This window comes from Vibrio sp. A1-1 (genome assembly GCF_021728175.1).
Classification (GTDB): Bacteria; Pseudomonadota; Gammaproteobacteria; order Enterobacterales; family Vibrionaceae; genus Vibrio; species Vibrio diabolicus.
On record NZ_JAKKCL010000011.1, the window covers coordinates 1 to 57,671 of the forward strand.

The 57,671-nt window shown below is 44.2% G+C and carries 48 protein-coding genes and 2 pseudogenes (1 of these 50 running past the window's edge); 31 read left to right on the plus strand and 19 right to left on the minus strand.

Annotation, left to right across the window (positions count from 1 at the left end; translation table 11 throughout):
- Positions 1 to 124 precede the first annotated feature (124 nt).
- Together L3V30_RS15580 and L3V30_RS15585 are read right to left on the minus strand one after the other, a co-directional pair.
- Positions 125 to 1,906, minus strand: a pseudogene (locus L3V30_RS15580) (fatty acid cis/trans isomerase); the annotation flags it as partial.
- 89 nt (positions 1,907 to 1,995) lie between these two features.
- Complete coding sequence (locus tag L3V30_RS15585; RefSeq protein WP_227483998.1) at positions 1,996 to 2,367, minus strand: winged helix-turn-helix domain-containing protein; 372 nt, start codon at positions 2,365 to 2,367, stop codon at positions 1,996 to 1,998.
- A gap of 330 nt (positions 2,368 to 2,697) precedes the next feature.
- On the opposite strand from L3V30_RS15585, the gene L3V30_RS15590 reads away from it, so the two are divergent.
- Complete coding sequence (locus tag L3V30_RS15590) at positions 2,698 to 4,245, plus strand: arylsulfatase (RefSeq protein ID WP_046875994.1); 1,548 nt, start codon at positions 2,698 to 2,700, stop codon at positions 4,243 to 4,245.
- A 124-nt stretch (positions 4,246 to 4,369) separates the two neighbouring features.
- On the opposite strand, the gene L3V30_RS15595 is transcribed toward L3V30_RS15590, so the two are convergent.
- Positions 4,370 to 5,239: a LysR family transcriptional regulator gene (locus L3V30_RS15595; protein WP_053807811.1), complete on the minus strand. Its 870-nt coding sequence runs from the start codon at positions 5,237 to 5,239 to the stop codon at positions 4,370 to 4,372.
- Positions 5,240 to 5,367: 128 nt separating this feature from the next.
- Here L3V30_RS15595 and L3V30_RS15600 point away from each other — a divergent pair, with 128 nt between their 5' ends.
- The 11 genes from L3V30_RS15600 to yegS all read left to right on the plus strand — a co-directional run bounded on the left by L3V30_RS15600 (position 5,368) and on the right by yegS (position 17,489).
- Positions 5,368 to 6,894 (plus strand): arylsulfatase, encoded by a 1,527-nt coding sequence (locus tag L3V30_RS15600; protein WP_237309252.1) that lies wholly within the window; start codon positions 5,368 to 5,370, stop codon positions 6,892 to 6,894.
- 106 nt (positions 6,895 to 7,000) lie between these two features.
- Positions 7,001 to 8,302 (plus strand): anaerobic sulfatase maturase, encoded by a 1,302-nt coding sequence (locus tag L3V30_RS15605; protein ID WP_237309253.1) that lies wholly within the window; start codon positions 7,001 to 7,003, stop codon positions 8,300 to 8,302.
- An 85-nt stretch (positions 8,303 to 8,387) separates the two neighbouring features.
- Complete coding sequence (locus tag L3V30_RS15610; RefSeq protein ID WP_006742792.1) at positions 8,388 to 9,371, plus strand: MoxR family ATPase; 984 nt, start codon at positions 8,388 to 8,390, stop codon at positions 9,369 to 9,371.
- 12 nt (positions 9,372 to 9,383) lie between these two features.
- Positions 9,384 to 10,346, plus strand: a complete 963-nt coding sequence (locus L3V30_RS15615) for a DUF58 domain-containing protein (protein WP_237309254.1) — start codon at positions 9,384 to 9,386, stop codon at positions 10,344 to 10,346.
- Positions 10,347 to 10,925, plus strand: a complete 579-nt coding sequence (locus tag L3V30_RS15620) for a DUF4381 domain-containing protein (protein ID WP_237309255.1) — start codon at positions 10,347 to 10,349, stop codon at positions 10,923 to 10,925.
- On the plus strand, positions 10,918 to 11,988 hold the full coding sequence (locus L3V30_RS15625; protein ID WP_005398156.1) for a VWA domain-containing protein: 1,071 nt from the start codon (positions 10,918 to 10,920) through the stop codon (positions 11,986 to 11,988). Before L3V30_RS15620 ends, L3V30_RS15625 begins: the two co-directional genes overlap by 8 nt.
- Positions 11,981 to 13,711, plus strand: coding sequence for a VWA domain-containing protein (locus tag L3V30_RS15630; protein ID WP_237309256.1), 1,731 nt, complete (start codon positions 11,981 to 11,983; stop codon positions 13,709 to 13,711). The genes L3V30_RS15625 and L3V30_RS15630 overlap by 8 nt, the downstream gene beginning before the upstream one ends.
- Positions 13,708 to 15,024: a BatD family protein gene (locus tag L3V30_RS15635; RefSeq protein ID WP_237309257.1), complete on the plus strand. Its 1,317-nt coding sequence runs from the start codon at positions 13,708 to 13,710 to the stop codon at positions 15,022 to 15,024. Before L3V30_RS15630 ends, L3V30_RS15635 begins: the two co-directional genes overlap by 4 nt.
- A gap of 49 nt (positions 15,025 to 15,073) precedes the next feature.
- A complete protein-coding gene (locus tag L3V30_RS15640; RefSeq protein ID WP_005398150.1) occupies positions 15,074 to 15,499 on the plus strand; it encodes a bifunctional diaminohydroxyphosphoribosylaminopyrimidine deaminase/5-amino-6-(5-phosphoribosylamino)uracil reductase RibD in 426 nt (141 codons plus the stop codon).
- A gap of 173 nt (positions 15,500 to 15,672) precedes the next feature.
- Positions 15,673 to 16,578, plus strand: a complete 906-nt coding sequence (locus tag L3V30_RS15645) for a LysR family transcriptional regulator (RefSeq protein ID WP_237309258.1) — start codon at positions 15,673 to 15,675, stop codon at positions 16,576 to 16,578.
- Between the two features lie 8 nt (positions 16,579 to 16,586).
- Positions 16,587 to 17,489 (plus strand): lipid kinase YegS, encoded by a 903-nt coding sequence (gene yegS, locus L3V30_RS15650; RefSeq protein ID WP_237309259.1) that lies wholly within the window; start codon positions 16,587 to 16,589, stop codon positions 17,487 to 17,489.
- Between the two features lie 77 nt (positions 17,490 to 17,566).
- Here yegS and L3V30_RS15655 read toward each other — a convergent pair whose 3' ends face one another.
- The 4 genes from L3V30_RS15655 to L3V30_RS15670 form a co-directional block, all read right to left on the minus strand.
- Entirely contained in the window at positions 17,567 to 17,902 is a 336-nt protein-coding gene (locus tag L3V30_RS15655; protein ID WP_053807720.1) for a NirD/YgiW/YdeI family stress tolerance protein, read from the minus strand.
- A gap of 15 nt (positions 17,903 to 17,917) precedes the next feature.
- On the minus strand, positions 17,918 to 18,565 hold the full coding sequence (locus L3V30_RS15660; protein WP_237309260.1) for an AcfA family outer membrane beta-barrel protein: 648 nt from the start codon (positions 18,563 to 18,565) through the stop codon (positions 17,918 to 17,920).
- Between the two features lie 165 nt (positions 18,566 to 18,730).
- Positions 18,731 to 20,344, minus strand: a complete 1,614-nt coding sequence (locus L3V30_RS15665; RefSeq protein WP_237309261.1) for a VRR-NUC domain-containing protein — start codon at positions 20,342 to 20,344, stop codon at positions 18,731 to 18,733.
- Positions 20,345 to 20,411: 67 nt separating this feature from the next.
- Positions 20,412 to 21,644 carry an OFA family MFS transporter gene (locus L3V30_RS15670; RefSeq protein WP_104970823.1) on the minus strand — a complete coding sequence of 411 codons (1,233 nt, stop codon included), beginning with the start codon at positions 21,642 to 21,644 and terminating at the stop codon, positions 20,412 to 20,414.
- Positions 21,645 to 22,221: 577 nt separating this feature from the next.
- Here L3V30_RS15670 and L3V30_RS15675 point away from each other — a divergent pair.
- Positions 22,222 to 22,578, plus strand: coding sequence for a hypothetical protein (locus L3V30_RS15675; protein WP_005398137.1), 357 nt, complete (start codon positions 22,222 to 22,224; stop codon positions 22,576 to 22,578).
- A gap of 68 nt (positions 22,579 to 22,646) precedes the next feature.
- Here the strand turns inward: L3V30_RS15675 and L3V30_RS15680 are convergent, their stop codons facing one another.
- From L3V30_RS15680 to L3V30_RS15695, 4 genes are all read right to left on the minus strand, one after another.
- Entirely contained in the window at positions 22,647 to 24,536 is a 1,890-nt protein-coding gene (locus L3V30_RS15680; RefSeq protein WP_237309262.1) for a M48 family metallopeptidase, read from the minus strand.
- Positions 24,536 to 25,126: a LemA family protein gene (locus tag L3V30_RS15685; RefSeq protein ID WP_167713204.1), complete on the minus strand. Its 591-nt coding sequence runs from the start codon at positions 25,124 to 25,126 to the stop codon at positions 24,536 to 24,538. The genes L3V30_RS15680 and L3V30_RS15685 overlap by 1 nt, the downstream gene beginning before the upstream one ends.
- 226 nt (positions 25,127 to 25,352) lie before the next feature.
- Positions 25,353 to 26,720 carry an anaerobic C4-dicarboxylate transporter DcuC gene (gene dcuC / locus L3V30_RS15690; protein WP_237309263.1) on the minus strand — a complete coding sequence of 456 codons (1,368 nt, stop codon included), beginning with the start codon at positions 26,718 to 26,720 and terminating at the stop codon, positions 25,353 to 25,355.
- A gap of 355 nt (positions 26,721 to 27,075) precedes the next feature.
- On the minus strand, positions 27,076 to 28,200 hold the full coding sequence (locus L3V30_RS15695; RefSeq protein ID WP_237309264.1) for a fatty acid desaturase: 1,125 nt from the start codon (positions 28,198 to 28,200) through the stop codon (positions 27,076 to 27,078).
- A 272-nt stretch (positions 28,201 to 28,472) separates the two neighbouring features.
- Here L3V30_RS15695 and L3V30_RS15700 point away from each other — a divergent pair, with 272 nt between their 5' ends.
- Positions 28,473 to 29,021, plus strand: coding sequence for a GNAT family N-acetyltransferase (locus tag L3V30_RS15700; RefSeq protein ID WP_005398196.1), 549 nt, complete (start codon positions 28,473 to 28,475; stop codon positions 29,019 to 29,021).
- An 86-nt stretch (positions 29,022 to 29,107) separates the two neighbouring features.
- Here the strand turns inward: L3V30_RS15700 and L3V30_RS15705 are convergent, their stop codons facing one another.
- Complete coding sequence (locus tag L3V30_RS15705) at positions 29,108 to 29,725, minus strand: HAD family phosphatase (protein WP_237309265.1); 618 nt, start codon at positions 29,723 to 29,725, stop codon at positions 29,108 to 29,110.
- Positions 29,726 to 30,092: 367 nt separating this feature from the next.
- Here L3V30_RS15705 and L3V30_RS15710 point away from each other — a divergent pair, with 367 nt between their 5' ends.
- Positions 30,093 to 32,138, plus strand: coding sequence for a response regulator (locus L3V30_RS15710; RefSeq protein ID WP_006742321.1), 2,046 nt, complete (start codon positions 30,093 to 30,095; stop codon positions 32,136 to 32,138).
- Between the two features lie 102 nt (positions 32,139 to 32,240).
- On the opposite strand, the gene cqsA is transcribed toward L3V30_RS15710, so the two are convergent.
- Positions 32,241 to 33,422, minus strand: coding sequence for an alpha-hydroxyketone-type quorum-sensing autoinducer synthase (cqsA, locus tag L3V30_RS15715; protein WP_134645614.1), 1,182 nt, complete (start codon positions 33,420 to 33,422; stop codon positions 32,241 to 32,243).
- 339 nt (positions 33,423 to 33,761) lie between these two features.
- Positions 33,762 to 34,706, minus strand: a complete 945-nt coding sequence (ylqF, locus tag L3V30_RS15720) for a ribosome biogenesis GTPase YlqF (protein WP_005376521.1) — start codon at positions 34,704 to 34,706, stop codon at positions 33,762 to 33,764.
- Between the two features lie 678 nt (positions 34,707 to 35,384).
- On the opposite strand from ylqF, the gene L3V30_RS15725 reads away from it, so the two are divergent.
- The 4 genes and pseudogenes from L3V30_RS15725 (at position 35,385) to L3V30_RS15740 (ending at position 39,085) form a co-directional block, all read left to right on the plus strand.
- Positions 35,385 to 36,539 (plus strand): EAL domain-containing response regulator, encoded by a 1,155-nt coding sequence (locus L3V30_RS15725; protein WP_237309266.1) that lies wholly within the window; start codon positions 35,385 to 35,387, stop codon positions 36,537 to 36,539.
- Between the two features lie 52 nt (positions 36,540 to 36,591).
- A pseudogene (locus L3V30_RS15730) lies at positions 36,592 to 36,693 on the plus strand (LuxR C-terminal-related transcriptional regulator); the annotation flags it as partial.
- Between the two features lie 6 nt (positions 36,694 to 36,699).
- The gene (locus tag L3V30_RS15735) at positions 36,700 to 38,061 is read left to right on the plus strand and encodes a GGDEF domain-containing protein (protein WP_237309267.1); all 1,362 of its coding nucleotides are present in this window, start codon (positions 36,700 to 36,702) and stop codon (positions 38,059 to 38,061) included.
- 136 nt (positions 38,062 to 38,197) lie between these two features.
- Positions 38,198 to 39,085, plus strand: coding sequence for a LysR family transcriptional regulator (locus L3V30_RS15740; protein WP_046876026.1), 888 nt, complete (start codon positions 38,198 to 38,200; stop codon positions 39,083 to 39,085).
- On the opposite strand, the gene L3V30_RS15745 is transcribed toward L3V30_RS15740, so the two are convergent.
- Positions 39,082 to 39,690 (minus strand): response regulator transcription factor, encoded by a 609-nt coding sequence (locus L3V30_RS15745; RefSeq protein WP_046876027.1) that lies wholly within the window; start codon positions 39,688 to 39,690, stop codon positions 39,082 to 39,084. The genes L3V30_RS15740 and L3V30_RS15745 overlap by 4 nt on opposite strands.
- Positions 39,691 to 40,168: 478 nt before the next feature.
- On the opposite strand from L3V30_RS15745, the gene L3V30_RS15750 reads away from it, so the two are divergent.
- Positions 40,169 to 41,149 (plus strand): chemotaxis protein, encoded by a 981-nt coding sequence (locus L3V30_RS15750; RefSeq protein WP_025998672.1) that lies wholly within the window; start codon positions 40,169 to 40,171, stop codon positions 41,147 to 41,149.
- Positions 41,150 to 41,200: 51 nt separating this feature from the next.
- Here the strand turns inward: L3V30_RS15750 and L3V30_RS15755 are convergent, their stop codons facing one another.
- Positions 41,201 to 41,725: a prepilin-type N-terminal cleavage/methylation domain-containing protein gene (locus tag L3V30_RS15755; RefSeq protein WP_237309268.1), complete on the minus strand. Its 525-nt coding sequence runs from the start codon at positions 41,723 to 41,725 to the stop codon at positions 41,201 to 41,203.
- Positions 41,726 to 42,171: 446 nt separating this feature from the next.
- Between L3V30_RS15755 and L3V30_RS15760 the strand changes: the two genes are divergently transcribed.
- From L3V30_RS15760 to L3V30_RS15775, 4 genes are all read left to right on the plus strand, one after another.
- The gene (locus tag L3V30_RS15760; protein ID WP_005395248.1) at positions 42,172 to 42,894 is read left to right on the plus strand and encodes a sulfite exporter TauE/SafE family protein; all 723 of its coding nucleotides are present in this window, start codon (positions 42,172 to 42,174) and stop codon (positions 42,892 to 42,894) included.
- Positions 42,895 to 42,995: 101 nt separating this feature from the next.
- On the plus strand, positions 42,996 to 43,901 hold the full coding sequence (gene rarD / locus L3V30_RS15765) for an EamA family transporter RarD (protein WP_005395245.1): 906 nt from the start codon (positions 42,996 to 42,998) through the stop codon (positions 43,899 to 43,901).
- Between the two features lie 207 nt (positions 43,902 to 44,108).
- Positions 44,109 to 44,495, plus strand: coding sequence for an MAPEG family protein (locus L3V30_RS15770; RefSeq protein ID WP_012842326.1), 387 nt, complete (start codon positions 44,109 to 44,111; stop codon positions 44,493 to 44,495).
- Entirely contained in the window at positions 44,489 to 45,022 is a 534-nt protein-coding gene (locus tag L3V30_RS15775; RefSeq protein WP_237309269.1) for a DNA mismatch repair protein, read from the plus strand. The genes L3V30_RS15770 and L3V30_RS15775 overlap by 7 nt, the downstream gene beginning before the upstream one ends.
- A gap of 292 nt (positions 45,023 to 45,314) precedes the next feature.
- On the opposite strand, the gene L3V30_RS15780 is transcribed toward L3V30_RS15775, so the two are convergent.
- Entirely contained in the window at positions 45,315 to 46,679 is a 1,365-nt protein-coding gene (locus L3V30_RS15780) for an endonuclease/exonuclease/phosphatase family protein (RefSeq protein WP_085343727.1), read from the minus strand.
- 351 nt (positions 46,680 to 47,030) lie between these two features.
- Here L3V30_RS15780 and L3V30_RS15785 point away from each other — a divergent pair, with 351 nt between their 5' ends.
- Positions 47,031 to 49,136, plus strand: coding sequence for a M4 family metallopeptidase (locus L3V30_RS15785; RefSeq protein WP_237309270.1), 2,106 nt, complete (start codon positions 47,031 to 47,033; stop codon positions 49,134 to 49,136).
- 150 nt (positions 49,137 to 49,286) lie between these two features.
- Entirely contained in the window at positions 49,287 to 49,601 is a 315-nt protein-coding gene (locus L3V30_RS15790; protein ID WP_005395239.1) for a multidrug efflux SMR transporter, read from the plus strand.
- An 83-nt stretch (positions 49,602 to 49,684) separates the two neighbouring features.
- Here L3V30_RS15790 and L3V30_RS15795 read toward each other — a convergent pair whose 3' ends face one another.
- Positions 49,685 to 50,590: a DMT family transporter gene (locus tag L3V30_RS15795; protein WP_047008294.1), complete on the minus strand. Its 906-nt coding sequence runs from the start codon at positions 50,588 to 50,590 to the stop codon at positions 49,685 to 49,687.
- 184 nt (positions 50,591 to 50,774) lie between these two features.
- Here L3V30_RS15795 and L3V30_RS15800 point away from each other — a divergent pair, with 184 nt between their 5' ends.
- The 3 genes from L3V30_RS15800 (at position 50,775) to L3V30_RS15810 (ending at position 53,458) form a co-directional block, all read left to right on the plus strand.
- Positions 50,775 to 51,233, plus strand: coding sequence for an NUDIX domain-containing protein (locus L3V30_RS15800; RefSeq protein WP_237309271.1), 459 nt, complete (start codon positions 50,775 to 50,777; stop codon positions 51,231 to 51,233).
- Positions 51,234 to 51,347: 114 nt separating this feature from the next.
- Positions 51,348 to 51,920 carry a GNAT family protein gene (locus L3V30_RS15805; RefSeq protein ID WP_167427444.1) on the plus strand — a complete coding sequence of 191 codons (573 nt, stop codon included), beginning with the start codon at positions 51,348 to 51,350 and terminating at the stop codon, positions 51,918 to 51,920.
- A gap of 125 nt (positions 51,921 to 52,045) precedes the next feature.
- Positions 52,046 to 53,458, plus strand: a complete 1,413-nt coding sequence (locus L3V30_RS15810; protein WP_237309272.1) for a coniferyl aldehyde dehydrogenase — start codon at positions 52,046 to 52,048, stop codon at positions 53,456 to 53,458.
- Positions 53,459 to 53,627: 169 nt separating this feature from the next.
- On the opposite strand, the gene L3V30_RS15815 is transcribed toward L3V30_RS15810, so the two are convergent.
- Positions 53,628 to 54,107 carry a YbaK/EbsC family protein gene (locus L3V30_RS15815; protein WP_006742302.1) on the minus strand — a complete coding sequence of 160 codons (480 nt, stop codon included), beginning with the start codon at positions 54,105 to 54,107 and terminating at the stop codon, positions 53,628 to 53,630.
- Between the two features lie 157 nt (positions 54,108 to 54,264).
- Between L3V30_RS15815 and L3V30_RS15820 the strand changes: the two genes are divergently transcribed.
- Together L3V30_RS15820 and katG are read left to right on the plus strand one after the other, a co-directional pair.
- Entirely contained in the window at positions 54,265 to 55,806 is a 1,542-nt protein-coding gene (locus tag L3V30_RS15820) for a glutamate synthase-related protein (protein ID WP_237309273.1), read from the plus strand.
- A gap of 185 nt (positions 55,807 to 55,991) precedes the next feature.
- On the plus strand, positions 55,992 to 57,671 hold the 5' portion of the coding sequence (gene katG / locus L3V30_RS15825; protein WP_237309274.1) for a catalase/peroxidase HPI. The gene runs 492 nt beyond the window's last position; the window shows 1,680 of its 2,172 coding nt (coding positions 1–1,680); its start codon is at positions 55,992 to 55,994; the stop codon falls past the right edge of the window.

The window sequence follows — 57,671 nt, forward strand, 5'->3', positions numbered from 1 at the left end:
AATGTCAGTGTTGAGTGAAATCATCACGGCTGTTGTGGCGAAGAGAGCGTACCCCAACGTCTTTGATCTATAGGCGGCTCTCGCCCTCCGTTAATATCAAGTCAAGTTACCTTGGTGAACGATTACGGTTAAATGGCTTCACGTTGCGTTGTAAAAAGTCACTTAACTGTGGACTTTGATCTTTATACCAGCTTGATTGCAGTTCATGACGCATGTCGGTTGGCAGCAACGAGATAAAGTTACTTTCGCCTTCCAGACGCAAGAAGTCCATGAACATTCGTGTCATGAGTTGGTGGCCGAAGTTGCCGTACACATCAAACCCAGCAACGAGCAAATAGTGGATGCGTTCTAGTAACGCGTAGTCAAGAATCCATACCGTTTTCGGCTGCTCGCCAACTAACCCTTGTACGACTGACGCGCTGTCAAAGTGGCGGAAAATCGTTAATGCCGCATTGTGGTTGGTGCCATTACCGTCCCAAATTACGTCGGTGGATAGGTTTTCGCCTTCCTTAAACCAGTTATTGGTAAATTCAGACTTGGCTTCTAGGTAGCGAGCTTGCTGACGCGCGTATTTAACCCAGTTGGTAACAGGCAGCGTGTTGCTTTCCTGCTCTGCTGGCAGTCTTAGGTTATCAGCCTGAGAGCGGTAAAACTCATTTACTTCAGGGATATCTGCTTTATCTGGATCTAGAAAGAATATCCAAAAGCGATCATTGATAACATTCAGTGCAAGTTGGCCACGACAAACAGGCCCTTTAATGTAAGCCATGATCGTGTTTTGCGCATTGTCCAACATAAACTTGAAGCGTGATTTAACCGGAAGATCGATAAATGATGTCATCGGGTTTGCAGCAACTTCAGGTTCATAACTCGGTAGTTGATTAACCGTGTAATCAGCATCGATAAACCATGTGTTCCAGTTTTCAATACGTTGCTTGTTTAACGCGAACGGCATGTGTGTTTTATCTACAATCGTCCCTTGTTCTGGAATAATTCGATAAAACACGCGCTCAACCCCGGGATCATCGTATGGGCGACGTGTTGAAATACGTTTTACTGGTTGCCCCGGTGGAGTAGAAGAACGAACTAACGTAAAGAATCGAGGGTCTTCAGTGAGTTCTGAAAAGTAGAGGTGAGACAAAAACAAATGCTCGTAAATATAGCGCGCCATCAGTTGATTTTTTAGATCAGCGCGATTGAGCAAAGTCTCATACTTGTCGATTTGAGCTTGCTCTTGCTCACTAATTGGTTGGTGAACGTTCATTATCGCGCCGTTTTCCAGCCAAGTCATCAGTGTGTGGTATTCACTGTTTGATAGGTTTGGCATACCAAAAGGCATTCCCCAGGTTGGGTTATCTTTTTCGTACTGTTCGTACTCTTCAATTGTTGGACAGGTTTGTTCTCGGTCTATCGAAAAATCAAAACCTTCTAACTGGACTTGATCAGGCAGCGGGTGGCGTTCTTTTTGTTGTAGCAAACGTGCAATGAGGCCTGCATCAATGTTGGCCGCCATGCTCTGATCACGTTCGTTAAGTACCGGATGAAAACCCGCATCGCGCCACTCTTGGGTTGTTTCTGCATCTTCGAATAAGCGTGTTGGCGCGGCGGCAGTAAGTCTTGTTCCTTCATATACCAGTGCTTTGCTCGCGCCACGGTCAATACCCTCAACTGAAGAAAGCTTAAGCTGACATGGTGCATCGTAGCACGCATGACAGACGACACAGCGGTTATCCATAATGGGTTTGACTTCGCTTTGGAAGAAGTTTGCTTGAGGTGTAGCTACGTCCGCCGTACGTTCACGAACGAGCTGTGGACCAAACAGTTGGTCATAGTTAAGGCCCGCATAGGTTGCACAGCCAGCAAACAATGTAGCAATGCAAAGTATAAAAATTAAGCGCAAATTCATTGAGTTATTTTACGTGATTAGAATTTGCATTAATTAAAGCAAAATAAGCGGTCAATTACCAAAAGTTGGAGCAATTCGCCGCGATTTCTTTACTTTTTCGCATGCTTAAATACATAACCTTGTCGATGAACGGTCTGAATTCGATCCGCGTTAATCCCTTCGCTAACCAGTCGTTTTCTTATTCTACTAATGTGCATATCGAGTGCGCGGTCATGCTCTGAGAACGTGCGCTTCAGTACCGTTTCATAAAGGAAAGGTTTGCTAAGTACTTGATCTTGATAATGAGTCAGAGTACGGAGCAGCTCGAATTGAACGCTTGTAAGCTGAACTAACTTTTTGTCTGGCGGGCGATTTATCATCACAGTATGGCTGTGCTTGTCCAGTACGAGCTCATATTCATTATTGAGACCGTTATCGGAAGCTGCCGTCTTAGGAGCAGACGAAAGGGTAGACTCAAACATATTGGCATTTTAATTATTAATGATAGTAAAAACTATTATCATTAATGTTAGCGTGAAATCAATGCTGTATTTTATTTGTAATGCAATATGTCGGAGTCATATCAAAATTCTGATATGGAAGAAATAACTCTACGAGGGAAAGAGCACCAATTTAAATCGCCAAATCAATAAGTATTACCACAATTTCTAAAGCAAATAATCAGCTATTTTGGAGACTAGAGCAGCTGTTAATGTATCTAAAGTTCTTATTTCTAAGATTCGCTTATCCACTATTTCTAGACTATACATTCTGTTGCAGGAAGCTCTTTTCTAATACACACAGAGGTTTATATGACAGCGAAATATGGCGTAAAACGTCGATTAGCGATTCTTGCCGCCGCCTTAATTGGCGCGACAAGTAGCAGTATCGCGGCAGAGAAACCTAACATTCTCGTCATTTGGGGTGATGATATTGGCCAGTCCAATCTCAGTGCTTACACCTTCGGCTTGATGGGATACAAAACACCAAACATAGACAGCATCGCGAAAGAGGGCATGATGTTCACGGATTATTACGGTGAACAATCTTGTACTGCGGGCCGTTCTACTTTTATCACCGGCCAGACCGTCCTTAGAACGGGTTTAAGTAAAGTAGGGCTTCCTGGCGCAGATCTTGGCTTGAAGGAAGAAGATGCCACCATTGCCGAAATGTTGAAGCCGATGGGCTATATGACGGGTCAATTTGGTAAAAATCATTTAGGCGACAAAGACGAACACCTGCCTACTAACCACGGCTTCGATGAATTTTTTGGCAACCTTTATCACTTGAACGCCGAGGAAGAACCAGAAAACGTCGATTACCCTAAAGATCCAGAGTTTCGTAAAAAGTTTGGTCCACGAGGCGTTATTCGCTCGTACGCTGACGGCAAAATCGAGGACACCGGGCCTCTGACTCGCAAGCGTATGGAAACCGTGGATGAAGAGACGTTGGATGCGGCTCTCGATTTTATGGATCGTGCCGTCAAAGCTGAAAAACCTTTCTTCGTTTGGTGGAACGCAACGCGTATGCATTTCCGCACCCACGTGAAAGAAGAGAATTCGGGAAAAACAGGCATCAGTGAGTATGCAGATGGCATGGTCGAGCATGATAATCATGTCGGCCAACTACTGAAAAAAGTGGACGATTTGGGCATAAAAGACAACACGATAGTCTTTTATTCAACCGATAATGGTCCACACATGAACTCGTGGCCAGATGCAGGCACAACGCCATTCCGTGGAGAGAAAAATACTAACTGGGAAGGTGCGTATCGAGTCCCTGCGATGGTACGTTGGCCGGGTAAAATTAAAGCTGGCTCTGTCTCGAATGATATCATGCACCATATGGACTGGATGCCAACTTTCGTTGCTGCCGCGGGTGATGACAGTATCAAAGAGAAATTACTCAAAGGCTATAGTGCGAATGGTAAGAAATTCAAAGTGCATCTCGATGGTTACAACTTCCTGCCATATTTAACTGGCAAAGAAGAGAAAGCACCGCGTGAAGAGATTTTTTACTTCTCGGATGATGGAGACTTAACCGCACTTCGTTATAACAAGTGGAAACTGGTTTTCATGGAGCAACGAGCAAAAGGTACGCTGCGCATTTGGGCAGAACCATTCACCACACTTCGAGTTCCTAAGATCTTCAACTTACGTATGGATCCTTACGAAGTCGCTGATATCACTTCCAACACCTACTATGATTGGATGCTAGACCGTGCTTATATGCTGGTTCCTGCCCAAGCTTACGTAGGCAGATTCCTCGAAACGTTTAAAGAGTTTCCACCAAGGCAAAAAGCGGCAAGCTTCTCGCTCGATCAAGTGATGGAGAAATTAAAAGAGAACCCAAATAAGTAGGCTAGTGCTACGTAAGCAATACGATGCAACCATATAGAAAAGAGGCTCATATGAGCCTCTTTTTTTCCGTCTAATAAAAGCTTTCAGAGCAACGAATGGCAAAGAAAATGCGAATCAACAAGTCCTACAAGGAAACTGGCTCGTAGTGGGCTGCCGTTAAGTTCGCTTTAATTTTTTCACGTAGCGCAATATGAGCAGGGTTGTTCATCTCTCGCTTGTGGTAAACAAACTTGTAAGGGATAGCGCATATAGAAATAGGGCAGTGCAGAACTTGAAGCTTAAGGGCTTTACTCCATTTGTTTGCAAAAGATTGAGACACTAAGCCTAAACAATCGCGTTGCGCGACGTACAACGCCATACCAGCAAGCGAAGATGTGATCAAATCGACTTTTCTCTCTTGAATAGTTTCTTGGGATAGCTGTTCAAAACCGCTCATGTTGTTCCATTTCCCTGAAAACAAACAGTGAGTTTCCTCATAAAACTGTTCTTTTGAGAGCGAGCCTTGCACGCGGGGATGATTCTCACGACAGATAATCACCGCCTCTTCTTCGTAGGCATCTTCAATAATAAATGCGGCATCTTTTGTGATAACAGTATCAATGACAAGATCGACTTTTTGTTGTCTTAGAAGCTCAAATAATAAGAACTTTTCGGGTGGCGATTCATAAAAAATAGTGTTCTTTATCGGGTCCATAATGTGCAATAAAATTTCGGAACAACACACTTCAAAATGATTCTTATCGGATATCGCATTATCAATGATATTAACCGCTTGCTGGAATTGTGGTAGCAGTTGATAGGCGGTGGATGTTAGTGCGATTCCTCGCCCTTTTTTGACAAATAATTGCTTATCGACCACTTGTTCTAAACGCTTTATTGCAGCGCTCACAGCAGGTTGCGTAAGCCCCAATTGTTCCGCGGCTTTTGTATAAGATTGGAACTCCGCGACAACAAGAAAAGTTTGGATCAAATTCAAGTCCATAACGTTACTCATAAATTTAATTTATAGGTTAACTAATTCTGACTGCATTTATCGCCTGAAATTAGTGCTTTATCTTATATCAACAATGGTATTGAAAAGCGAATACCATTTTTACGCACTAGCGAACTCTTGGAGATAATATGAAAAATGCGACCAAAACGAGCAGTAAAAAACTCGTACTTAACGCATGTACGTTAGCATTAGGCGCTGCATCTGCAGTTGCACACGCAGCGGACAAACCCAACATTCTTGTCATCTTTGGTGATGATGTTGGTTACTGGAACCTTAGTACCTACAACCAAGGCATGATGGCGTACAACACGCCGAACATCGATAGCATTGCTAAAGAAGGTGCGAAGTTCACTAACTTCTACGCACAGCAAAGTTCGACAGCAGGCCGTTCTGCATTCATCACTGGTCAAATGCCAAAACGTACTGGTCTATCAAAAGTGGGCTTACCAGGCGCTCCGCAAGGTATCTCGGAAAAAGATCCAACGATTGCAACCGTGCTCAAGCAAATGGGTTATGCAACCGGACAATTTGGTAAGAACCATTTAGGCGACCGAGACGAACACCTTCCTACCAACCACGGTTTTGATGAGTTTTTCGGCAACCTATATCACTTGAACGCGGAAGAAGAGCCAGAGAACGTGGATTATCCTAAAGATCCAGAGTTCAAGAAGAAATTTGGCCCTCGTGGCGTAATCCACTCTTACGCTGACGGCAAAATTGAAGATACCGGTCCACTTACGCGTAAGCGTATGGAAAATGTTGACGCTGAATTCCTTGATGCTGCGGAAACCTTCATAGAAAAACAAGTAAAAGCGGATAAGCCGTTCTTTACTTGGTTTAACACCACTCGCATGCACAACTTCACGCATGTTCCTGAAGAATACCAAGGTAAAACAGGTGCTGGTTTCTACGCGGATGGTGTTAAGCAGCACGATGATCAAATCGGTCAGCTACTTAATAAGATCAAAGAGTTAGGTGTGGATGACAATACAATCATTGTTTACACCACTGACAACGGCCCTATGGTTGATTTGTGGCCTGATGCAGGGATGACACCATTCCGCTCTGAGAAAAACACTGGCTGGGAAGGCAGTTTCCGTGTGCCGATGTTGATTAAATGGCCTGGAAACATCGAAGCAGGTAAAACGTTCAACGGCATGATGTCATTAGAGGATTTCTTCCCGACATTGGTTGCTGCAGCGGGTGACACCAAAGTTAAAGATGAATTACTAAAAGGTAAGAAAGTTGGTGATATGGACTATAAAGTTCACCTAGATGGTTACAACCAACTGCCATATCTAACGGGTAAGTCAGACAAATCTGCTCGTAACGAATTCGTTTACTGGAGCGATGACGGTGATCTTGTGGCATTACGCCAAGGAAAGTACAAGTTCCACTTTATGATTCAAGAGAATGAAACGGGCATGGATGTATGGCGCAAGCCGTTTACTAAACTTCGTGTTCCATTGATCTTCGACTTGAGTATCGACCCATTCGAACGTGGTGACCAAGGTATGGGTTACTCTCGTTGGATGTACGAGCGTTCATTCTTAATGATGCCAGCGATGGATACAGTGAAAGAAGTGATGGGTACATTCAAAGAATTCCCACCTCGTATGGAAGCAGGTTCGTTCGTACCTAAGTCTTCTAAGTAATTAATATTATATAGCGCTTTTCGGAGCGCTATATACCCAAATAGCTTCAATTCCTGCTGAAATGTGATTACGAGGTTATTTGGGTATATTAAATAGTGAGAAACGTATGAGTAAGATTTCCCCTCGCCATTCTACTACCATGCCTATTGTTCCTCTTAAAACGGCGTCTAAAGCACCGGTTCCGGGTGCGTACGATCGTCGATTCCATGTAATGGCAAAGCCAGGCGGAGCAAAATGCAACATCGATTGTCAGTACTGCTTTTATCTGCATAAAGAAAATCTACTGCACCAAGAAAAGCAGCCAAAAATGGACGACGCAACATTGGAAGCGTTCGTGAAAAGCTACATCGAAAGTCAGGATGGCGAAGAAATTGTATTCTCATGGCAGGGCGGGGAGCCAACTCTACTTGGGTTGGACTATTTCCGCAATGTTGTAGCTCTGCAAAGGAAACATCAGCCGAAAGGCGTTCGCATTGAAAACGACCTTCAGACCAACGGCATTTTGCTAAACGATGAGTGGTGTGCGTTTTTAAAAGAGCACAACTTCCTAGTTGGCTTGTCGATTGATGGGCCACGAGAGCTGCACGACAAATATCGCAAAACCCGCAGCGGTAAGCCGACGTTTGATCTGGTGATGAAAGCGGTAGATAGGCTCAAAGCGCATGGCGTGAAATTCAACGCGTTGGTGACGGTGAATCGTCACAATGCGAAATACCCGCTCGAAGTGTATCGATTTTTAACCCAAGAATTGGGTGTGACATACATTCAGTTTGCACCGGTGGTTGAAGCGAACGACTTCCAAACAACCGCACCGCAGTTTTGGAACGAACAGATGATCCCAACCAAAGGCAGTGATCTGGCGAAACCGGGTCATCCAATGTCTGTTGTGACGGATTGGTCGGTTGATCCTGAAGACTGGGGACGCTTTTTAATGGCGACCTTTGAAGAATGGGTGAATAACGATCTTGGCCGTGTACTGGTTAACCTGTTTGAAACCGCGGTAGCGCAAGTAATGGGGAAACCGTCTCAGCTTTGCGTGACGGCTGAGTTTTGTGGCAAAGGCTTGGCGATTGAGCACAATGGCGACGTGTTCAGTTGCGACCACTATGTGTACCCAGAATACAAACTCGCCAACATTCATGAACACTCATTGAATGACATGGCCTTCTCTACACGACAATACACCTTTGGCATGGCAAAACGCGAATCTTTGCCGACGTATTGTAAGCAGTGTCCCTACTTGCCTTATTGCTGGGGCGAGTGTCCGAAAAACCGTCTGATCAAAACGCCGAATGGCGAGGCTGGACTAAACTATCTGTGTTCGGGAATCAAAATGTTCTTTGATTACGCGTTACCGATGTTGGTTGGTCTTGCACAGCTTCTCCAATCTGAAGAACCGCAAAGATAACATAGTGAATATAACCTTAAGTTATTTCATTTGTTCTTATACTTAACTATTGAAAAGACGGCTTAAACCACTGAAAAGGTACCCTATGAACCACGCACAACAAGCGATAAAAGAACTCATCGAACAAACAGAAAAAAGCGTCATTGGACAAAGCCACGTGGTTCGAGCTTTAGTCATCGGGTTATTAACGAACGGGCACATTCTTCTAGAAGGTTTGCCGGGAACGGCAAAAACACGTTCTGTAAAATCGTTGGCCAACTTGTTAAACACCAGTTTTGGTCGAATCCAGTTTACGCCAGACCTTTTGCCATCGGACGTGACGGGAACCGAGGTTTATCAAGAGTTGGATGGCAAGCCGCAACTTCATTTTCAACCAGGGCCAATTTTTAACAGCATAGTGCTTGCCGATGAGGTCAACCGTGCGCCAGCCAAAGTACAAGCCGCACTGCTTGAAGCCATGGCCGAAGGCACGATCACGGTAGGCGATAAAACTCACGTATTGCCAGACTTATTTATGGTGCTTGCAACGCAAAACCCAGTAGAGCAAGAGGGCACGTACCCGCTGCCAGAAGCGCAAATGGACCGTTTTATCATGAAGGTTACTGTCGACTATCCAGAAGATGAAGCCGAACGTGACATCATTCGTTTGGTGCGCAGTGAAGAATTAGGTGCGGAAACCAGCAGCGAAATTATTACGCCAAAACACATCGAACCTGACGTGGTGCTAGAAGCACGTCGTCAACTACCTGATATTGTTGTGTCAGATCTAGTGGAAAACTACATCGTCGCGTTAGTGATGGCGACTCGTAAGCCAGAGCGTTATGCCGATTCAAACTTAGCAAAATGGATTGAGATTGGCTCTAGTCCCCGTGCTTCCATCGCACTAGACAAATGCGCTCGTGCGTATGCGTGGATGCAAGGACGTGACCATGTCACTCCTGACGATGTGCGAGCCATGGTTCCGTCTGTACTGGGCCACCGTTTTTCTTTGACCTACGATGCACTAGCAGACGGGGTCGATCACCAACGCGTCGTGCAAGAGCTGCTAGATTGTGTAGAAATTGGGTAAGCGGGAGGCATTATGGCTAAGCCAACTCTTGCGCCAAAATCACAGGGGATGGATCCCCGTTTGTACTGCGATTACGCTCGCTTAGTACGCTTGCAAGCACAAGCAGAATCATTCAGTTTACTTCCTCACCTAAAAGCGGGTAGCGTACTCTCAGGCCGCCATAATTCGCTGTTTCGTGGTCGTGGATTGAACTTCGAAGAGTTGCGCCATTACCAATTAGGTGACGATATTCGTAACCTTGATTGGAAAGTTACGATGCGTACAGGTAAGCCGCACGTACGCAGCTATACAGAAGAAAAAGATCGCAACGTAATCGTGTGTGTCGACCAGAGAAGCACAATGTTTTTTGCTTCGACGCAAGTAATGAAATCGGTTGTCGCGGCAGAGATCGCAGCGATGTGTGGGTGGCGAGTATTAAAAGATGGCGACCGAGTCGGTTTTGTCATCGCATCCCAGCAGGCGTTGTTTCAAAGCAAGGCACAGCGTACGCAAAACGATCTTCTGGCGCAACTTAAGCGTCTCGCTAAAGCCAATCAATCGCTCAATGTGGACTCCCGCAATTCCGAAAAAGTGACGTTCAGTCAATGGATTGAGCTCATTAAACGCATGAAGCTCAAACAATCCACTTTGATTTTTATCAGCGACTGGAGCGACTGCGAGGAGCACCATCTTGACCACCTTAAACAGCTACAACAGCACAACGATGTTCTCGCAGTGATGGTCAGTGACCCATTAGAACAAGCGCTACCAGACGATTTGGCAAAATCGAAATGGGTGGTTGGTGATGGGCAGTATCAACTCAATTTAGACAGCAAAGCAAAGGTAGAAGCCGCGAGCGCAAAGCTTGAGGCTCGAACCAGCTTACAGCGTCAATCACTCTCTCAACTTATGGCGATGAAACACCTTCCGCACATTGAACTCGATACGACTGGCGAGCACATTAAACAATTTCAAAAACTGGTAGGAGGGCGTTAAATGAGTGGTCTTCCTACGCCTCCGAGTACCTACATACTCAGAGAGTTACATGATGTGGCCGTGCCACCAAGTGTGAGTTGGTATCCGCAAACTATTGGCTGGAAAATTTTAGCGGTGGTTGCGCTCATTGTACTGTTGTATGTCGTATATCGCTTGGCTCAACAATGGTGGTGTAACCGCTACCGACAAGAAGCTCTGCTGGCGATTTCGCAAATCAAACTGAGCGACAAATGTATGCCTAAAGTATTGTTCTCTGTGCTTAAAATTGTGTTGATTCATGTTGATAGCTGTAACGCGAAATTGTTTGATACCGCCTTTTTGCGCAAGCTCGATGCGCTATATCCGCAAACCGGAGATTCTCAAGCAAACTCGCAAGTGGTCTTTAACGATGAGCTTTCAAAGCGCTGGCTACAAAGTATTGTTGACCCCAGCGTTACGCTAACCAACGAAGAACGAGTGACGCTTATTGCTCGTGCGAAAAACTGGGTGAGTGAACACCGCTGTGATGCTCAAAAAAGCGCGGCAAAGAAATCTCCATTATTGAAACGCAAAGCAAATCAGGGAGGTCAACATGAATGATCTTCTTGTATCGCTAACTGGTTTGTCTGGTTTTGAATTTGCTCACCCAATGTGGTTTCTGATTTTGCCGCTGCCATTGGTGGTGTACTACTTGGTGCCTGCATATCGCACTAAGCAAATGGCGATCAAAGTGCCGTTTTTTAGTCAGTTGGTGGAAGCGATTGGCGAGACGCCGTCAGAAGGTGCAAGCCAGTTAACCCCAAGCTGGTGGCAACGAGCAACGTTAATTCTCTCATGGCTTTTGGTGGTGTGTGCGATGGCAAAACCCACCGTGTTAGGCGAGCCTCAAGTTCGCGAGAGTTTAGGGCGCGATGTTATGGTGGTGGTGGATCTTTCGGGTTCCATGGCTGAGCCTGATTTCACCTCTCGTACAGGTGAAAAAATTTCTCGCCTTGATGCGGCAAAAGAAGTGCTGACGGAGTTTGTTCAGTCTCGTAAAGGTGACCGATTAGGCTTGGTACTTTTTGGTGATGCCGCTTTTGTGCAAACGCCATTTACCGCAGACCAAAAAGTGTGGCTCGAACTGCTTAACCAAACCGATGTGGCGATGGCAGGGCAGAGTACCCATCTTGGTGATGCGATTGGCTTAGCGATTAAAGTTTTTGAGCAAAGCGATAAGTCGCGTGGTGCTTTAGAACAAGACCAAAACCGTGAAAAAGTCGCGATTGTATTAACCGATGGTAACGACACGGGCAGCTTTGTCGAACCGATTGATGCGGCGAAAGTTGCGAAAGCCAAAGGCGTGCGAGTGCACGTCATTGCGATGGGCGATCCGGAAACGATAGGTGAAACCGCGTTGGATATGGACACGATTCATCGCATTGCGAAAGAATCCGGCGGTGAAGCGTTTGAAGCACTCAACCGTGATGAACTGTCGGCTGCCTACGACGAGATTGGCAAACTGGAACCTCAACTTTACGAAAGCACCACATACCGGCCGAAACAAAGTCTTCACCATTACTTGATGGCGTTAGTGGTCATCATGCATTTACTCGCGTTCAGCGTCGCGACACTCAAAAGAAGGGCTGCAACACGATCATCATTAGGAGAGAGCGATGTTTGATTCTCTTAGTTGGACGCAATTCTTTACGCAGTTTCATTTTATTCGACCGCTGTGGTTACTGGCTTTGATCCCTATGTTTTTCTTGGTGTGGTTGCGCTGGCGAGAAGAAAGCAAACCAAGCTGGAAGGATATTCTACCCGAACATTTACGCAATGCTTTGACGATTGGCGAGCGAGGTTGGCGCAAGCAACTGCCGCTTAAGCTCTTGATGCTGATTGTGCTAATCGCCATTGTGATTTGTGCAGGCCCAACGTGGCAACGTGAATCTTCTCCCTTTGGTGAAGATAAAGCCTCTCTGCTTGTGGTGCTTGATAACAGCGACTCGATGCTGCAAAAAGATCTCCCACCAAGCCGCCTTGAGCGTTCCAAACAGAAAGTACGCGATTTATTAGCTGCGCGAAAAGGCGGAAAAACGGGTTTAGTCGTGTTTGCGGGCAGTGCTCATGTGGCGATGCCTGTGACTCAAGACAGCAAAGTATTTGACCCATTTTTGGCGGCCATTACGCCAGAAATCATGCCCGTGCAAGGTAAGCTTGCTGAAAAAGCCTTGCCGTTAATTGATCAACAATTGCAAGGTCAACCAGGCTCCACCGTTTTGTTGGTGAGCGACGGCGTGAACCCGGCCACGATTAAGCAATACCAAGCGTATTTTGCAGGTAAACCTTATCAACTGTTAATTCTTGCTGCGGGGAATACAGACATCGTGAGTAACAACCCGATGGATTTGGATTCTCTGCAAAAACTGGCCAGCCAGACCAATGGTCGATTGGTGGAAGTGACGGTCGATAACAGTGATATCGAACAACTGAATCGATACGTTGAGCGCAATATGCAGCTTAATGGCGAATCTTCAATGCCTTGGAAAGACATGGGTTATCAACTGCTGTTCCCAATCGCGTTGATCATGATGCTGTGGTTTAGAAAAGGGTGGTTAGTGCAGTGGTGCGTGATCGTAATGGTGAGCGGTACACTGTTGATGCCGACCAGTGCAATAGCGGAGAACATTTCTGTGAAAGCCGAGCAGCCACAAGTTGTGCAAAAAGTGACGACCTTCGACAAGGTGGCGCAATGGTGGTGGGATTTGTGGCTGACGCCAGACCAACAAGGACAGCGTTTGTTCAACCAACAAGCGTATTTAGAAGCTGCAAAACACTTTGTCGATCCATTACGCAAAGGCACGGCGTACTACTACGCTAGCGAGTTTGAGCTCGCGCACAGTGCGTTTTTGGAAATGCAAAACGACCCGTCCGAAGAGGTTCGAGATTACGGTCTTTACAATGCGGCTAGCGCATTGGCGCGCCAACGTGAATATTTGGCTGCTCGCGACTTGTTAAAATCCTTAGCCAGCAAGCCAACGTTGAGCGAGTCGTTAAGACCTGATGTTGAGCACAACTTGAAAGTGATTGCTGGCATCGTCGATGAGATAAATCAGATGAGTGAAAGTCAAGCCGGAACAGAGCAAGAGGCGTCAACCGAGCTAGGCGACAACCCTCAAACCGCAGAAGGAGCGGATGAACAAACGTCAGCGGAGTTGATGATTAAAGAGACGTTAAGCGCAGACGATATCTTAGGTAGCCAAGAATTAGCCGACAAGTGGCTAAAGCGAGTCGAAGCGGATCCGAAGTATTTCTTACGCGCTAAATTCCAAATTCAATTACGCTCGCCAACAACGGGTAGCTCAACTACGACAACGGAACACAATACAGAGGAAGCGGCCCAATGATGATGAATGTCCATCGCGTTACCTCTTTTGTACTTCCTGCACGGATAGTAGCATGGTTAGTGGTTTGTTTGAGTCTGTTCATAAGTCGTCACGTTTTCGCTCAGGACATTTACGATCTTCAACGCAATCATGGTGTTGAGTTGCAAGCGTGGGTTGGTCAACAACCAACGGCTGGAGAAAAGCGTAAAACGCCAAGTTTTAGTGTCAACGAGCAAGTCATTTTAACCATCGAAGTGGCAACGCCGCGCTGGTTTACGGGTGGGACGCGAATTGGCAGTATTGAAATGCCCAATGTTATCGCCAAACAGCGTAATCAGTTAGCCACTAACTTCACGGAGCACAAGGGCGGACAAACTTGGTCGCGTCAACGCTGGGAAGTGACTTTGTATCCGCAAGCATCTGGTGATTTTGTGATTCCACCTGTCGCAGTGGGCGTTCAGGTGTCGGCGCCGGACGGCGAGAAGGTGTCAGGCACACTTTACACGCAGCCGATTAAGTTCAAAACCGCCTTGCCATCGGGATTGTTGAGCGGTGACACGCCTTGGTTTTCGGCAACGCACGTAGACGTAAAACAAGAGTGGGAAACCTCCACTGAGTCACTCAAAGTTGGGGATGCAATCACGCGTAAAATCACCATCTCAGCTCAAGATTCGCTATCTGTGTTGCTACCAGACATGTTGAAAGGAGAATCAACAACCCGTTACCAAGCGTATCCTCAACCGCACCGTCTTACAGATACGCAAACACGTGGTGATTACCAGTCAACACGCACAGAAGAGAGCGTGTACGTGATTCAACAAGGTGGTGAATTAACCCTGCCAGATTATGAGTTCCGTTGGTGGAACAGTAAGACTCAGCAAGTGGAAACGGTGGTGTTAGAGGGCAAAACATTTGCCGCGAAGCACACGTTGAAATCCTTCATCAAAACGTATTTTGCATGGATTGTTTCCACGCTTGTATTGTTGGGTTTTGTGACTGTTTCATTGGTAGCCATTAAACGTTACTACCGCAACAGACCGACACCAGCATGGTTGACGTTCCACCGTTTGTTAAAGGCTAAACGTTGGTCTGAAGCAAGGACCGTATTGTACAAACAATTGCGTTTAAATACGGCAGAGCTGGAAATGACCAAAGCCGATACGAGTAAATCGTGGCAAAAAAGTGCGTCGCGAATGCAAAATGGCGAAAATAGCGCTCATTTAATGAAGTCGATGTGGCGCAAGATCCAGACCAAACAACAACGCTTTAAATTCCGTATACCGCGAGCGTTACCAGAACTGGACAAAGTCATTGGAAGAGATGGCAATGAATAAAACGGGGCGCTAATATAGCGCCTCGTTTTTATTAGAGAATAGAGTTCAAATGAGCCAAGAGTTTATGCGCCGCGCATTGGAAGTGTCCAAAAATGCGCTTCCTGAATGTCAACCCAACCCGCCGGTTGGCTGCGTGTTAGTGAAAGACAATCAAATCGTTTCAGAAGGTCATACTCAAGCTATTGGTGGCAATCACGCGGAAGTAGAAGCGCTGAATGCATATCAAGGCTCGTTAGAATCGGTGACGGCATACGTTACGCTCGAACCGTGTTCGTTTGTTGGTCGCACGCCAGCGTGCGCGGTGACATTAGTAAAATCCGGTATTGGCAAAGTCGTCGTAGCCATGTTGGACCCAGATCCGCGCAACAGTGGTCGAGGAATCGAGATTCTAGAACAAGCGGGTATTGAGGTGGAAATTGGTTTATGCGGCGAGGAAGTCTGCGAGTTTCTTACCCCATATTTAGGCAAATCTTAATGTAAGCTTTGGCTTGCACGCTAGCTGCTCACTTATGCGGTGAATGGAGTACGTCAAAATTGAGTTAAAACTCATTAAAACAGGTCGTACCGCCCATTTCTTGTACTTGGCTACGTTAACTATCATGCTGTTAGATTAAAATAGAGAAAGTGATTTTCGAAAAATTTAATAGCATGAAACCGACCGATCTGAATCTTATCCCTATCTTTATTGCCATTTATGAAGAGGGGAACTTATCTAAAGCAGCAGCACGTCTCAGCATCACGCAGCCCGCAGTCAGCAAAGCGTTGGCACGCCTTCGTGATATTTATGACGAACCTTTATTTCATCGCTGTACCAAGGGGGTAGAACCTACCTCTTTTGCTATGGATATTTACCCTGCGCTGCTTACTTCGGTGCAAAACTTTACTTCAACTCTGACGGCTTCTAGCGAATTTGACCCTAAAGTGTCGAATCGAGTGTTTTCCATTGCTTGTGTCTCTGTTGCAAGTTTTGAGTTGCTCCCTCAAGTTATGAAACAGATCCGTGAGTTAGCACCACATATTGCTTTAGAGGTTCATCCACTCTTTACGGAAGATTTTGAAAGCGATCTGCGTTTGCAACGTTACGACTTGATCATTGATATCGCGCCAAGAGCAAGAACAGTTTTAAAAGTTGAAACTGTACTTACTGAGCGCTTGGTGGTGGTGTGTAGCGAGGAGCACCCACGCTTAAAGAACGAGATTACGGCTGAACAATTTTTTGAAGAAGAACATGTGGTGGTTTCGCAGTGGCAAAGTCGTAAGAGCTTGTTAAACGCCGATGATATTGTCGACTTGGACAAAAGAAAGATAAAGTATCGAGCTTCTGGCGTGTTGGAAATGCTACCTGTTATCTGCGGTAGTGAATATATTGGTTTAATGCCCGAGTCGATGATCAACTTGTTCAACCACACCTATCATGTTAAATCTTTATCTATGCCATTTGATGAACAAACCTATGAGCTCTGCACAATATGGCATCCTAGTCGGACAAACGACAGTGCCCATCAATGGTTGCGATCACAGATTAAACAAGCAGGGAAAGTCATCAACCAATAGGAAGTGCAATGAAGAAGACAATACGTGCCATCCTTAACGGCAAAAAAGCTGGGAACCCAGAGTTAAGAGATGCAATCATGAAAATGAGAGACAAGGGCGTCGATGTGCAAGTGCGAGTGACTTGGGAATCTCAAGACATGCCGCGCTTGGTGAAAGAAGCGGTTGATGAAGGGATTGAACGTATTGTTGTCGCTGGTGGCGATGGGACCGTCAATGAGGCGGCTTCTGCGATTATCCAAATTGAAGAAGAAAAACGCCCTGAGTTAGCCATTATCCCTCTTGGTACCGCAAATGATTTTGCCACCGCGATTCAAGTGCCAGCTTCTACCAAGGCGTCTTTATCTCTCGCCGTAGAAGGGCAGTCTGCTTTGGTCGATTGTGTCAAGGCTAACGATCGCTACTTTATTAACGTGGCAACAGCTGGGTTTGGCGCAGAAGTTACGGCAGAAACGCCTGTTGAACTCAAAAACTTTCTTGGTGGCGGCGCTTATACACTAACTGGTGTTGTAAAAGCGCTCGGCTTTAAACCTTATGACGGAACAATAACAATTGAAGGCGGGGCTTATCAGGGAGAAATGTTGCTTGGCGCTTTCTGCAATGGTCGCTTAGCTGGAGGTGGGCAAGAGTTAGCATCGAAAGCGATGATTAATGATGGCTTGATGGATCTAACATTGGTGCGTCCATTCTTACCTCATGAGCTACCGAAAGTTATCGAAGAGATCAATAATCCTAGCGAGAAAGGTGAGTTTGTAAAACACACAAGAGCAAGCTGGTTAGAGATAGACTTCCCAAATCCACTACCGCTTAATTTAGATGGTGAACCATATCATTCGAGAACAATACGGTTTGATGTTCAGCCTAAGAGTATACGATTAGTCTTGCCGCAAGATTGTCCTTGCTTGACCAGCTAAACGAGTAGTTTCACGGCTCATAAACAACACAGCCTCCAATATGTGGCTGTGTTGTTTGTGTTGAGGTGTCAGGCGAGTTAAAGCTTTTGAATGGTCTCTACGTCGATCTGCTTGGTTGTCCACTCTGAGTCAACTTCGCCTCGAATCGTCACTTTATCGTTTGGACCAACGTCTAGTCCCATCCAATCTTCATTGTCGATTTCCACTTCGATTTCACCAGTCTCATCTTTGAACAAGTAAGTCTCGTTACCAAGAGATTGAACAATGTGCCCGGTTAACATGACGGCGCTGTCGTCGGTTGCGTTGTGCGCCTCTTTCACCGAATTAATTACGCTTATTTCTGGACCATTAAACGCGGCGAAAGCTGAGCTTGAAAGTAGGGCAAACATGGATGCTAAAATCATTTTTTTCATTATCGTCTCCTTAAATTAGAAGTAGTAAGTTGTGCCTACGTTAAAGGATGCAGTGTTCGCGTATCGGTCTAGTTGATATTTTGCGTTTGCACCTATGGTGAGCTGCGGGAAAATTCTGTATTCCGCACCCACTGAGAACATTGCGCCTAGCTCGTTGTTTTTCTCCGTGCTATGGAAAAGCGTGTTGTTCATTTCCACATCGTCGTTCGCGACAAGCTCGTATTCTTGATGTTTAGAAACCTTGGCGTTGTATTCCGTGTACGTTAAACCCGCTTTGAATTTTGTTGTCCATTTATCATTTAATGCATAGTTAAACACAGGTGCCAGCGACACTTGCTTGGCTTTGATTGACGCATCCCAATCCATTTCATGATGGTAATCTTTGCCATCGATTGACTTGATACCTAGGTTTTTTGAACGACTATCATCAAGGTCAAACTGGCTGTAACCCAGTTCCAATGCCCAGTTGTCATTGAACGCGTAACCGACAAAGCCTGAGAAAATACCGTCTTCAAGCTCAGGGTTGAGTGTTACGTTGTCAGTTGAAAAGTGAGGTTCCAAATCATGGTCAGTGGTGCCTAGTCCATATTCCAGACCTACATAAGGAGCCGCAGATACCGAAACTGAGCAGGTAACAAGTAACGCAAGAAGTGTTTTGTTCATTTTATTTTGCCTCTTCAAATCAACTTAGTGAGTAGAAGCGCATTTTGTGTGAAGAAGCGTGAAGCGATCGTGAAGAAACGAAAAAATTTTTAGAAAAAAGAGCAAGGGGCGATAACCGAGGGGCGGTTTGAGTGAACAAACACCAAGCTCTTTATATAGAGTAAGTTAAGTTGCTGCGACGTAACACACCGCAAACGGGACATTAAGGCGAGTAAACTCTTTGATCCAACGCCATTGGTTATCCTGGAGTTTATCGCCAGGGCCTTTCACTTCAATCCACTCGAACTCATTTTCTTTAAAAGCAATGAGATCCGGCAGCCCATTGCGGTAAAGCTTAAGGTCGCTCAATTGTATTTTGAACAGCGCCATCAGCATATTGGTTGGGATAGTGTTGAGCGCTGTTTCGAGTAGCTCTTTACTTATTAAATTCCAATGTACAAATGGATTACTGATGCCAAACTTCTCATCGTATTTTGCCAATAACGTCTGGGTGCTGCCTGCTTCTAGTTCGGCAAAAGCGGTGTCTATCAAAGCTTGGCGCTTGGTAACAAAATCCGAGTGATATAAATCTAAAGGACGGTGTTGATAAGCGTTAATGAATGCCCCTTCAATAGGAGCAAAAATCGCATCCCAGAATGTAAGCCCCAGTAGCGAGTTGAGCAACGCATTTTCAGCGTAAAACACATTCCAGCCTAAGGACTCAAAATACGCTTTACTGGCAAGCTCGACTCGTTGTTGAGATAAATCCAGTTCAATATGGTATTCGGAGCAGAGTGGCTTCGCTACTCTTGGTACTTTCGCGCCTTGTTTTCGCTTCAACCGTTGCTCAAGTTTTTGTGCGACTTCGAGCTCAGACACATCAATTGGCGACTGCAGCATATCTGTGACAATGTCACTAAATAAATCATCTTGGTTTAGTTTGTCATAGATACGTGCTCGTCGTTCTCGGCTCGGAGCGAGCTGAGTTTGGCTAAATAGAGATAGGGCGGTCTCTAGCTCATTAATACGCTCATAGTCTCGCGCAATGTCATTCAACATGTGTTCGCGTTTACGATCTACGTAATGGTGACTAACTGGATGAGGCATTGCCTCAATTAATAAGTCGAGGTTCGCTTTGTCTTTTCGATCAAATTGCCAGTACAGGTTGGCCAGTTGACTCAGTTCAATTAAGCGGTCTATTTGCTCACGTGAATCAAAGAAACGGCGCACTTTACTCAATTGGTATTGCTCGAACTGATGTAGACCTAAGTCATCAAGCACAAACTGACTTAAGTCTTGATGGGTGTTGGCAAAAAATAGGGTGAGTAAAACGTCGATCATGTGGGCGGAATTGAGTTTGATGATCGTAAACTCAAGCTGCTCAAAACGATCAAATTCCGTGTTGCTTAAACGCTCCACAAGGGCATCTTTCTTTAATGACTTCGGTAGCTCTGGGTAAAGTGCAGAGATCTCCGGTTTCGTCAGTAAGTTAGACGCTAACTCTTGATGAGAGAGTGTGGGGGAAAGGGCCACAAACTCATGTTGACTCAATTCTGCCAGTGCTTCATTGATTGAAGGTATTTCTTGATAACTCAGCTTATCACTTCGAAACCAACACCCTTTTCGGCTGTATAAACGCACCAACAGGCACTGGGCGTGTTTGCTCAAGGAATCAAACGAGCAAAGCCAAGAGTGTTCTTCCTCAGCCAGTAAATCGCTGTACCAGGTTACTGCGTGGTGAGTCAGCTTAAAGAAGTTTTCTAGATAGTAGTCTGGTGCAAGTTCGATAGGGCTTTCCATAAACGACCGATAACAAAAAAGGCTTAACCCATAGGTTAAGCCTTTTCGCTATCAAATCAATTCGCAATTATGCGTTTTTTAGGTGCGCTACTTTCGCTTCAGACAGTGGCTTAGTGATGAACGCAAGTACGATACATACTGCCATCATTGCTGAAGAAATAGTGTAAGCCAAGGTGTAGCCTTCGCCGTTCGTCATAGAGAAGCCAACAACTGCTGCGCCGATTGCACCACCGATACCCCATGCAGTGTAAAGCACACCGTAGTTAGTACCGTAGTTTTTCAAACCGTAGAACTCGGCCGTTAGAGTAGGGAATACCGCTAGAAGTGTACCGTAACCTACCGCTGCGATCGCAGTACCAATGATCAGAGTGAACTCAGAGTCGAACGTTGCGAACAACACCATGTTTACGCCTTGTAAGACGAACGCAAGTAGAAGCGTACGAACACCGCCGATTTTATCTGCAAGCATACCCGCAGCAACACGGCCGCCTGAGTTAAATACAGCAAGAATAGACGCTAGGTAAACGGCGTTTGGTAAGTTTGCTTGAACGCTTGCGATGGTCGTGATGTTACCGATGATCATTAGACCAACAGAAGCTGCGAATGCGTACATGATCCATAGAGAGTAGAACTGTGGCGTCTTCAGCATTGCTTTCCAAGTTAGGTCATCTGACTTTTTAACCGCTTTAGGTGCTTGACCTTCTTTTACTTTAGGCTCTGCAGGTGTGTAGTCTGCTGGTGGGTTATTGATGGTTGCTGCAAGAGGAACTGCAATTGCCAGGATACCAACACCAAGAACCATAAAGCTCGTTTGAATGCCCATGCTGTCGATCAATGATGATGTTACTGGTGCTAGGTAGATAGCCGCTAGACCGAAACCAGCCGCAATAATGCCGTTAACCATGCCTTTCTTCGAAGCGTGGAACCACTTCATTGCAGAAGGTGATAGGCATGCGTAGCCAAAACCGATACCTGCACCTGTGATCACACCGAAGGTAATGTTCAGCATGAGTGGAGTGTCAACAAAGCCAGATGCGATCATGCCTAGACCTGTAAGAACAGTACCTAGGATAAGAATCATACGCGGACCCATGCGGTCTTGAAGAATACCTGCAACAAGAAGACAGATAGAGAAAGTGATGGTTGCAGTTGCATAAGGTGCAGAAGCTTCTGCAGCACTCCAGCCTGATTCAGTTACCAGTGCCTTGTTGAATACACTCCAAGCATACAGGATGCCAAGACAAAGGTTGATACAGAACCCTGCTAACAGGATGCGCATAGCTTTATCAATCTTGCTCATTTTCATTCTCAGTTTTTCCTCTTGTTGGCAATGCCGCAAAGAGGGTTGGTTTAAAGATGTTTTTTCTCAAAATTAGTTTGCGTTTTTCAACGGTTAACGCAATGAGCGCGGATTATAACCAATAAATATGTGATTGGAATCTCTTTTTGCCGTTACTGATAAAATAATTTGAAACATTAAAAGCGGATGTGAATTCATGGTTTTGTATGTGGTTGGAGTGTTATCAAAAAGTGATGATTTTTGTTGTTAGGAACGAGGAGCTAGTCAAAACAGAGAATTCAGTGCGCAGTTGGGTGCAGAGCTCACATTTCATATAAAAAATTTCAAAATGTTACCGTGTTAACTCCCTGTAACAAAAATGACTGAAATATCGTCTTGTCGCCGTAAGTATTGGATGTAAAGGGTTTCTTAAATTTAAATTGTTAACCTTTTGTAATAACTAGAGCTGATTAGGTTTTTTGTGCATTAAGTGAACAAAAAAGTCACTTGTAATTGCAGATTATAGGAGCAGAATATAGCGAAAAATGAGATTTCATTTATGAAGGGATGCTTTTTTAGACTTGTTGTGAGGTGACTTATGAAACTGTTCCTATTGCTCATGGCTTCGGTATCTGCTGGTGTCGCATCTGCAGACCACATCCATTCATTTATGTTGGGTCTATCTATTGCTTCTCTAGCGGTAGGGAGCTGTTATTTCTTTGCATTCCGTAGCTCGCGCTTTCCGCAGCTTGCCTTATTCTTACTAATTTGCGGCATGCTTTCTAAGTTGACGATAACGGTTGTTGGTGTGATGTGGGGAATGTCGGCTGAATTAATTACATCTCCAATCGTCTTCGCACTTTCGTATTTATTCTTCTCTCTCGCCGTGACCTACTTATGGTTTAGTTATCGAGAGAGTATCACTAAGATCCCTGATCGATTTAAGTCAGCGTAAATCGTCAAATAAGAAAACATAATGAAAAAACGCCAGCAAAAGTGCTGGCGTTTTTGTTTAAAGCTAAGTCAGTTAGCTTGTTGTGTTTGGCTCGGTAGGGTTTGTCCTGTATTGACTGATACTGTTAGTGGCGGCTCTGGAACTTCTAAGAAGCAGGCGATTACCCTATAGAGTTCTCCTTCCGCAACGGTAACCTTTCCATCCGATTCAATCGCTAATCGACACGCTTTTACGAACAAGCGACGACTTTTCGGTTTGAGTTGCAGTAGGAGCTCTAAAGCAGCGCGATTTAGGCCCCAGTTCTTATTTGCGGGTTGTAACTCTGCATCATTAAAGCCCAAACAGGTTAGGGCGCTGCTAAATGCACGTTGAGCGTCTTCCGGTTGAGAGTGACTAACCCAAGCCAATTCGCGCAGTAGCCAAAACACACTCTCTTTTAATTGCTTTAAAGACTGGATCTGTTTTGTACATCCATACGATTCGAGTAGTTGTTTCTCCAATAAGTTGATGACACACCATTCTGCGAGTGAGTAGTGGTCATCAGTTTGAGAGAGTTCACGTAGCACCTGGCACAGTCTGTTTTTCTGACCCTCACTCAGCGATTTCAAGGCAGGGATGGAGAGTTCGAGTAATGGAAAGCGTAGATGAAGAGGCAAATCATAATCCAGCCATGGTAATAATTGTGCTTGAGACACATTTGGGATATGACTTTTTATCATCTCTCGCTGGAGTTCACTACCATCAAATATCAAGGCAAAAGCAATAAAGCGCGCACTATATGGTTCACGAGCGATGTCGACAAGTTCGGAAGGAAGTTGGTTAAGTAGTTGTTGACCTACTTCGCTGAGTTCTGCAGTGGTTGGTTTCTCCGGTTGTGTCGATGTCCCTGATGTGAATCCACTAACGTTATCATTCTCAAAGCTTGTCGTTGGACGATGCGAACTTTGAGAAAAACTTCCATCCCAACCAGGTTCAATTCGGCGAATCCGTTCTTCTAGTGGAGGGTGAGTCGCAAATAGGCCAGAAAAGCCGGAGAGTTTGCTTTGACCAAACATCATATGGCTAATCTCATCGCTTGCTTTTGTATTCAATGAAGAACCCGCCATATGACTACCAATTTTCTTGAGTGCACCAGCAATGCCTTGATCGTTTCGAGTAAATTGAACGGCACTGGCATCAGCGAGAAATTCACGTTGACGAGAGATTGCGGCTTTGATCATCGAGCCAAACAAGGTGCCAATCCAGCCCAGAACCAAACAGATAATCGCAATCAGCATGATAACCGCAAAGCCTTTATCGGAATCGGAAGAACTTCTTGATACGCGACTCGTATGATGAGTGTTATCTAAGACCAAGTGTCCAAAATGTGCAATGCAAGTGATGCCAAACAGTACGCCGATAAGACGCGTATTCAAACGCATATCTCCGTTTAAGATATGGCTGAATTCATGAGCAATGACACCTTGTAGTTCATCTCGCGTGAAGCTATCCAGTGCGCCTTGTGTGACGCCGATGACGGCATCATCAATGCTCATGCCTGCTGCGAAAGCATTGATACCGCGCTCTTCCTGCATCACATAGACGGGAGGAACCGGAATGCCAGATGCAATAGCCATTTCTTCCACAACGTTGAGCAGTTGTCTATGTTTTGCATCTAAGGTGTTTGAGGAAATCAGCTTGCCACCTATGCTCTCAGCAACCCCTCGGCCTCCATTGGAGGTGAGGGCGGATAAGCGAACCATTGAACTTATCGTAACAACCAGCAATACGCCAGCAAAGCACAACAAGACGTAGGTAAGTGCGGTTTCTTGATCAAAGTGTTCGCCTGTTACTCCGTAATAGATACCAATCGATAATACGCTTACCAAACCAGTGATGGTGACAACTGCTAAGGAAAACAGGAACACCAAAAGCCCAGTGCGTTGACGCGCGGTATCTTGATGGTCAAAGAAATCCATTAGAACTCAACCTTCGGGGCAGCTTGTATTTCAGCACTGTCAGAAAACTCTAACAGTTTGCCATCTTGGAATCCGAATGCGTTGGAAAACAACACTGGCGGGAACGTTTGTTTGTATGTGTTGTAGCTGGTTACCGCATCATTAAATGCTTGGCGAGCAAACGCAACTTTGTTTTCAGTGCTGGTTAATTCTTCTTGAAGCTGACTCATGGTTTCATTTGCTTTAAGCTCAGGGTAGGCTTCCACTACAACATTAAGTTTGCCCAACGCACTTTGCAGCATGCCTTCTGCTTGGTTTAGTTGGCTAATTGCCGCATCACTACCAGGCGCGTCACTGGCTGCTTTCAGGCCAGCAATTGCTTGATTACGAGCTTGGATGACACGTTCAAATGTTTCTTTTTCGTGTTCCATATAGCCTTTTGCAGTATTAACTAAGTTCGGAATCAAATCGTATCGACGTTTTAATTGAACCTCTATTTGAGCGAAGCTGTTTTTGAAACGGTTTTGTAGAGTAACGAGCTTGTTGTAGATACTGATGGCGTACACCACAATGAGCAGGACAATAACGATAAAGACAATAAATGCAGTCATAATAAATCCCATTTTCTTAATGTATTCAGTTCTTATATAAACTGTTGAGATATTAAGCAAATGCTTCTGAAGAAGCGATGTAATAACCGAGAAATATGTCATGAGTTGAGTAACAATTAAAATGCATTTACAAAGCAATACAGAAAGAATAATGGCACTGGAGAGATGAAAGAAAAAGGCCCAGCTAGAAGCCGGGCCTTGTCGATAAGCAATATTGGCGATGCCGTTAGGCACTCATTGGAACAAGCACCATAGTACCAATTATAACTGTGATAAGACCGGCAAGAACCGGAACAGATGTTCGTTTTACAACCTCAAACGGGCTGATGTTCGCCATACCGGATGTCGCAACGATTACGCCAGACACTGGTGAGATAGTACGACCTAGGTTTGATGCTTGAAGCATCGGGATAATTAGGAACGCTGGGTTTAGTCCCATTTTCGCAGCCAAAGATGGTGCCAACTCTACAAATGCATAGAAAGGCGCGTTACCAGACCCCGTTGCAATTGCTGCTGCAACTGTCAATGCAGTAAGGATAAGCATTAAAGCAACACCGCCTGCACCTGCATTGTCTGCAAGGTGAAGTAGGTTATCGATAGCGCCGATAGACATTAGACCTTGCGCAAAAACCCCCGCTGCAACCAAAAGCATCACAACGCCTTTGAACGCGTCAGCCATGCCAGCGTAACAAGAATCTAAATCTTCCAGTGATTTCTTACCATCAAACTTATTTACAACGTAATGGATCAGAGCGCCAAGGAAAATCGAACCGACCACAATAGTGTAAATGTCTAGGCTAAGTCCTGGAATGGTACGACCGTTGAATAGGAACACGCCGATGATAGGTAGAAATGGCAGTGCCGCATAAAACGCTGGTGCATCGGCTTTGATCTCTGATACGTCAATTTTTTCCATTGGCGTATTTTCTTTCTTATCTAAGTATTTGTTCCAGAAGAAAGCCGCGGTAGCCATCACGATGATTGCGCAAATAGAAACAGGCAACACTGTTTGTACCGCAAAAACATCAAGCGCCAAGCCAGATTTTTCGGCGGCGATCACCACATCACCAGAGGTTGGAGAAAGAATGATTGCCGCAGGAGAGGCACAAACTGCAACCGCTGCTGGACGAGAGATCCCCATCGCGACCATCATTGGGAACAATGTCGCCATTAATAGTACGCCAAGGCCAGTTGCAGAACTTACCGCAAGAGACATCAAACACGCCACAATGTAAGCCGCTACCAAAAGGACATAAGGAGACTTGATAACAGAAAGCGGTTTAGAGAACTGTTTCACTACAACGTTATTCGCGCCGATGTGAGTCATATAGGAAGCGAAGCCACATAGCAACATGATTTGCATACCAAGGCCACCGCCGCGGTATTGTAGCATGTATTTCACGTATTCTAGCGCGTCTGTCACCATGTTACCGGTTGAGGTGATTTTTGAGGGCAGCACGTCATGCCCCAATACGCCAGTCATAAGAAGTAAAGCAATACCAGCCGTCAGTAACACGCCCGCTGCTTTATAGCCTTTGACGATAAAGTAACCCACAGCAATGGTGACAACTAAGCCAATTAAGAGCTCTAACATAGGGATCTCCGAATGTTATGAAAAAAAGAAAGAAACTGTTTCAGTTTATGACAAGGAATTTACAGAATTCTTAACTGTGGCACGAGACAAATATGGGGCTTGCATGATCTGAGACAAATAATAATTTAATAATTAATTTCGTTAGATTGTATTGTTGGAATTTGGTTTTCTAAGTGTTATGTGCTGGTTTGAAGCTGTTTGCAGGAAGGAAAATATGAGCAGAAATTTGAATAAATAGTGAGGGAATTGATTCAAAATGAGAAAAAGAAACAACTCAGTGAGTTGGGAGAGGGTAATAATCCTTGCAACAAAAAAGCTTCGCCGAAGCGAAGCTAAATCGTAAGGATAGGTTAAGTTAAGCGTATCGGCGCACCATGAGGTTCCAACTGCGTTGTTGCCGTTCGAACTCCGCTTTGATTTGCTGATACTTTATCTTTGTCACAGAGCACTCGTATTTTTTTACCACACTGGCTGTTTTTGCACCGAGCACTTCCTTTCGCATCTCATAATATTCCTGCATGTGATGAACTAGCACATCAAACTCGTGTTGTAACTGATCGAGAATCGTCTGCGTATTCGGTTTTGCTCCCAGTTTTTCTTTTGCTTTCTTCAAGAGTTGAGTTGCGCGAGCTTTTTCTATTCTAAATGTTGGCGTTGTGCGTAATTTAGATGTCAGTCCTAGCCAAGAGCATGACTTAATCAACCACTTTGTTGGGTCGTAATGCCACCAATACACACCATTACGATAGTCATTCTCGAAGATATGATGGAAATTGTGGTAGCCCTCACCAAATGTGAAAAAGGCTAACACGCCGTTGTCGCGAGCGGTGTTTTTGTCCGTAAAAGTCTGTTTTCCCCAAACATGCGCAAGTGAGTTAATGAAAAAGGTCGTGTGGTGGCTCATAAAGAGTCGAGCGGCACCAACTACTAATAACATACCCCAAATATCGCCGTAGATAATTCCAAGAGCGACCGGAAAGCCAATATTGGTGAGTAGAGCAAGTGGAACATAGTACTTATGTTGCCACATGACGATTTTGTCACGCTTTAAATCGCGGCAGTTGGTGTATTCGTTTTCCTGCGATTTGTTGTAGTCGCGTAACATCCAGCCAATGTGAGAATACCAAAAGCCTCGTTTTGCTGAGTAAGGATCTTTGTCGTTATTGTCGACATGCTTGTGGTGTACACGATGATCAGAAGACCAGTGTAATGCACTATTTTGCAAAGAAAATGCTCCTCCAATCGCAAAAATAGCACGTAAAATTGGATGAGCTTCGTATGTTTTGTGGCTCCAGAGTCGGTGATAGCCTGCTGTAATAGAAAGATTCGTAAAACTGAATGCCATCACTCCCCAAACTAGATGCTCCCAACCCAGTCCAAAATGATATGCATACCAAGGCATTACAATAAAAGTCAGAACAAAACTGGAAGAAAATATCAATGTATTCAACCAGATAATGGGTGGTTTGTTTTGAGTCACAGGTGTATTCCTAACTTTGAGCTAACAACTGTTCGCCAGAATATCAGCGTACACGTGTAAGTCAAATTAAAGTTAGACAAATGTGACTGTTCCTTTGGATGTACATTAAGGAACTTGATGGGATATTTTGCTTTTAATTGAATAATGAGTAGTATTAAAAAATGAGCTCTGGCTTAAGGTGTATAAAATCTGCCAAGAAACAAGTGTTATAAAGGTGGAATATGCCGAGACTCTATAAAGAAGTAAAAAATGTAAGAAAATAGGAATACGTAATGGATTTACGATTAGCGGAATATAAGGACTACGAGCGCATTGCGCATCTTCATGCGGATAGTTGGAAGCGTCATTACCGTGGCATTCTTAGTGATAACTATCTTGATAAAGAGGCGATTGACGACAAACTACTGATCTGGCAAACCCGTCTGACCAACCCACCATTCAACCAGCACATTGTCTTGGCGGAAGAGGGTGGTTTGTTGCTCGGCTTCGTTTGTGTGTTTGGCAACCATGACTTCGAGCGTGGAACCTTTATTGACGCACTGCATGTTGATGACAGCTACCGTGGTCGTGGTATTGGCAAACAGCTATTACTTGCTGTCGCAGAATGGCAGCAACAGTACTTTAAAGACACTGGTCTTTATCTAGAAGTCGTATCGCAAAACATTTCTGCAATTGAATTCTACCGCCATATTGGAGGTCAAGAATGTCAAGAGCGAACTTGGCGTGCGCCAGGTGGTACAGAAGTATTGGAGAAGGTATTCCGTTGGAAGAATGCTCAGTCATTAGTTAGTGGGATAGAAGAAAACGTTATTTACTCCTAGTCTGACGTTTTAGCTTAGCAATAAGAGCAGCATCAACGCTGCTCTTTTTTGTGCCTGTCCTAAAGTTTAGTGTTTCAGTGGGCGACTTAAAAGCAAAGCCCCATGGCTTTTAGCTCTGACTCGCATTGCTGAGCATTTTCAAATTGAATGGCTTCCATGCCTACCGCTCGGGCCCCTTCGACGTTGTATGGCATATCATCAAGAAATACCGTTTCCTCAGCCTGAAGCTGATACGTTGAAAGTAGGGCGTGGTAGATCTCAGCTTGTGGCTTTAGTAACTGCACTTCAGAAGAGATGATTGCACCGTCAAACAGCGGCCAGAATTCATAGGTAGCACGAAGATGCTCAACAATTTCGTTGACGTTGTCTGTGAGCGCATAAACGCTATATTCTGCACTTTTTATTCTTTTTAGCAGTTCGACACTGCCGTAAAGTAATATTTGTGTATGTTTTACGTAGTAAAAAAAGCGGTCCATTTCTTCCGCTGTCACTTTGTGCTCACGTTGATAGCACAGTTTGGCTTCCTCTTCGGAAATGATTCCTTTGTTTAAGTCTTTCCAGATTTGTGATGAAAACAGCAACTGGGCCATTTTTTCCGCTTCTACTGCGTGACCAAATGTTAAGCGAACAATCTCTACCGGAGACCAGCGTACTAATACATTTCCCACATCAAAAATTACGTTTTTTATTTGTAAAGGTTCCATAACACACCCCAAGCCAATTGTTCATCACCGCGTTACATCCACAGTGAGTGCTGTCGTTAAATCTTTGGAAGTTCGATCCAAAGGCGCTGTTTAAATGTCTCGAACGTATATGAGATTAACATCCCTTAGGATACAACGCGATTATCGCAAAATTACACTAAACTATATGCAACTTCATTTATTTGGTTGTAAATCAAGTGTCTCTATCTTAAAAGATTGAAATTAAAGACAAGCGTCGCGAAATATTTGCGCCATTTCGCGCTGCTTATAAGCGTTAAGTAATATATAATTACTTAATAATAAAACGATAAGAATGAATGCAAATCACACTATTGGGACGTCAGGCGGAGTAGGCAAAATAGATAATATGGACTCGATACGTAAGGTTTATCAATATGCAGAACCCAACCTGACTCTCGTTGGTTGGATGGGGTTTCTTGGCTTTCCGCTGTACTACTTTGTTTGGGATTTTGTTTTCCCACAGGCTTATGAAAACTTGCCGCTCAGATTGTTTTGTTCACTATTGTTCTTTGGCATCATTTTTAGAAATCGCCTGTCGTCAACGTGGCGAAAATATATCCATATTTACTACCAAGTGACGATAACGATCTGCTTACCGTTTTTCTTTTTCTATATGTTACTGATGAATGACTGGTCCAATGTTTGGGTCATGTCCTTTATGTCCGCGATTTTCTTGCACATTCTATTGGTTCATGTCACAAGAGTTATGTTCGCTCAAACTTTTGCCGGAATAGGTTTAGCGACGTTCTTTGCTTGGGTAGCGAAAGGGTTTCATCTCGATTTAACAATGGACTGGACGCATGTGCCAATCTTTCTCTTTATTTATGTATTTGGCAATTTATTCTACTTTCGGAACCAAGTAGAGCACGAAGCGAAAGTGTCGTTGGCCAAGTCATTCGGGGCCGGAATTGCGCATGAAATGCGTAACCCTTTAAGTGGCCTTTGCACGTCAATCGATGTTATCCAATCAGTCTTACCCAGTAAAAAAGAAGCCGAGAAAGACCAATATCTGATGAGCGGAGAGGATGTCACCCTGCTGCGCGAAGTTAGTGAGGATGCGATGAACATCATCCAGTCGGGCAACGAGACGATAGATTTACTTTTGACATCGATAGACGAAAACCGTGTCTCGCGATCCAGTTTCCAAAAGCATTCTGCTCACTCAGTGGTTGAAAAAGCGATTGAAAGCTTTAGTTATAAGCGTGCGACGGATCGCTTTGCTATATCCCTAGATGCGAGAAGTGAGTTTGATTTTCTTGGTAGCGATACCTTACTCAAATACGTTATGTATAACCTTTTCAAGAACGCCTTCCATCATCGCACATCTGAAGATTTCCACATACATGTCTCCATGACGAGTACGGAGCACTCAAACCAAATCGTTGTAACCGATAATGGTGCAGGTATTGCTCCTGATGTCCTACGTAATATATTTCAGGACTTTTACACAACTGGTAAGTCAGGCAGCTATGGTTTGGGTTTGCCATTTTGTAAAAAAGTGATGCGTTCTTTTGGAGGTAACATTGAATGCCAGTCTCAGCTAGGTGAGTGGTCTCAGTTCACGTTAACTTTCCCGCCGATCACATCTGATATCGTGACTGAAATTAAAAACGATTTGACCAAACTCAAAACCATCCTAACGGTGACTAATCAAGATATTCTTGTGTCGAAAGTGACGGACATTAGCCGTTTTATGGGTTTTGAATCAACGATCTTAGATGTTAATCAAGTGCTCAAAAAGAAAGAGTATGAGTTCGAATTCGACCTGATTTTTATCGATCTTGAGAGCTTGGATGCAAGAGCAAACCAATTAGATAGATTAGAATCTCTTCTGTCTTTCACGGAAGCTCGTATCGTTTATCTTTTTGAGCATCACCCGACACAGAGAGCATGCAAAGCGGCATATGAGCCTATTTGGGTCGAGACTCAAGCCTGGTTATTGAATACTAAGCCAACCATTGACCGTCTCTTGTATGATTCAAGCTATGTGTCGACACCAACGGCCTCAGTGGCTTTGGATACGTCAAATAAGCGGACAATTATGGTCGTGGATGATAACGAATCTTTGCGAAAATTTACCGCGATGTTACTCGAAAAGCAGGGCTTTGAAGTGATTCAGAAAGAAGATGGGCAGCAAGCACTGGATACATTAGAGCAAGAGAACGTTGACCTCATTCTTATGGATATCGAGATGCCCATCATGGATGGTGTAGAAGCTTCAAGGCGAATTCGAAGCTCGGATAAAAACTATGCGTCGGTACCTATTATTGCGCATACTGGGGATAGCTCACCTGTTACGCTGGACAAAATAGGCTCTTCTGGCATGTCTGACTTTATCGTAAAACCAGCGGATAAAAATCGCTTATTCGACAAAATCGCAAACTGGATTTAATCACTCGCAACTGTGTTATCTCGAGACGAGTTGATCATAACGCGAATACGGATAAAGAGCTCAGCAAACGGCTGAGCTCTTTATTTTTACCTACACTCTAGCTTATACAAACTCTAGATCGGGATGAACAAACGCTTCTTGGCAGGCGGAAAGAACGTGATCGACTTCGGCGGCAGTCATGTCCGCATTGACAGAAAAACGAATGATGTTCTTGTTTCTTCCTGTTGCAGGGCGACAGAAAACTGCGCCAAAGACATCTCTTTCTTCTAAAAAGTCGCGAACTCGCTCAGTGTTTCTTTCGTTGCCACATTCTAGCGCGATAATTTGCGACTCACTGCGAATAGTAAACCCAATACGTTTTAAACCAACGGCTAGAGACTTCGCTCTTTTAAACAAAATCTCCCGCTTGTCATCGGCTTTTTTTATGACGTCCAGTGTTTTTTCTAACCGAATGATCTCTTGCGGTAACACGGTAGAACTGAAAATGGCAGGATACGCGACAAATGGAAGCGTCTTCGCCAGCTTTTCTGCCCCTAAAATTGCGCCAGCACGATAAGCAAATGTCTTTGCAAGACTTACGGTTACAAAATCCACCATATGAGTCAAATCCAGCTCTTGCAGTAGCCCCGCGCCTTGCGGACCGTGCGTACCTAACGAGTGCGATTCATCCACAACTAAGCCGCAGTCAAACTCCTGTGCTATTTCGTAGATATCACGTAGAGGAGCAATGGTTCCGATAGTGCTGTAAACCGAATCCACAACAATAATCCCCGAACCATGGCGTGAAATCTGTTTTCGCAAGTGGTTGGTGTTGTTATGCATGAACGGATGAATTTGTGCTCCTGCGATACGTGCACCTTCCCATAAAGACATATGCGCAAAGAAGTCGATATACACAGGTATGTTCGGTGCACAAATAGTTTGTAATAAACCGACATTCGCAGCCCATCCCGATTGAGAAAGCAGACAGCTAGGCATGCCGACAAAACTGGCTAGTTGAGTTTCAAATGCAGGTTTCGACTCATCATCTTGCAAGAAAATCGCGGACATCACGACGTTGTCATCGTGTTGAGAAATCGCATCACGATGCGCGTTTTGAATCTCCTTGTTATGAGACAGTGCAAGGTAATCATTGCTTTGCATAACAATGGCATTACACGGTGGACGTTTACCAAGAACAAGGTGTTTCTTGTTCTCGTTCGGTTCAATTAGATCTTGAATATGAAAATCTAGGCGTTCCTCAATAAAGGGAGGAAGTGGTTTGCTTTGTATAGTTTCACTCATAATAAATCTCTTCTTCATATGGAAAAACGCCAGCGCTGACACTTATTCATATTGCGGATTTTGGGGAGAGTGTCACTAACCAGGTTGCATAAGTTTGCAGACCCTTGCAAACTCGACATTTGAGGGTTGGATGGTGGCTATAACTCTATAGGGGCCCGGGGTCTAAACTAGTTTGTGCTTAAAGTTTATACGGCGATTTTGCGGTATTTTTTCGTGCTTCATGTCTGGGTTTTGTATGAGGAATATAAAGTTTGAAAAGTGAAAAAATGGGCGCATTAGATAACAAAAAAGGCGCGAAAATCGCGCCTTAAAATATGATTGGGAAAAAATAATATCAGTTTATCGCTTATTACGTAGGTAGCGCTTGCGGCGCTCTTCTTTACGCTTCGCTTTTTCTTCTTCTTTACGAGCGGTTTCAATCTCGACTTCAATCAGCTCTTGAGTGATCATTTCTGGGCGCTCTAGTGTAATTTGGCCTAGTGTGCCTTGGCGAAGTTCGTGCAACAAAATCTCTGATACTTTGTGCAAGTCCACACGTCCACCTGCGCGTAGTGCGCCACGGCGACGACCAATCTCTTCCATGATCTCGATATCTGATTCAGGAAGCTCTTCGATTTGGTAACGTTCTTTAAGCTTGTCCGCATAGTGGGCTGCTAGGTACTCAATGGTGTAAAACGCAACCTCGTCGTATTCCATCGCAGTATCTTTTACAGCGCCAGTAGCAGCTAAACGGAAGCCACTGTGTGGGTTTTCCACTTTTGGCCACAGAATCCCTGGTGTATCGGATAAAACGATGCCATTTTGCAGGTTGATGCGCTGTTGACGACGTGTTACCGCTGGCTGGTTACCAGTCACCGCGATCGTTCGACCAGCTAGAGTATTGATGATTGTCGATTTCCCAACGTTTGGGATTCCCATGATCATGGTACGAATGTTTTTACCGATCTCTTCACGGTGTGGGGCAAGTTTACGGCAAAGCTCCATGATTCGATGCACTTCTTGCGGTTCTGACGTCGTGATCGCCATTGCTTTTACGTGTTGCTCTTGCTCTAAGTGCTCAATCCATAATTGAGTTAACTCAGGATCGGCCAAATCACGCTTGTTCAAGACTTTAACGACCGGCTTGTCACCACGGATTTGAGAAATCAAAGGGTTTTCACTACTGAAAGGAATACGAGCATCCAGTACTTCGATGATCACATCCACTTGTGGGATTGCTTCTTCGATCTCTTTGCGTGCTTTGTGCATGTGGCCAGGAAACCACTGGATTGAGTTATTAACCATTTGAATTTAATACCTTAATTTTCTTACTGCTCCAATGGGCGTACGAGTAGTAATTTGAGCTTCGAGCAGCATAGTTTTAGACAGAGTGTGTTAAAACCGTACTTACTTTTGTGGCTCTGTACCGCAAAGTTGAGCGTTTCTTTCGTGTTAATGAGCTAGTTTATCACGGAATGAAGGCGAAGCATTCAAGATGGAGACAAAAAGCCACGGTTTACAAACGAGCAAGCAAACATTTGTTGAGTATGCTCGCCAACGGACTTACAACAAGTATTCACTTTGGTGAGATATTAAGCGCAAATATTGTGTAGTCAAAGGTGGATTGTTTTGTCGGTTTTTTCTGACTTATTTTAAATTTTTATCTTTATATCAGTAATTTATATTTCATTTCGCTATTAGTCGAAATTTGACATTTAGCCGACACAAATTAATCTGACTGCCCAATCTGAGTAAGGCTTTATGCTCAGTACGATAAGTCGTATTACAGCGTTGTCCGTTGCCACATTTTTGCCAGTAGTTTCTTTTTTAACTCATTGATAGTGAGAGTTATTGAGAACTGACAAGCGGACGGAGTTTTACATTGAGGCTGAGTAATGCTGGTCGATTTTGATCAGCGAGTGGCAGGATTAATTTAACCAATCGAGCAGGAGATCGAAAATATAGACTACTGGATAGAGATAAATGAATACACAGCTTAATGTGATGGTGATTGATGGTCATCCTCTACAAACCAAGATACTTACCCAAATATTGGGTCATAGTGGCGCGTCAGTCAGTACATTCAATTGTGTGGACACTGCTATTCAATGTGCACAAAAGCAATATTTTGATGTGATCTTTTGCGATCTCCAGATGCCGGGAAAAGGCGGTATCGACATCTTGGAAGTATTCGACCAAATTCAGTATCACGGGCAAGTCGTGCTAGTCAGTTTGTTGGAGCAGAGCATCATCTCGGCAGTACGAGAAATGTGCGAAGGGTTTAGTTTTGAGATATTAGGAGAACTGCCTAAGCCGTACGACGAAATGCAAGTGGTTAAACTCCTCAACCAAATAAAAGATGAAAGAACGCGAAAAACAGCGTTTGCTCAACCTATCGTACTGCAAGACCAAGAGTTTTTATTTGCTTTGGGTGAAGGGCGAGTGAAGAATTATTACCAACCTTTGGTAGACGCACACAGTGGTGAGCTTTTAGGTTATGAAGCGTTAGCGCGTTGGGTGCATCCTATTTATGGCGTGTTGTTACCAAACCACTTTCTTCCGATCGTAAAACGATGCCATTTGTCTTCTGAACTTTTTCAATCAGTGCTGATTAATACAATCTATGACATCAACAATAGGGGATTAACCCAAAAGGTCTCGATTAATGTCGACCACGAAAACTTGAACGACCCTGACTTCTCGCATCGTTTTATTCAACAATGCTCGGAAAGTGGTGTCGACCCGTCACAAATCACCATTGAGATTACAGAGCGGGAAGCTTTCCAAGCTAGCACGTCTATCTATAAAAACCTCATCAAACTCAGAATGAAAGGTGTCACGGTATCAATTGATGATTTTGGTACGGGCTCATCTACATTTGAAAAGTTGGCAAAGTTACCTTTTAACGAGATCAAACTTGACCGCGTTTTTGTCTACGGAGCGAGTGAAGACCTGAAAAAGAAAAGCATTGTCATCGCTATTTGTGCTTTAGCGAAAAGCCTCAATATTCGTATTGTCGCAGAAGGTGTCGAAGACGAAGTAACCTATAAAACCATGCGCGAATGTGGAATAGACATCTGCCAAGGCTTTTACATTGATAAGCCCATGCCGTTAGAGGTAATCACTATTTTGAAGTAAAAATATGAAAAAATTGAACTGTTTGATCTTTGATGATCAAATGCTTATCTGTGTGGCTATCAGTGATAAAACCGTGAGTACCAAGAAACGTCGATTTCTAGACAAGTTTAATGTGAATAATGTTATTGAACTTGCAAAAGTAGTAGGAACATAAAGTGTTATGAATGTAAGAAGTTTTGTTTCTTCTTTTGCGGTTGCGATGTTGTTATTTATTGTATCGGTGACCATGATTGGTGCTGTTCTCATCTCTTATGAGGAGAAGCAATTTAATACGTACGCTAACAATTTAGCAAAAACAAAGCAGAAGGTCATTCTGCTAGGCTTGTTGACCGAAGCTCAATTGGCGCAGTATGAAAACTTCAGTATCGAACAAATAGAAGTACTGACTGACTTCAGTTTTCAAGATGCAATTTATGCTTTAAAGCCGCATAAAAACCTAGATTATGTGGAAACTGTTGCTCGTAAAGCCCTACACCAAGCAGAAGCTCATTTGTCCAATGTCTACGATAGAGAAGACGCCATATTGTACTTTCGTTCTTACACTAGTGACAAACTCATCTTAGAACGACCAATCCCAGCTCTAGAGGGATCTAAAGAGACGTTTGATATAGAATGGTGCAGAGTGAATTACGCTTGTATTCTTGCCGCGTGGAAAGAGCAGCTCTCCGACCGAGTTCTTATCTCTAAGCCCTTCAAAACCACGTATTCAGATGAGATGGCATTAAGTATCATGAGTCCCGTCTACTATAGAGGGAAGCTTGTCGGCGAATTTTCGGAACAACTGTATTTATCATCGCTTTATAATGAAGGCAAAGCCGTTGACGTAGAGGTTAGTAACGGAAATAAGCAGATAATTATTTACTTTCCGAGCTACCCCTTGGCTCATTTTGCTTACACTCAATCCTATGTTGCCGACAATAATAATCTTGTTATTTACCAATATCCGTTTAGTAAAATAGTGGTGGACTACAGCTTTATTCTTGTCATCTATTCTGTCGTAGCGTTCGCCTATTATCGAAAAGCCAATGAATCTAAACAGAGCAAAATTCAATTAGAAAATGCTCTGAGTGATGTAACGCAAGATGACTTGACCGGATTATTAAATCGGCGAGTATTTAAAGAAGAGCGGTTTAAACATCGAATGGAGGTTGAACCATACTCTATCATTGCGATTGACGGAAATCGTATCAAGAAGATTAATGATCGTTACGGACACCATGTTGGCGATGAAGTCATTGTTATTATTGCAGACTCAATGAGAAAGGTTTTTCGGAACAGTGACTACTTAGTCAGGACTGGTGGTGATGAGTTTATTGTAATTTTGCCCGGATGCAGCATGAGCAAAGCTTCCATGTTAGCGAAAAAGCTCCGTGGCGTTGTTAAACACAATCGTTTAAATACATTAGATATAGAGATCAGTGTTAGTACTGGTGTTGCTGTGCGCGAAGAGGATGAAACGCTGCAAGAGGTGATCGTGAGAGCAGATGAAGAGTTATATGAAATGAAAAAACAGCGTGTTTGAGGACAACAATACATAACCATGACATAACTGTTTGATAAATTTGACCAAGCAGTACCCTTGGTCTTTTATATTAGTCGAGCAATGCATAATGCTCCTTTGATTGCTGATTATCATAAGACCCAACTGGTACTGTATCGTGAACAAAGACCTTGATCTAAACCTATTAAAAATACTGGTTCTGTTAGAAAAGCATCGTCAGCTTAAACCCGTAGCGAAAGCCTTGGGCAAGAGTGAGGCGTCGATCAGTAAATATCTTGCTCGCTTACGCATCCAACTTGGTGATGAACTATTCATTCGTCACCCACATCATTTAGAACCCACCAACTTTCTGATGCGTCAGCTACCCAAAATTGCAGATGCATTAGATAACTTAGAAACATGCTTAGTTCGATCAGAATTCAAACCAGAAAAATACAGTAAGGATATAACGGTCTGTTTACCCCAAACGGCTCAGTACTCATTTGGACACTTGTTGGCGATGGATTTAATGACGCTGTTTCCTAAAGCTCATATTACTGTCGCAACCATCACGGAATATACGGTGGACGAAATCCTTTTAGGCAAAGTGGATGCCCAGCTTCATTACTTCAATGATGAATTGCCAAAATCTATCCATCAGAAATTTATTGGCTACGCGCCAGCTGTGGTTGTTGTTCCGGAAGAGCTTGGGATCACCACTCTTGAAGAGGCTGCCAAACTGCCATTTATTATGCTTGAAATTATCGGTTGGAAAGAGAAAGAGCAGCTTGCAAAACGAGCAATGGAGAATCACGGTATGGTGATCAATCGAATTGCAGCGCTAGATAACGTGAGCAGTGTGCTAAAGCTGCTCAAACAAAAAAAGGCGGCGACGGTTTTTCTGGAGTATCAGGCGCCAATCGAAGGATACCGTTTTATTCGTATTCCTGAATCTTATTACCCCAACGGCTGGCCAAAGGTTGTACTTCAGATGAAGCAAAGCCATCGTCACGACGCAATGCACCAGATATTAACCGATGCCATTGCAAAATATATGAAGAACTAACGATCGCATTGAATGTTTTCAGCGTTTGGGATCGTATGCAGTAATTCAATCAATGAATCTGCATGGTATTTTTTCAAAATACGAGTTTTGTAAGTGCTGATGGTTTTAGCGCTGAGCGATAGTTGTTCTGAAATACGTTTATTTGAATAGCCCTGAGCTAAGTAGTGGAACACCATGGCTTCGCGATTGGATAGCGTGACATCACCAGTAGAAGGAGCGTGAGTAGACTTAAACATAGAGTACCCACGTGAGACACTCACAATCGCGTCAGCAATCGCTTCTTTTGTCTCGTTTTTATTCAAGAAACCATGAGCTCCCATCTCGTAAGCCGCTTTAGAAAGGCTGGAATAGTCGCGTGAAGAAATGAAAAGTAATTTACCTTGATAGCCCGTTGCTAAAATATTCTTCGCCAAACGCATACCATCTCGATCACCAAGGACAACGTCTAGAATAATAAAATCAATTTTTGTATTTCGAACTAAGTCCATTACTTCTGCGCTGTCTTTCGACTGAATGACTTCGGCTGTGTTGATTACGCTCTCAACAAGAGAAGTCAGTGCTTCGCTGTAAAGTGGTTGGTCATCAATGATAAGAACATTATTCAAATGGAGCCTCACTACTATCCGAACTGTCATACCGCCCAACGCAATATGATTGTATTAAGAGGGATTGTAGGAAAAACCTTTCTGATGGAAAGGAAAATGACATTTTCTATAATTGAAATTCACTGAGCACAATTGAATAAGATACTGTCGAATACGCCAATACACGAGGGATTTCATATGTGTGGGTATAGTGATAGGCCAACGAAAAACATCAATATTAACCCTAAACTTTTCATCGAAATGGCCGCTAAAAGTGGGAAGGTAAGGTCGCACTAAGTTAACTCATGTTATCCTGTTCAAAAATGAGACATTTTTTCACAGTTTGATATGGAAATGTGCGTTGGCCGTCCTTTTGGTGGTTTACAAACTTTGTTGTAACGACTAAAAAGGATGCTTGGATTTTTAGCCTGAGAATGGCTTCTCATGGCGTTTGCATCAAACTTTTTCTGATGCGTATTTTGGTTGGATAATTGGCTTTATGAGTAACGTAACCAGCACCATTTTGACAGAAAGTGGTACCAATGAGCTTGAAATCATCGAATTTCATTTAGAAAAAACATTGCCGGATGGCAGCACAAAAACTTGTTATTACGGCATCAACGTTGCGAAAGTACGAGAAGTGATTCGCGTACCAGAGACAACCGATTATCCAAACGCACAACCTCACATGATCGGGGTGTTTTCGTCCAGAGATGTATTGACGCCTTTAGTTGATTTAGCTGGTTGGTTAGGTGTACCAACACGCCAGGACCTAGAGCGTAAGTTTGTTATCGTTACTGATTTCAACAAAATGACCAATGGCTTTCTGATTGATAGTATTTCACGTATTCATCGTATCTCTTGGAATGATGTGGAATCACCAAGTCAGTTTTTGGAAGCGGGCGAACAAGATTGTGTAGTGGCAGTTGTCCGCAAAGAAGGCAACCTGATCATGATTCTCGACTTTGAAAAAATCATCGCGGATATTAACCCAGAGCTGAGTATGGAAAAATACGATGTGAAAGGGGATAAGTCGGTAGATCTAAACCAGAGAATGGTGGGTAAGCGTAATGCTAAAACGATCATGGTGGTGGATGACTCAGCATTTATTCGCTCTTTGATTCAAGATACATTAGCTTCTTCAGGTTACAATGTGATCACTTGTAAAGACGGTGGTGAGGCTCATGAGAAATTAATGAGCTTAATCGAGGTCGCGAAAGAAGAAAACTTGCCAGTTAAAGAGCTGTTAGATGCGGTGGTTACGGACGTAGAAATGCCTCGAATGGATGGTATGCACTTAGTGAAGAGACTACGCGATACTGAAGCGTTTCATGAAATGCCGATCATTATGTTCTCATCATTGATGAGTGAGGATAACCGAGCGAAAGCACTGTCTCTTGGCGCAAATGATACGATTACCAAGCCAGAGATTGGCCGTATGGTGAATATGATGGATAAATACGTATTTAACTTTGCGTAAACAAACCCGATAAGATTAAAAATAAGGCTGCCGATGGGCAGCCCTGTTGTTTTAAGAACAATGATTAATTACTAGAGTATAGTCTTGGTTTTCTCTAAGTGGTGGACCACAAATGATACTGCACTTCTCTTTTGACGCACTCTTGTCATCTCTTGCCATTATCGCTACGAGCCTTTTATCTTCAAAAGCCTCAATTTTCCAATCTGTTGTACCGTACTGATGTTCAAGTTCATGAACAAGCAACCCCAAAGCAGTCTCATCTGCATCAGGGTATCCGTATAAGAAGACGCATCGCTTGTTGGCGCCAATAGTACAGCCTTCGAAAGGCAGCTCTGCTTTGGTGAATTTATTATCAAAATTTGCAACATATGCTTTGCTCTCCAACCCTGCAATCGCCATTTTCCCATAACCGACACCGAGCGCTGATGCAATCGCGCCCTTCATGCCTTCTAAACGCGCTTCACGCGCATCACTTTGAAGGTTTAAAAAGCGTGGTGCGGCAGTGACAGCAAGAATGCCAAGCACGACAATAACTACGACTAACTCTATTAGAGTAAATCCAGTTTGTTTTCTCATATTATTTTCACAGCAAGTTAAAGGTAGAAAAAGTAACACTGACCGTACACTTGTTGTTGCGTAAATAAGTACGGTAATGACAAAATGATCAATAGTATAAAGCGATGAGTCATAAAGTGCTATACCGACGTAGTGAGAATCGATTACGCCTATATAGAGCGGGAGGAGGGTTCAAAGATCTAATGCGGCCGTTTTTGAGCAGTCATTAATTCCGTGGAAGAAATGCTGCATGAACAGTCGAGCATGAATTCGCCTAGATATAAGCATACGCGTACATCGGCTGAATGAAAGACGAAAAGAAGTGACGGCAAACCGCACAAATGGATTGTCTTTTTGTTCACTTTGATGAATGCTACGCGAGATTCATATCACAACACACTCGACGCATTCATCGTGCGAATGTGCTTTGCTTTCGTGTTTGGCTTTCAAATATAAGAATAATCTAAATGGAATTCGATTCGATAAACTTGCTTGCGATAGGGCTAATATTTCTTGGCTCTTATGTACAAACCGCAATAGGCTTTGGCTTGGCAATTGTTGCCGCACCTTTACTGATTCTTTGGGCGCCGGAGTATGTGCCTGCACCAATCTGTTTAGTCGCGTTATTTATTTCGTTGATGAATGCGATGAAGCACCGCAGTAGTGTTGAAATCGGCGGTTTAAAAATGGCATTGATTGGGCGTGTGCCCGGATCGGTCGCTGGCGGCTTGCTACTGTTTTTTGTCTCGACTCAAGCTCTTACACTTTGGATTGGTTTTTTGGTGTTATTCGCGGTTGTGGTGAGTGTTTTACCGTTTCGGGTTGAACCCACACCAGCGCGTATGACATTAGCAGGATTCTTTTCTGGATTGTTTGGTACCAGTTCGGCGATTGGAGGCCCACCGATGGCGTTGTTGTTGCAACATCAAGAAGCAAATCAGTTACGTGGTAACCTGTCGGCATTTTTTGTTTTCAGTTCCATCATTTCGCTCGTTGTTCAAATTCCCGCTGGTTTCTTCACATTACACCATTTGGTGATTACTATTCCGCTATTACCTGCGGCAGCACTTGGGTATTGGCTCGCGATGAAAACCACCCAATCGTTACCAAAAGAAAAAATTCGGTTTGGAGCACTTATGTTGTGTTTTGTGAGTGGGTTTACAGCAGTAGTACAAGCGTTGAACCAGTAATGCCCTCAGCATCTTAAACTCACAGGGATATCGATCTCCTTTTATTATGCATAGCGCGATTTGTTTGCGCTGACTTGTTCGTTTAGATGAGCGATAGTTTTATGAATAACACTCGTTATGGCACTTTTATGGCAGCATTCTCCTTTGTAATTTGGGGCCTGCTACCCATTTATTATCGTTATTTACCGAATGCTTCAATGGATGAGTTACTGGCATGGCGAATCATCGGCTCAGTTCCTGTCGGTTTTTTAATTGTGCTTGGTATAACCCGTCGAGGACCGAATTGGAAAGAAATCTGGTGTGACAAAAAATCTTTGTGGTACACGTTTGTCGCGAGCAGCTTGATGTGTATTTCATGGAGTGCGTTCACTTGGGCTTTGACTCACCATCGAGTCATTGATGCAAGCTTAGGCTTTTTTATTGGACCGTTGGTGTCAGTGGCGTTAGGCGTGTTTATTCTTGGAGATAAGCTTTCAAAAGGCAAACTCATCGCAATTGTGCTAGCAACAATTGGCGTGATGTATCAAGTGATTCATTATGGCCAGTTGCCTGTTATCGCACTAACGATGGGGTTGTTCTTTGCTTTGTATGGGTTGTACAAGAAGAAGATAACATACGACTGGAGCACCACCTTGTTTGTTGAGGCGCTGCTATTGACTCCAGTTGCAGTGGCGTATTTGTTTTACAAACAATGGACAGTGGGTGAGTTGGCTTCAGGCGTAGATATCACAACTTTGCTTTTGTACTTTGGCAGCGCACCGATCACGCTTTTACCACTGATTTTTTATTCTATCGCGATACGTATAACAAACTTATCGACAGTTGGTTTAATGCAATACATTGAACCAAGCTTGCAGTTTGTTTTGGCTGTCATGTTTTTCGGTGAACTGTTTGACGAAGTTAAAGCAGTGACCTTTGCCTTTATTTGGGTGGGGCTGTTATTTACAATCTTTGAAAGTATTGTCAAAGGGCATAAGCGTAAAAAGCTGGCCAATCATCCTTTATAGTGCACCATTCTTGAATATTCACGATTTCACTCTCACGCCCTCTATTCGAGGGCGTTTTTAGTTCCATAAAGTATTCTCTTACTCGTTTTCTTATATTCGAGTCAAAGCATAATTTGAGGTTAATTGACGCATTATCATTAGGATACCGCTATATTTATAGCCAAGTGACACGCTATATAATGAAAACCGGATCAAGAAGGACGACATATGATCACAGCTCTATACGCTAGCATTCTTGCAATACTGATTATTTGGTTGGCCGTTCAAGTGATTAAGCAGCGTCGCTTAAATCAGGTTGCTTATGCTGACGGAGGAGTAGAGGCTCTCCAAATCGCTCGTAGTGCACAGAGTAACGCGACAGAATATATCCCCATTACTCTGATTCTAATGGCACTATTAGAATTCAATAGTGCTTACCCAACCTGGATACATCTCACAGGCATTATTTTCGTGATCGGTCGAATTATCCATGCTCGAGGTATATTGAAAGAGGACTTAAAAAGGCGTGTTAGGGGCATGCAGGTGACATTTCTAGTGATACTTTCTCTGGTTGTGCTGAATATGATTTATCTTCCGTACGATAAGTTATGGTAAGTCTTCGTAGCTATATCCCGCCGCCATGGGTACTCGTTCTGATTGGGTTAGTACTGAATATTGGCGCGATCGTTCTTACTAGCTTGGTCCTTGATAGGCTTGGCAAACAGTATTCGCAACTCGCAGAGCAAAAGGCGGAAAACTTGTATTCCATCCAACTCGCGTGGAATAGCGTTGAAACTCTAGAAAGAAAAAGAGAGGCGTTGCTGCTTCACTTGCACATAGGTCAGAGCGCAGCGATACCTTTGGAGATAGAACAGATATTGGAAGGGCACTTATCCTCTTGGACTCATCACGAATCGGATGAAATACAAATAGATAAACTCCCTCAGCTAATGTCAAAGATAAACCAAGCACAAGCTTCGTATAGAGATCGCATTGATGACTATTACATTGAGAATGTAGGGCTCAATGAGCTAATGGCAAAGCAAGATGAAAAGATCGCTTGGTACAAGAATATCGGGCTCTTCTTGCAAGTATTCGGACTCGCATTAATCCTCGCACGTGATTTGTCTAGGAAGCCATAGAACAAAAGTTAATGGTAGGGTTTATTGCGAAATGCCAATAATAATTTGCAAATTGCAATTCATTGCGTGAGCAAACAGTGGCTATTGGTGAAGTTTTAATGAAAGTGGTTAAATAGCAACCTGTTTTTGTGCGCTACAAAGTTGGCACGTCTCATGCTTTAGTATGAGTGACCCTTTCTAAGCCGAGGGTCACCTAGCCAACTGACGTTGTTAGTGAACCACTTTGTTCACAAATATATACAGCCAATCACGAATCCTTGTGGTTGGCTTTTTTTTATTTAAATGACACAGTTTAGAACTGTGCTTTAATCCAGATCATGCGATGGTCGGAAGACACATCTTTGCCATCACCATACTTACCAATACGCGCATCGTTAAATAGCTTACGACCTTCTTCATAAGAAGCTGACCAGTATACGCCAGAGTCCACCACATTTAGGTTTGCAGAAGGCAAGGCATAATCTACACCCAAGCCAAACGTCGAAGTGATGCGATTTGGATATGGGTGAGTGGAGCTGCGGTCAACAGCGTGTTCGGCTGCCCCAAAGCTTGTCGGATAAAGCTCGCCATTCATCACGGTTTGGTTAACCAATGGATCATTATGCAGTTCTTGCATTACAGAGCTAATACCGTCACCGGCCACGGGATCAAGGTTTTGATCGCCCATCATTACGAATTTAGCCCCGCTCGATAAGCCGCCTTTCTTACCTGCATCGTCGTAGAAATAGTCTTTACCTTGAATGTAGTGATGCCAGAACTCTACTTCGGCTGCGTTTTGCGCTTTGTTTTTACCTGGATCGAATACTGGTGGAGTAGGGTGCGACATCAGTAGATGCACAACTTCCTCGCCATTGCGAGTCGGAATGATAATTGGTGCATCTACGTGGTTTTTAGAAGATAGGCGTACTTGATCCCATTCTTCTGCAGAGTACCACTCATCACCACACTTCATGCCATCTGGAATCTTTTGTGAGCCGTCACAGATAGTAATGGTTGGAATCTTCGCACCTTCCATATCTTTCCATTTAAACGCTTGGAACGTACGCGTATTTGCCGTATCAATCTTGTATTTAGACATTAGGGCAAAGGCATATTGACCGTGGTACATGCCAAAGCCCCATGCATCGCCCGGCATTTGACCTGCTGTTCCATTGTTGTCGAGGTCAAACTCGCTTAGCAAACCTGTGTTGGTAGAGTAAGACTCCGCGTAAGGATATTCGATAGGTTCAAGGTTCGCTTCACCGCCTGCACCATTGATGCTTTGCGCGACAGACAGGTAGTTCTTCTGGAAGCCTTCAAGGGCTGCTTTGTTTTCGCCTGTTCCGTCGTTGTTGTATTCCGCCATCATAAGAACATCAGGGCGATTCTTCTGAATAATCGCAGCAACGTTTCGAATTTGAATGACTTTTTCCGCAGTGGTTTTGTCTTCAGCGGCGATAGAACCGTCTAAATAGGCAGTAACCAATACAGTTTGCTGCGCTGGTTCAATTTGCATTTCACTCACTAAAGCTTCAAAAGTTGCACGGTCAAAAGAGAGGTTGTAAGTCGCTATTTTTACTTCTTTAGGCTGAACATTGACGTATTCAGTGTCGTCATTACATCCAGATAATAGAGCGGCGCCAACCAGGAGAGCGATAGAGGTTTTGATTGTTTTCATGGGTACGTCATACCTTATAATTGATTCTGCTGAATATTAAAGTCATCAGTAATTGTTTTAAGCGATATCAATCACACAAACGTTTTCATATTTACATGTTCAATTAGTTTTTGTGTGATATGTGCAATAAACACAACACTTTCAACACCAAAAGGTTATATGCAAATTGTTAAAAAATAGTGTCGTTTTTAATAGATGAAATGGCACTAAAGCATAAGCTGTATGATTGTGTGTGCTAAAATCAATGAGCGGGATAATTACGATAAGTTTGACTTCACTTTTGGGTGAGAAACAAACAAATAGAACTGGTCAGTTTGGCTTTGCTATTGATGCAAAATAGGGGGCTAACCGATGGGTTCAGTATCAAACTATCAGAGCAGGCTATTTGTCACGGCAATGCTTGCTTCACCACTTCTTTTTTCAACATCTTTATCCGCCGCTCAGTCCGAACGGCTAGAGCAAAACCATGGTCTTGTTGTTGCTTTAGAAAAACGCAACCTTGCAGCCACACAAAATATAGATCGTGTGTTAGGTTTACAAAATGGAAATCGTGTACAAAAGCTGAAAACTAACAAAGGTAAAAACGGCGGTACGCATAGTCGATATCAGCAGATGTTTAAAGGCGTCCCGATTTGGGGCAAGCAAATTGTCGTACATCGTGATAAACAGGGCCAAATCAAGCATATCAACGGCACTCTCGTAAAGGATATTGCCAGAGATATCAATGATATGGTGCCTAAATTGTCGCTTTCTCAAGTAATGTCTTCAACGCAAAAGCCGTACCGTGAAAACGGATACCAAATAGAGAATCAGCGCCAAGGTTTGCGTATTTATGTCGATAAAAGTGACGTGGCGCACTTAGCTTATATTGTCCAATTTTTTGCTGATAATGAGCATGGAGGTAAGCCTACACGTCCCACCTTTCTTGTTGATGCTAAAACAGGAAACATTTTGCTGCAATATGAGGGGTTAGCGCACGTAGAAGCGAATGGTCCAGGAGGAAACCAAAAAATTGGTCGTTATCATTATGGTGTGGACTTTGAGTCTCTATTAGTCCAGCAATCTGGTGATACGTGTTTGATGGACATTCCTGGCGTGGTCAAAACCATCAACTTGAATGGTAGGACGTCTGGCAATACGCATACGTTCGTTTGTCCAACCAATAGTGTTAAAGAAATTAATGGAGCGTACAGCCCGTTAAACGATGCGCATTACTTTGGCAAAGTGGTATACGACATGTACAAAGATTGGCTGAATACCGCGCCCTTAACGTTTCAGCTTCAAATGCGAGTGCATTACCGCAAACGCTATGAAAACGCCTTTTGGAATGGTTCGAGCATGACTTTTGGCGACGGTGCGAGTTATTTCTATCCTTTAGTGAGTTTAGATGTCTCAGCGCACGAAGTTAGCCATGGATTTACAGAACAAAACTCTGATCTGATTTATTCAGAGCAATCTGGCGGAATCAATGAGGCTTTCTCAGATATGGCAGGTGAGGCGGCTGAATTCTATTCACGTGGTTCTAACGATTGGAAAGTTGGGTACGATATTAGAAAGGCTGCCAATGCGGCGTTGCGCTATATGGATAATCCGCCCCTTGATGGTCGTTCAATTGATCACGCGTCTCAGTATGTGAGTGGCATGGATGTGCATTATTCAAGTGGTGTGTTTAACAAAGCGTTTTATCTATTGGCGGTTGAGTACAATTGGGGAACGCGACAGGCGTTCGAGGTTTTTGCGTACGCTAACCAGAACTACTGGACGCCAAGTGAAACGTTTGATTCTGCAGCTGCGGGTGTATTGGCGGCCGCCCAAAGCTTAAGCGTGGCTGCGAATGATGTCGCCGACGCTTTTGCTCAGGTCGGTGTTTCAGTTGATGGCGGAGTCGTCGAGCCACCGTCTAGCACGTGTGAAGCTATCGCCCTAAACAATGGTGTTTCCAGCAACATAGACTCTTCATCTACTGGTGAGTGGCATTGTTTTACGATTGATGTGCCTACCAACAGTTCAGATTTTACTGTTACCACATCGGGAGCAAACGGCGATGCGGATCTTTACGTTAAGCTGGGAAGTGAACCAAGTTTAACCAGCTACGATTGTCGCTCATACAGTAGCAACAGTAATGAAGCATGTAGTATTACTTCTCCGAATGAAGGAACGTGGCACATTGGCGTGTACGCTTACAGCAGTTACAGTAACTTGAATGTGGAAGCAAGTTATGTAGGACAAGAAGCGCCACCAACATCTGATGAAGTTACTACACAATCAATCAACAATGGTAAAACGTGGACGGCGATTATTACTGGTTCTGGCTTGATGAATGGCGTGTGGAATGTTATTTCAAATACGCCGTGTGATAACGATAACGAGTGCAGTTTATCCGGTATCGGAAAGAAAACCAGTGAGGTTAGCTTTACGTTGACGGATGGTACCGTATTCATCATCGCTAAGCCCTAGCGATTTTTATGTAAAGAGGCCCTGAAATATCAGGGCCTTATTTTTTTACGTTCAATTTTCTGTATATAATAGCGAGTCACAAAGAAGTGAGGACGACCTCACCGCTCTATCTTTTCTCGGGGACGACCCCATCTCGTTGGGAAATATGACATGGCTTGGGGAATTCTCTTCATTGCTGGCTTATGCGAAGTGGCATGGGCTGTCGGACTAAAATACTCACAAGGTTTTACCAAATTGGCGGCATCTGGCTTTACCGTTACGTTTATGGTGTTGAGCTTTTGGTTACTTGGAATTGCATTAAGGACGCTACCACTCGGTATCGCTTACGGCGTTTGGGTAGGTATAGGAGCGATTGGAACGGCAATCGTCAGTATCTACATATTTAACGAGCCCGCGACGCTAATAAAATTGCTGAGTTTATTGCTTATTGTAGCTGGTATCGCTGGATTAAAATTATCCGCTTAACGTCAGGTTAAACATAAAAAAGAAAGCCAGAGTCGACTCTGGCTTTTTACGTTTTAGTGTTGTCTCGCTTTAGGACTGAAGGGTTAAGCGCTGCGCTTAACGAATGGCAAGCGCAAATGGTGACCAAATACGTTAATGAGTGCGCCCGCTACAATTAGTGCACCACCGATGTACGTCCAGATGAGCGGGATTTCGCCGAAGAAAATGATGCCTAACAACACAGAAAATACGATCTGAATATACGAGTAAGCAGACGCTTTGCCCGCTTGCTGAGTTTGCATTGCTTTGGTTAATCCCAATTGCCCAACTTGGGTGAATACACCAACCAAAACCAACATGAAAGTCAGATACAGGTCGGGCATAACAAAATCATCGCCAATCAGTAAGAGTGAAGCGGGTAGAGCAACCAGAGGGAAATAGAAAATGATCACTGAACTATCTTCAGTTTGGCTAAGTTTTCTAACAATGACATAAGCAATTGAGCTACCAAATGCGCCCAAGATTGCAATCATTACGCTAAACATAGGTAAAGTGCGCTCTGCTTCTTGTCCTGCTTCTGGACTTACCATTATATAGATGCCGAGTAAGCATAAGGCAATACAAAGGAACGTCGATGGTTGAATGCGTTCCTTCAAGAAAAAGACGGCTAGGAGCGCAGTAAATACTGGGTGAATGTATTGGAATATGGTCGCTTCTGCCAGCGGTAAGGTAGTCACCGAATAATATACGCACATCAATGCCATGGTGCCCACTGCGCCACGCGCAAACAGTAATGGCTTATTATTGCCCCATACAGAAATTCGTTTTCGCTTAACATCTAAATAGCTGATAACAAGTGAGACGAGTGCCCTCGCTGCAACAATCTCAAATACAGGGATACCATGAAGACTGACATGCTTTACTGTGGCAGACATTAGCGCGAAACCGAATGCGGAGAGCACCATAAAGCGCACACCAATGGGAACCAGAGTGTTGAATGAATTAGACATTTTACTGCTCATTTATTGCGACAGATCGCACTTTAGCATACTCAGCTCACAAAATGATCCGTGATATTCAAACACATCTGTCGAGAGTGAGAATAAGCAGTAGACTATGGGTTCTCAAGCAACCCTATCTTTCATTCGAGCATGGAGCGCATCTAGGAAATATCTAGATATTTAAGGAGTATACATGATCCCAGTACAAGCGACGCATACTTCTGGCGTTGTCATTTCTAAAATTGATGGCGTCGATAAAATGCTGTTGCTCAAACGTGTTAAAGGTGGTTATTGGTGCCATGTTGCTGGTGGTGTAGAGGCCGGTGAAACCGGATGGCAAACTATTCTCAGAGAACTGAAAGAAGAGACGCAAATTGACGATGTTGAGTTACATACTGCAGACTTTCTAGAACAGTTCTACGAAGCAAAAAATAACCGCATCATGGTTATTCCATGCTTCGTATTATTTTGTCCACCTAACCAATCGGTTGTACTTAACGAAGAACACACAGAGTATTGTTGGTGTACGCTTGAAGAAGCAAAGCGACTAGCCCCGTTTACAAATCAGCACCACCTTTACGAACATGTGTGGAGGCATTACGTGGATGTGGAATCGTTGACGCCATTTACGTTGATTGAACAAACAGACTAGACGAGAACGCCATCCTTTTAAGCACGTTTGACATAACGAATATGGAAGTTTGTTCTCAACGCAATGAGGCGGTAGGATTTGTGAGTAGTGTTTACTGAAAAAGGGATAATGTGGATGGATGAGGTCATGTGCCAAAAGGCGTATCAAGGAAATAGCATGCAGGCCAGTTTTTCTGTTTCAGACAGGGTCTCAATTGAGCCTCTTACCACCAAACACGCGACCGTTTTACTGGAAGTGGTGAACACGTATCGAAACAGCCTCTCTGGCTATTTGCCTTGGACGGACTTTGTGACCAACCGCAGAGAAGCGGTGAACTACATCTCTCAGCGCGTGAACAGCAAAGCGTTAGATGCCCACTGGTGCGCTATTTATTTTGATGGGCAGTTTACGGGTGTTATTGGCATAAAAGGTGTGGATTCGCACACACGCGTCACTGAGATTGGCTATTGGCTTGCCAACAATGGGCGAGGACACCGAGTGATCGACCAAGTACTCGCGGTGTTGATTCCTTTTTTGAAGCAGAAAGGGCACGCGCAATTCATCCAATTCCACTGTATGGAAGACAACATTGCCAGCATCAATATTGCTGAGCGTGCTGGTGCTACATTAAAAGAATACGTTGATCACGAGTTCGAGACGCTTGACCGCTCTCAACGGCTCGGCATTTATGAGTTGCGTCTGACTTAGCTCCAAACCCACTGATATTTTAATCAGAGTTCGAACTCTAATTTCGCGAGCGCTACAATAGTAACATTGTTGCGCTCGTGTTAATTTGGAGCGTCATTGGTTGAAACTAGGTTAGGAGAAGCATCATGAACGCAATCGCAGAGGTTGAAGTGGACAACTCGTTACAACAAAGCCTTGATCGCTTAAAAGCAGCGTATGCCGCCGAACCTTATCCTAGTCTGGATGAACGTAAGCAGCGCCTTGTCTTGCTAAAACAAGCTCTGATTGCGAATAAACAAGCATTGGTGGAAGCGCTGAGTGACGATTTTGGCTATCGTTCCGAATTTGATACCGCCATGACCGACGTTTTGCCGACGGTCTCGCACATCAATTACACCCTCAAGCAGCTAAAAAAGTGGTGCAAACCAAGTAAGCGTGAATCCGGTCTGTTGCTTGCTCCGTCGAAAGTGACTGTTCAGTATCAGCCACTCGGCGTGGTCGGGATCATTTCGCCGTGGAATTTTCCTGTCATTTTGAGCCTTGCGCCTTTAGTTACTGCTTTGGCCGCAGGTAACCGTGTGATGATGAAGCTCAGCGAATTTACGCCGAAAACCAATAAAGTCATCGTCAATATTTGTCGCGAGTTGTCTGAATATGTCGAAGTATTTGAAGGTGAAGCGGACGTTGCACGATCATTCAGCCAACTGCCATTCGATCATCTTTTGTTTACTGGCTCGACAAATGTTGGTCGCGCTGTGGCAAAAGCAGCGGCTGAAAACCTGACTCCAGTGACGTTAGAACTGGGTGGAAAATCTCCGGTGATCATTGCAGAAGATGCAGACATGAAGAAAACCGTTGATGCGATTTTGTTTGGTAAATGCATCAATGCTGGCCAGATTTGTGTGGCGCCTGATTACGCGTTTGTACCACAAGAACGCGTCGAAGAGTTCATCACGCTGTTCTTAAAACGTTTTGAAAAACTCTATTTGAAATCCAACAAGAATCAAAAGCTGACCCATATTATCAATCAACGACAGTATGATCGTTTGACTGCGCTACTTGAGGATGCCAAAGCTCAGGGCGCAAGCATCCATACTGTTGAAGCGTCACCTCAACAGGAAAGGCTTTTGTATCCTCATTTGATCACTGACGTGTCGAGAGATATGCGCATCATGCAAGAGGAAATATTTGGGCCATTTCTACCCATCAAGCCTTACAAAGCGGTAGATGAAGCGATTGACTACATTAATCAGCACCAGCGACCACTTGCGCTGTATGTTATGTCGGACAACAAATCGACCATCAGACATATTGTACGCAACACACACAGTGGCGGCGTCGGCATCAACGACACGGTATTACACGTTGGCGCTGAAGATGCGCCTTTCGGTGGCGTTGGTGAGTCAGGCATTGGTCATTATCACGGAGTGGAAGGATTCAGAACCTTTAGCCACGCGAAAACCGTACTCCACACGCCTAAATGGCTGCCAAGGACGGGGGCATTAATGCGTCGCAGAGCTATGGCGATAAAAGCGATTCAAAAGATTTTTGTTCGATAGTGGTTGGATTGAAAAAAAACGCCCAAACGGGCGGTTTTTTTGGTTTCTATGCGTTCTAAATTGCGGATTACTAAAAGCCGAGAAGCTTCCGACATGCACCGCCAATAGAAAAAGAAAGGCTCTTTTTGAAAGAGCCTTTTTCACGAAATGTCGACAGATTTTTGGAAGTTTAATGCAGAACTTCACTGCTGAATCTTAAGTATTTGCAGTCGTTCATTAGCTCTTTAAATGCCTTTCTATCTAGCTTAATCAGAGTTTCATGATCGCCGGCTTCAAGATAGACATGTTCCAAGTTTGCTAATCTTTCATCACAAACGGTCGACATGTGGTAAGGACTACCAATCGGTGGAATTGCGCCGTGCTCACAATCAGTGAAGAGTCGGTAAACCATACGCTCTTTCACCAAGTGGAAAGTAGCGTTAAATTCATCGTTTAATCTCGACAAACTGATTTTGTTGTTGGCAGGTAAGACTGCCATCATATGATGCCCTTCATGATCCTCAAGAATGACGCCTTTTGCGATATTCATTAAAGGCACACCTGCGGCAACACCACTTTGTAGCGAGCTATGACTGTGGCTGTGATTCACGGTTTGAAAGTGAATGTTATGCTCAGTCAAATATTCATCTAATCGGGTTGCAATCGTCATATAGCCTCCACGTGTATGAGACCCATAAAGAGTATAGGTGAGGCAAGCGACAATCGCGTATTTTACTCTGGTTTCGCTGACGCTCTTTCCGCTCCTGTTCTACGCTTATTGCAAGCCTGCGAGAAAGCGTGGTTAACAATAATAAACAGGGGGCAACATGAGCAAGCCAATCATCGCCGATAATAAGCCGATTAAAGTGAATCTAACCGAAGGGCAAGAATATTACTTTTGCCGATGTGGACGTTCTAAAAATCAACCTTATTGCGATGGGTCGCATTCGGGAACAGGCTTAAAGCCAATGAGCTTTACTGCGGAAAAAGATGAAGAAGCGTATCTCTGCCAGTGCAAGCACACCTCTAATGCCCCATTTTGTGATGGAACACATAAGCGTTTTTCTGCTGAGCAAGTCGGCAAAGAAGGCCCTGAGAAAACGCGAGAGAAAAGTGACAAACCGACTGCGTCCGCTACTCAAGAAGAACCAACCCTAGAGTTTATCCACCAATTAGCGAGAGAAGGGCTCTCTAAACTCGGCCATCATGGTCCGATGGCTGCAATGGGGGTTCCTAGGCATTTGCTACCACATTGGGATGCTATACAAATCATTGTGGCGCAAATGGCGACACAACCGTTGTTAGAAGACGTTCCCGTATCAACTGAGCTGATTGTGGGGCCAAACGCGCGTAAGCCGCTCAAGCTCGCTATTCCTTTGTTGGTGTCGGACATGAGTTTTGGCGCACTCTCGGAAGAGGCGAAAGTTGCGCTAGCAAAAGGTGCTGAGTTGGCAGGGACTGGGATTTGCTCCGGTGAAGGGGGGATGCTACCTGAAGAACAAGCTGCAAATTCGCGGTATTTCTATGAGCTTGCCAGTGCTCAGTTTGGCTACGATGAATCTAAGCTTCTTAATGTTCAGGCTTTTCATTTTAAAGGTGGGCAGGGCGCCAAAACAGGCACGGGTGGTCATCTTCCTGCAAATAAAAATGTGGGTAAGATCTCTCAGGTGAGAGGTCTCCCCGAAGGACAACCAGCGATCTCACCGCCAACATTTAAAGATCTTCATACTACTCACGATTTCAGAAAGTTTGCTGACAGAGTCCGTGGCATCACAGGCGGCATTCCAATTGGCTTTAAACTCAGTGCAAACCATATTGAGCAAGACATACAATTTGCGCTCGATGCGGGTGCCGATTACATCATCTTAGATGGTCGCGGTGGTGGCACGGGCGCGGCGCCAACTATGTTCCGTGATCATATTAGCGTGCCAACCATTCCTGCGTTAGCTCGTGCGCGTAAGTACTTAGATGAAAAAGGCGCAAGTGACCGTGTCACATTAATCATCACTGGTGGGTTGCGAGTTCCTATGGATTTTGTCAAAGCGTTGGCACTTGGTGCAGACGGAGTGGCGATAGCAAACAGTGCGATGCAATCGATCGGTTGCGTCGCGGCCCGGATTTGTAACACCAATAATTGCCCTGCGGGAATCGCAACGCAAAATGCCGATTTGAGGCAGCGTCTCGATATCGAAAAATCATCTCAGCAATTGAAAAATTTCTTCGAATCCTCCGTCGAGCTCATGCAAGTCATGGCAAGGGCGTGTGGTCATCACGCTCTGAATGAATTTAGTCATCATGATTTAGCGACCTGGGATCACAACATGGCGAGGCTGTCTGGGATTAAGTATTCAGGTATGGACTTAAACTGATCTCTATCCATATTTTCTGCATATAGGTACATGTTTGATAACAATTATTTATTAGCCGAGATATGGAAATTTTGACTTGGCGTTAACTAAAAATTCAGTGTATGAACTACGCTGTTTGAGGTGGATATTCGATTTATTGAATAACAAAGAGTGGTTACCACAACCACGATACGAAGGAGCATTATATGAGCAACACAAACGGCGGTTCGGTAGGTAAATGTCCAGTTATGCATGGTGGGCAAACATCTACAGATAAGTCGGTGATGGATTGGTGGCCGAATGCCTTAAACTTAGACATCCTGCATCAACACGACTCCAAAACCAACCCATTTGGGCAGGACTTTAATTACAAAGAAGAACTGAAAAAGCTAGATGTCGAAGCACTTAAAAAAGACTTAAAAGACTTAATGACTGACAGCCAAGACTGGTGGCCTGCCGACTGGGGACATTACGGCGGTTTAATGATCCGAATGGCATGGCACGCAGCGGGTAGTTATCGTATCGCGGATGGACGTGGCGGCGCTGCGACAGGCAACCAGCGTTTTGCTCCTCTCAACTCTTGGCCAGATAACGCAAACCTCGATAAGGCTCGCCGCCTTTTATGGCCCATCAAGAAAAAATATGGCAACAAATTAAGTTGGGCCGATCTGATTGTCCTTGCCGGTAACATGGCGTATGAATCCATGGGCTTTAAGACCTTTGGTTTTGGCTTTGGGCGAGAAGACATTTGGCATCCCGAAAAAGACACCTACTGGGGTTCCGAGCAAGAATGGTTAGCCACAAGTGATGCTGATAACAGCCGCTATTCTGGTGAGCGAGATTTAGAAAATCCACTTGCCGCAGTAATGATGGGGCTTATCTACGTCAACCCAGAAGGGGTGGACGGGAACCCGGATCCTCTCAAAACAGCACATGACATGCGTGTGACCTTTGCGCGAATGGCAATGAACGATGAAGAAACTGTCGCGCTCACAGCGGGTGGTCATACGGTCGGTAAGTGTCATGGTAATGGTGATGCCGCAAACCTTGGTCCAGAGCCCGAAGCAGCAGACGTTCATGAACAAGGTCTTGGCTGGATTAACCACAAAACACGTGGCATTGGCCGTGACACGGTAACGAGCGGCATTGAAGGTGCTTGGACGACACACCCTACACAATGGGACTACGGATACTTCCACCTATTATTTAAGTACGATTGGGAACTGAAGAAGAGCCCAGCAGGTGCATGGCAGTGGGAGCCAATCGACATTGAAGAAGAAGACAAGCCTGTCGATGTTGAAGACGGCTCTAAGCGCTACAATCCAATCATGACTGACGCCGATATGGCGCTCAAAATGGACCCTGAATATCGCAAGATTGCAGAAAAGTTCCAAAATGACCCAGCGTACTTTGATGACGTTTTTGCTCGTGCCTGGTTTAAGTTGACACACCGCGATCTAGGACCAAAATCATGTTATTTCGGACCTGATGTGCCAAGCGAAGATCTTATTTGGCAAGATCCAACGCCTGCAGGTAAGACAGACTACGATGTCGATTTAGTGAAAACAAAAATCGAAGCAAGTGGCCTATCCATTAGTGAGCTAGTAAGTACGGCGTGGGATAGTGCGCGTACATACCGTGGCTCTGACCGCCGAGGTGGCGTAAATGGTGCGAGAATTCGTTTGGCTCCGCAAAAAGATTGGCAAGGAAACGAGCCAGAGCGTCTAAGTCGTGTTCTTGCTGTGCTAGAAAAAATAGCAGCAGAAGAGGGCTGTAGTGTTGCTGACGCTATCGTGCTTGCTGGTAACGTAGGTATTGAACTGGCTGCGCGTGCCGCAGGTCATGATGTTTCCGTACCATTCGCGCCAGGCCGAGGTGATGCCACT

Bases quoted from the DNA above. Each gene is read 5' to 3' on its own strand.
- L3V30_RS15585 (WP_227483998.1), bottom strand. From the start codon at position 2,367: ATGTTTGAGTCTACCCTTTCGTCTGCTCCTAAGACGGCAGCTTCCGAT.
- L3V30_RS15590 (WP_046875994.1), top strand. From the start codon at position 2,698: ATGACAGCGAAATATGGCGTAAAACGTCGATTAGCGATTCTTGCCGCC.
- L3V30_RS15595 (WP_053807811.1), bottom strand. From the start codon at position 5,239: ATGAGTAACGTTATGGACTTGAATTTGATCCAAACTTTTCTTGTTGTC.
- L3V30_RS15600 (WP_237309252.1), top strand. From the start codon at position 5,368: ATGAAAAATGCGACCAAAACGAGCAGTAAAAAACTCGTACTTAACGCA.
- L3V30_RS15605 (WP_237309253.1), top strand. From the start codon at position 7,001: ATGAGTAAGATTTCCCCTCGCCATTCTACTACCATGCCTATTGTTCCT.
- L3V30_RS15610 (WP_006742792.1), top strand. From the start codon at position 8,388: ATGAACCACGCACAACAAGCGATAAAAGAACTCATCGAACAAACAGAA.
- L3V30_RS15615 (WP_237309254.1), top strand. From the start codon at position 9,384: ATGGCTAAGCCAACTCTTGCGCCAAAATCACAGGGGATGGATCCCCGT.
- L3V30_RS15620 (WP_237309255.1), top strand. From the start codon at position 10,347: ATGAGTGGTCTTCCTACGCCTCCGAGTACCTACATACTCAGAGAGTTA.
- L3V30_RS15625 (WP_005398156.1), top strand. From the start codon at position 10,918: ATGAATGATCTTCTTGTATCGCTAACTGGTTTGTCTGGTTTTGAATTT.
- L3V30_RS15630 (WP_237309256.1), top strand. From the start codon at position 11,981: ATGTTTGATTCTCTTAGTTGGACGCAATTCTTTACGCAGTTTCATTTT.
- L3V30_RS15635 (WP_237309257.1), top strand. From the start codon at position 13,708: ATGATGATGAATGTCCATCGCGTTACCTCTTTTGTACTTCCTGCACGG.
- L3V30_RS15640 (WP_005398150.1), top strand. From the start codon at position 15,074: ATGAGCCAAGAGTTTATGCGCCGCGCATTGGAAGTGTCCAAAAATGCG.
- L3V30_RS15645 (WP_237309258.1), top strand. From the start codon at position 15,673: ATGAAACCGACCGATCTGAATCTTATCCCTATCTTTATTGCCATTTAT.
- yegS (WP_237309259.1), top strand. From the start codon at position 16,587: ATGAAGAAGACAATACGTGCCATCCTTAACGGCAAAAAAGCTGGGAAC.
- L3V30_RS15655 (WP_053807720.1), bottom strand. From the start codon at position 17,902: ATGAAAAAAATGATTTTAGCATCCATGTTTGCCCTACTTTCAAGCTCA.
- L3V30_RS15660 (WP_237309260.1), bottom strand. From the start codon at position 18,565: ATGAACAAAACACTTCTTGCGTTACTTGTTACCTGCTCAGTTTCGGTA.
- L3V30_RS15665 (WP_237309261.1), bottom strand. From the start codon at position 20,344: ATGGAAAGCCCTATCGAACTTGCACCAGACTACTATCTAGAAAACTTC.
- L3V30_RS15670 (WP_104970823.1), bottom strand. From the start codon at position 21,644: ATGAGCAAGATTGATAAAGCTATGCGCATCCTGTTAGCAGGGTTCTGT.
- L3V30_RS15675 (WP_005398137.1), top strand. From the start codon at position 22,222: ATGAAACTGTTCCTATTGCTCATGGCTTCGGTATCTGCTGGTGTCGCA.
- L3V30_RS15680 (WP_237309262.1), bottom strand. From the start codon at position 24,536: ATGGATTTCTTTGACCATCAAGATACCGCGCGTCAACGCACTGGGCTT.
- L3V30_RS15685 (WP_167713204.1), bottom strand. From the start codon at position 25,126: ATGACTGCATTTATTGTCTTTATCGTTATTGTCCTGCTCATTGTGGTG.
- dcuC (WP_237309263.1), bottom strand. From the start codon at position 26,720: ATGTTAGAGCTCTTAATTGGCTTAGTTGTCACCATTGCTGTGGGTTAC.
- L3V30_RS15700 (WP_005398196.1), top strand. From the start codon at position 28,473: ATGGATTTACGATTAGCGGAATATAAGGACTACGAGCGCATTGCGCAT.
- L3V30_RS15705 (WP_237309265.1), bottom strand. From the start codon at position 29,725: ATGGAACCTTTACAAATAAAAAACGTAATTTTTGATGTGGGAAATGTA.
- L3V30_RS15710 (WP_006742321.1), top strand. From the start codon at position 30,093: ATGGACTCGATACGTAAGGTTTATCAATATGCAGAACCCAACCTGACT.
- cqsA (WP_134645614.1), bottom strand. From the start codon at position 33,422: ATGAGTGAAACTATACAAAGCAAACCACTTCCTCCCTTTATTGAGGAA.
- ylqF (WP_005376521.1), bottom strand. From the start codon at position 34,706: ATGGTTAATAACTCAATCCAGTGGTTTCCTGGCCACATGCACAAAGCA.
- L3V30_RS15725 (WP_237309266.1), top strand. From the start codon at position 35,385: ATGAATACACAGCTTAATGTGATGGTGATTGATGGTCATCCTCTACAA.
- L3V30_RS15735 (WP_237309267.1), top strand. From the start codon at position 36,700: ATGAATGTAAGAAGTTTTGTTTCTTCTTTTGCGGTTGCGATGTTGTTA.
- L3V30_RS15750 (WP_025998672.1), top strand. From the start codon at position 40,169: ATGAGTAACGTAACCAGCACCATTTTGACAGAAAGTGGTACCAATGAG.
- L3V30_RS15755 (WP_237309268.1), bottom strand. From the start codon at position 41,725: ATGAGAAAACAAACTGGATTTACTCTAATAGAGTTAGTCGTAGTTATT.
- L3V30_RS15760 (WP_005395248.1), top strand. From the start codon at position 42,172: ATGGAATTCGATTCGATAAACTTGCTTGCGATAGGGCTAATATTTCTT.
- rarD (WP_005395245.1), top strand. From the start codon at position 42,996: ATGAATAACACTCGTTATGGCACTTTTATGGCAGCATTCTCCTTTGTA.
- L3V30_RS15770 (WP_012842326.1), top strand. From the start codon at position 44,109: ATGATCACAGCTCTATACGCTAGCATTCTTGCAATACTGATTATTTGG.
- L3V30_RS15775 (WP_237309269.1), top strand. From the start codon at position 44,489: ATGGTAAGTCTTCGTAGCTATATCCCGCCGCCATGGGTACTCGTTCTG.
- L3V30_RS15780 (WP_085343727.1), bottom strand. From the start codon at position 46,679: ATGAAAACAATCAAAACCTCTATCGCTCTCCTGGTTGGCGCCGCTCTA.
- L3V30_RS15785 (WP_237309270.1), top strand. From the start codon at position 47,031: ATGGGTTCAGTATCAAACTATCAGAGCAGGCTATTTGTCACGGCAATG.
- L3V30_RS15790 (WP_005395239.1), top strand. From the start codon at position 49,287: ATGGCTTGGGGAATTCTCTTCATTGCTGGCTTATGCGAAGTGGCATGG.
- L3V30_RS15795 (WP_047008294.1), bottom strand. From the start codon at position 50,590: ATGTCTAATTCATTCAACACTCTGGTTCCCATTGGTGTGCGCTTTATG.
- L3V30_RS15800 (WP_237309271.1), top strand. From the start codon at position 50,775: ATGATCCCAGTACAAGCGACGCATACTTCTGGCGTTGTCATTTCTAAA.
- L3V30_RS15805 (WP_167427444.1), top strand. From the start codon at position 51,348: ATGGATGAGGTCATGTGCCAAAAGGCGTATCAAGGAAATAGCATGCAG.
- L3V30_RS15810 (WP_237309272.1), top strand. From the start codon at position 52,046: ATGAACGCAATCGCAGAGGTTGAAGTGGACAACTCGTTACAACAAAGC.
- L3V30_RS15815 (WP_006742302.1), bottom strand. From the start codon at position 54,107: ATGACGATTGCAACCCGATTAGATGAATATTTGACTGAGCATAACATT.
- L3V30_RS15820 (WP_237309273.1), top strand. From the start codon at position 54,265: ATGAGCAAGCCAATCATCGCCGATAATAAGCCGATTAAAGTGAATCTA.